Origin of the sequence: Actinomadura sp. WAC 06369, assembly GCF_003947565.1 — a bacterium.
Taxonomy (GTDB): domain Bacteria; phylum Actinomycetota; class Actinomycetes; order Streptosporangiales; family Streptosporangiaceae; genus Spirillospora; species Spirillospora rifamycini.
The window spans coordinates 1-51,359 of record NZ_QHJN01000043.1; the positions used below are offsets into that span (position 1 = coordinate 1).

At 75.5% G+C, this 51,359-nt stretch carries 36 protein-coding genes; 27 read left to right on the forward strand and 9 right to left on the reverse strand.

What is annotated here, in order from left to right:
* Positions 1–282 precede the first annotated feature (282 nt).
* From DMH08_RS14240 to DMH08_RS14260, 5 genes are all read left to right on the forward strand, one after another.
* The gene (locus DMH08_RS14240) at positions 283–1,209 is read left to right on the forward strand and encodes a LysR family transcriptional regulator (RefSeq protein ID WP_026406265.1); all 927 of its coding nucleotides are present in this window, start codon (positions 283–285) and stop codon (positions 1,207–1,209) included.
* A gap of 218 nt (positions 1,210–1,427) precedes the next feature.
* Positions 1,428–2,324: a VC0807 family protein gene (locus DMH08_RS14245; protein ID WP_233617585.1), complete on the forward strand. Its 897-nt coding sequence runs from the start codon at positions 1,428–1,430 to the stop codon at positions 2,322–2,324.
* 186 nt (positions 2,325–2,510) lie between these two features.
* Positions 2,511–3,653, forward strand: coding sequence for a L,D-transpeptidase (locus tag DMH08_RS14250; RefSeq protein ID WP_233617586.1), 1,143 nt, complete (start codon positions 2,511–2,513; stop codon positions 3,651–3,653).
* A gap of 262 nt (positions 3,654–3,915) precedes the next feature.
* A complete protein-coding gene (locus DMH08_RS14255) occupies positions 3,916–5,112 on the forward strand; it encodes a L,D-transpeptidase (RefSeq protein WP_026406262.1) in 1,197 nt (398 codons plus the stop codon).
* Positions 5,113–5,172: 60 nt separating this feature from the next.
* Positions 5,173–6,582: a glycosyltransferase family 4 protein gene (locus tag DMH08_RS14260; protein WP_233617587.1), complete on the forward strand. Its 1,410-nt coding sequence runs from the start codon at positions 5,173–5,175 to the stop codon at positions 6,580–6,582.
* Positions 6,583–6,624: 42 nt separating this feature from the next.
* On the opposite strand, the gene DMH08_RS14265 is transcribed toward DMH08_RS14260, so the two are convergent.
* From DMH08_RS14265 to xylB, 3 genes are all read right to left on the reverse strand, one after another.
* Entirely contained in the window at positions 6,625–7,134 is a 510-nt protein-coding gene (locus DMH08_RS14265) for a mycothiol transferase (RefSeq protein ID WP_026406261.1), read from the reverse strand.
* A 238-nt stretch (positions 7,135–7,372) separates the two neighbouring features.
* Positions 7,373–8,533 carry a xylose isomerase gene (xylA, locus tag DMH08_RS14270; protein WP_026406260.1) on the reverse strand — a complete coding sequence of 387 codons (1,161 nt, stop codon included), beginning with the start codon at positions 8,531–8,533 and terminating at the stop codon, positions 7,373–7,375.
* 11 nt (positions 8,534–8,544) lie between these two features.
* Complete coding sequence (xylB, locus tag DMH08_RS14275) at positions 8,545–9,942, reverse strand: xylulokinase (RefSeq protein ID WP_034521898.1); 1,398 nt, start codon at positions 9,940–9,942, stop codon at positions 8,545–8,547.
* 91 nt (positions 9,943–10,033) lie between these two features.
* Here xylB and DMH08_RS14280 point away from each other — a divergent pair, with 91 nt between their 5' ends.
* Positions 10,034–11,215: an ROK family transcriptional regulator gene (locus DMH08_RS14280; RefSeq protein WP_026406258.1), complete on the forward strand. Its 1,182-nt coding sequence runs from the start codon at positions 10,034–10,036 to the stop codon at positions 11,213–11,215.
* A 16-nt stretch (positions 11,216–11,231) separates the two neighbouring features.
* Here the strand turns inward: DMH08_RS14280 and DMH08_RS14285 are convergent, their stop codons facing one another.
* Positions 11,232–12,050 carry an SDR family NAD(P)-dependent oxidoreductase gene (locus DMH08_RS14285; protein ID WP_199747787.1) on the reverse strand — a complete coding sequence of 273 codons (819 nt, stop codon included), beginning with the start codon at positions 12,048–12,050 and terminating at the stop codon, positions 11,232–11,234.
* Positions 12,051–12,106: 56 nt separating this feature from the next.
* On the opposite strand from DMH08_RS14285, the gene DMH08_RS14290 reads away from it, so the two are divergent.
* Together DMH08_RS14290 and DMH08_RS14295 are read left to right on the forward strand one after the other, a co-directional pair.
* Positions 12,107–12,721: a TetR/AcrR family transcriptional regulator gene (locus tag DMH08_RS14290; RefSeq protein ID WP_026406256.1), complete on the forward strand. Its 615-nt coding sequence runs from the start codon at positions 12,107–12,109 to the stop codon at positions 12,719–12,721.
* Between the two features lie 99 nt (positions 12,722–12,820).
* On the forward strand, positions 12,821–13,642 hold the full coding sequence (locus DMH08_RS14295; RefSeq protein ID WP_026406255.1) for an SAM-dependent methyltransferase: 822 nt from the start codon (positions 12,821–12,823) through the stop codon (positions 13,640–13,642).
* On the opposite strand, the gene DMH08_RS14300 is transcribed toward DMH08_RS14295, so the two are convergent.
* Positions 13,608–14,552: an EamA family transporter gene (locus DMH08_RS14300; RefSeq protein ID WP_199747786.1), complete on the reverse strand. Its 945-nt coding sequence runs from the start codon at positions 14,550–14,552 to the stop codon at positions 13,608–13,610. The genes DMH08_RS14295 and DMH08_RS14300 overlap by 35 nt on opposite strands.
* Before the next feature lie 73 nt (positions 14,553–14,625).
* On the opposite strand from DMH08_RS14300, the gene DMH08_RS14305 reads away from it, so the two are divergent.
* Positions 14,626–15,528 (forward strand): LysR family transcriptional regulator, encoded by a 903-nt coding sequence (locus tag DMH08_RS14305; RefSeq protein WP_125614578.1) that lies wholly within the window; start codon positions 14,626–14,628, stop codon positions 15,526–15,528.
* Here DMH08_RS14305 and DMH08_RS14310 read toward each other — a convergent pair.
* Positions 15,525–16,448: a PaaX family transcriptional regulator gene (locus DMH08_RS14310; RefSeq protein WP_233617588.1), complete on the reverse strand. Its 924-nt coding sequence runs from the start codon at positions 16,446–16,448 to the stop codon at positions 15,525–15,527. The two genes, DMH08_RS14305 and DMH08_RS14310, sit on opposite strands and share 4 nt — an antisense overlap.
* Positions 16,449–16,635: 187 nt before the next feature.
* Here DMH08_RS14310 and DMH08_RS14315 point away from each other — a divergent pair, with 187 nt between their 5' ends.
* The 12 genes from DMH08_RS14315 to DMH08_RS14365 all read left to right on the forward strand — a co-directional run bounded on the left by DMH08_RS14315 (position 16,636) and on the right by DMH08_RS14365 (position 30,669).
* Positions 16,636–17,811: an ABC transporter substrate-binding protein gene (locus tag DMH08_RS14315; RefSeq protein WP_233617593.1), complete on the forward strand. Its 1,176-nt coding sequence runs from the start codon at positions 16,636–16,638 to the stop codon at positions 17,809–17,811.
* Positions 17,808–18,590 carry an ABC transporter ATP-binding protein gene (locus DMH08_RS14320; protein ID WP_026406252.1) on the forward strand — a complete coding sequence of 261 codons (783 nt, stop codon included), beginning with the start codon at positions 17,808–17,810 and terminating at the stop codon, positions 18,588–18,590. Before DMH08_RS14315 ends, DMH08_RS14320 begins: the two co-directional genes overlap by 4 nt.
* The gene (locus DMH08_RS14325; RefSeq protein WP_125614581.1) at positions 18,587–19,291 is read left to right on the forward strand and encodes an ABC transporter ATP-binding protein; all 705 of its coding nucleotides are present in this window, start codon (positions 18,587–18,589) and stop codon (positions 19,289–19,291) included. Before DMH08_RS14320 ends, DMH08_RS14325 begins: the two co-directional genes overlap by 4 nt.
* Entirely contained in the window at positions 19,288–20,151 is an 864-nt protein-coding gene (locus DMH08_RS14330; RefSeq protein ID WP_026406250.1) for a branched-chain amino acid ABC transporter permease, read from the forward strand. Before DMH08_RS14325 ends, DMH08_RS14330 begins: the two co-directional genes overlap by 4 nt.
* Positions 20,148–21,203 (forward strand): branched-chain amino acid ABC transporter permease, encoded by a 1,056-nt coding sequence (locus DMH08_RS14335; RefSeq protein ID WP_125614584.1) that lies wholly within the window; start codon positions 20,148–20,150, stop codon positions 21,201–21,203. Before DMH08_RS14330 ends, DMH08_RS14335 begins: the two co-directional genes overlap by 4 nt.
* Before the next feature lie 33 nt (positions 21,204–21,236).
* Entirely contained in the window at positions 21,237–22,766 is a 1,530-nt protein-coding gene (locus DMH08_RS14340) for an acyl-CoA synthetase (protein WP_125614587.1), read from the forward strand.
* On the forward strand, positions 22,763–23,563 hold the full coding sequence (locus tag DMH08_RS14345) for an IclR family transcriptional regulator (RefSeq protein WP_026406248.1): 801 nt from the start codon (positions 22,763–22,765) through the stop codon (positions 23,561–23,563). The genes DMH08_RS14340 and DMH08_RS14345 overlap by 4 nt, the downstream gene beginning before the upstream one ends.
* A 98-nt stretch (positions 23,564–23,661) precedes the next feature.
* Positions 23,662–24,681, forward strand: coding sequence for an aromatic ring-hydroxylating dioxygenase subunit alpha (locus DMH08_RS14350; protein ID WP_125614590.1), 1,020 nt, complete (start codon positions 23,662–23,664; stop codon positions 24,679–24,681).
* On the forward strand, positions 24,678–24,854 hold the full coding sequence (locus DMH08_RS40975; protein ID WP_169528913.1) for a hypothetical protein: 177 nt from the start codon (positions 24,678–24,680) through the stop codon (positions 24,852–24,854). The genes DMH08_RS14350 and DMH08_RS40975 overlap by 4 nt, the downstream gene beginning before the upstream one ends.
* Before the next feature lie 105 nt (positions 24,855–24,959).
* The gene (locus tag DMH08_RS14355) at positions 24,960–26,000 is read left to right on the forward strand and encodes a FecCD family ABC transporter permease (RefSeq protein ID WP_233617589.1); all 1,041 of its coding nucleotides are present in this window, start codon (positions 24,960–24,962) and stop codon (positions 25,998–26,000) included.
* On the forward strand, positions 25,997–27,088 hold the full coding sequence (locus DMH08_RS14360; protein ID WP_325052923.1) for a FecCD family ABC transporter permease: 1,092 nt from the start codon (positions 25,997–25,999) through the stop codon (positions 27,086–27,088). Before DMH08_RS14355 ends, DMH08_RS14360 begins: the two co-directional genes overlap by 4 nt.
* A gap of 86 nt (positions 27,089–27,174) precedes the next feature.
* Positions 27,175–30,669, forward strand: a complete 3,495-nt coding sequence (locus tag DMH08_RS14365) for a non-ribosomal peptide synthetase (protein WP_125614593.1) — start codon at positions 27,175–27,177, stop codon at positions 30,667–30,669.
* Positions 30,670–30,685: 16 nt separating this feature from the next.
* On the opposite strand, the gene entS is transcribed toward DMH08_RS14365, so the two are convergent.
* Positions 30,686–32,029, reverse strand: coding sequence for an enterobactin transporter EntS (entS, locus tag DMH08_RS14370; RefSeq protein WP_125614596.1), 1,344 nt, complete (start codon positions 32,027–32,029; stop codon positions 30,686–30,688).
* A gap of 92 nt (positions 32,030–32,121) precedes the next feature.
* On the opposite strand from entS, the gene panD reads away from it, so the two are divergent.
* Both panD and DMH08_RS14380 read left to right on the forward strand, forming a co-directional pair.
* Entirely contained in the window at positions 32,122–32,529 is a 408-nt protein-coding gene (panD, locus tag DMH08_RS14375) for an aspartate 1-decarboxylase (protein WP_425248289.1), read from the forward strand.
* A 5-nt stretch (positions 32,530–32,534) separates the two neighbouring features.
* Entirely contained in the window at positions 32,535–34,178 is a 1,644-nt protein-coding gene (locus DMH08_RS14380; RefSeq protein WP_125614599.1) for a (2,3-dihydroxybenzoyl)adenylate synthase, read from the forward strand.
* 84 nt (positions 34,179–34,262) lie between these two features.
* Here DMH08_RS14380 and DMH08_RS14385 read toward each other — a convergent pair whose 3' ends face one another.
* Positions 34,263–35,603 (reverse strand): salicylate synthase, encoded by a 1,341-nt coding sequence (locus tag DMH08_RS14385; RefSeq protein ID WP_233617590.1) that lies wholly within the window; start codon positions 35,601–35,603, stop codon positions 34,263–34,265.
* A gap of 169 nt (positions 35,604–35,772) precedes the next feature.
* Between DMH08_RS14385 and DMH08_RS14390 the strand changes: the two genes are divergently transcribed.
* The 4 genes from DMH08_RS14390 (at position 35,773) to DMH08_RS14405 (ending at position 50,486) form a co-directional block, all read left to right on the forward strand.
* A complete protein-coding gene (locus DMH08_RS14390; protein ID WP_125614602.1) occupies positions 35,773–47,889 on the forward strand; it encodes a non-ribosomal peptide synthetase in 12,117 nt (4,038 codons plus the stop codon).
* 103 nt (positions 47,890–47,992) lie between these two features.
* Entirely contained in the window at positions 47,993–49,006 is a 1,014-nt protein-coding gene (locus tag DMH08_RS14395) for an iron-siderophore ABC transporter substrate-binding protein (RefSeq protein ID WP_051301630.1), read from the forward strand.
* A complete protein-coding gene (locus DMH08_RS14400) occupies positions 49,006–50,289 on the forward strand; it encodes a lysine N(6)-hydroxylase/L-ornithine N(5)-oxygenase family protein (RefSeq protein WP_026406241.1) in 1,284 nt (427 codons plus the stop codon). The genes DMH08_RS14395 and DMH08_RS14400 overlap by 1 nt, the downstream gene beginning before the upstream one ends.
* A complete protein-coding gene (locus tag DMH08_RS14405; protein WP_026406240.1) occupies positions 50,289–50,486 on the forward strand; it encodes an MbtH family protein in 198 nt (65 codons plus the stop codon). The genes DMH08_RS14400 and DMH08_RS14405 overlap by 1 nt, the downstream gene beginning before the upstream one ends.
* Before the next feature lie 45 nt (positions 50,487–50,531).
* On the opposite strand, the gene DMH08_RS14410 is transcribed toward DMH08_RS14405, so the two are convergent.
* A partial coding sequence (locus tag DMH08_RS14410) for an alpha/beta hydrolase family esterase (RefSeq protein WP_233617591.1) occupies positions 50,532–51,359 on the reverse strand: 828 nt, incomplete at its 5' end.

The following is a 51,359-nucleotide window of genomic DNA, read 5'->3' on the forward strand; positions in this document are numbered from 1 at the left end:
GGTCGGGGTCGCGCAGGTCGGGGGTGCGCGGGTCGGGGGCGGCGAGGGCGCTCGGATCGAGCGGGGTGTCGGACTCCGCCTCGGGGGCGGAGGTGTCCGGCACCGGCGCGTCGGCCGCGGACGGGTTATGGGCAGGCATCAAAGCCTCCAGAGGGCATGCTGAAACAACGGATGGTGAAGTCGTGGTCCCCGTGTGTCACCCAAGTGGGCTCGCAGCCATACTTCCCCGCAGAAAGCATCACTACAAGCGAGTCTCATCGATGCTGACCGTAAGATGTGCTGATGCTCGAGCTGCGCCGCCTCCGCCTCCTCGCCGAGTTCGCCCGCCGCGGCAGCATCGCCGCGACCGCCGCCGCCCTCGGCTACACGCCCTCGGCGGTCTCCCAGCAGCTCGCCGCGCTCGAACGGGAGGCGCGCGTCCCGCTGCTGGACCGCACCGCCCGCAGCGCCGAGCTCACCGACGCCGGGCGCCGGTTGGCCGCGCGCGCCGAGGAGATCCTGGGGCTGGTCGAGACCGCCGAGGCGGAGCTGTCCGCCGCGTCCGACACCCCCACCGGACGGGTGGTGGTGACCGCCTTCCCGACCGCCGCCGTCGCGTTCGCGCCCGCGCTCGCGCACAGCCTCGGGGAGCACGAGGGGCTGACGTTCGTGCTGCGGCAGACCCGTCCGGTCGACGGCATCCGGCAGGTGCAGAACGGCGAGGTCGACATCGCCCTGATCGACGACTGGACCGGCAACGTCCCCCACCAGTCGCCCGCCGCGCTCGAGTTCTTCCACCTGCGCCGCGACCCGCTCGTGCTGGTCGTCCCCGCCTCCCACCCCCTGTCGGACCCGGACCTGCCCGTCGACCTGCAGCGGCTGCGCGAGGAGCCGTGGATGGCGGCGCCGAGCGGCGAGCCGTCCCGGGACGCCGTCGAGCGGCTGCTGGACACCGTGGGCGGCCACCGGCCGGTGCCGTGGGAGTTCGAGGGGCTGCACACGATCCTCAGCCTCGTGGCGCGCGGCATCGGCGTCACCGCCGTGCCCGCCCTCGCCCTCGCCGCGGGCGACCGCGGCGTCGCCGTCCGCCGGATCCCCGAATGCACGCTGGCGCGCGAGGTGTACGCCGTGACCCGCAGCGCCAGCGTGCGCCGCCCGTCCGTCGCGGTCACGCTCCGCGCCATCTACGCGGCCGCGCGTGACGTCCAGCCGGCGGCGCCCGAGGGGTGACCCCCGGCGCCGGCCGGATTTCCCCGACCGGAGCGCGGTTGCGGGCGTCCCCGCAGGTGGCGCGGGTGTGCTCCGGTGTCTGGGGGGGACACGGTGCGGGACGGCACGCGCGAGTTTTGACCTCGAATCGGCCGGATTCGCGCGGATCATCACGTACGGTGGGGCGAATCGTGACGACATCCGAGACTTTGCACACCGATCGGGGAGCGCAGCGCTCGATGGAACGACCGGCGACCACGCACACGGAGCCGTCCGCGGTGACGGCGCCGTCCGCTCCGGCGGCACCGGCCGAACTCGTACGGCCTCCGCACGCACACCTCGAGGACGCGGTCCTCGCCGAGGCGCGGGCCGCGGAGGCGCGGGCGGACGACGGACGGCACGGGGCGATCGTCCCCGAGCCGGGCGGACCCGCGTCCGCCGAAGCGGCGTCCTCCGGACCGGCGCCCGCGGGGGCCACGGCCGCGCAGGACGAGGACGAGGGGCACCACGTCTTCGAGCTGCCGCGGATCCGTGCCCTCCTCGTGCACGCGCTGCCGCGCTTCTTCGAGGGCGTCATCGCCCCGGTCCTGGTGTTCTACGCCGCGCTCACGCTGCTCGGCCTGAACGGCGCGCTCGTCGCCGCCGTCGCGTGGGTGTACGGCGGCATCGCGTACCGGTACCTGCGCGGCCATCCCGTGTCGGGGATGCTCATGCTGGCCGCGGTCGGCGTGACGGTCCGCGCGGGCCTGTCGGCCGCGACGGGCAGCGCGGTGGTCTACTTCCTCCAGCCGACCCTCGGCACGCTGATCGTCAGCATGTCGTTCCTGGCGTCGGTGCCGCTGGGCAAGCCCCTGGCGATGAAGCTCGCCAAGGACATGGCCCCCATCCCGGAGGCGTTCCTGAAGCACGGCAGAGTGCACCGCTTCTTCTTGAAGATCTCTCTGCTGTGGTCAATGGTCCTGTTCACGAACGTGCTCGTCAGCGTCTGGATGCTGTTCAACCAGTCGATCGGCACGTACCTGTGGCTGCGGACCAGCATCGTCGCCGCGCTTGGCGCGGTCGGCGTCGGCCTCTCGGTGTGGGGGTTCAAGCGGCTCCTGCGCCACATCGACTGGAAGCCCGCGGGCAGCGCCTGAGCCCCGCAGGGGCTTAGCACGTCCCGTCGCCCCGCGTGGGCGGCGGGACGACTTTTTGTCCGGCCCATGACCTGAACTTTCCCGCGTGTAGGCTCGTCTATCTGGCTTAGATAGGTTTGTAGAACACTGAGCCGATCTTGGTGAATGGGGGAGTTTGTGGCTGGCAAGAGGCGGTTGGGTCTCGCGGTGACCGGGGGCGCGGGCGCGGTGGTGATGCTCGCCGCCGGCTGCAGCGGCGACAGCTCCGGTGCGGGGCTCGCGTCCGACGAGACGAAGACCACGGTGACGATCACGCCGGCCAACGGGACGACCCAGGTCAAGCCGGACGGCACGATCGAGGTCAAGGTCGCCGACGGCACGCTCGAGAAGGTCACCGTCCAGGGGCAGGGCGCCCAGATCACCGGCAAGCTGTCCGCGGACCGCACCGCGTGGCGCTCGGACCGGACGTTGAAGCCCGACACGCAGTACACCGTGACGGCCGTGGCCGCCAACGACGGCAAGTCCCAGACCACGACCAGTTCGTTCTCCACGCTCGACCCCGCGCAGACGCTCGAGATCGTCGACGTGACCCCGAACCTGAAGGGCGAGGAGGTCGGCGTCGGCGCGCCGATCATCGTGCGCTTCAACCGCCCGGTGAAGAACCGGGCCGCCGTCGAGAAGGTCCTCGAGGTGACCCCGCAGAAGCCCGTCGAGGGCGCGTGGCGGTGGATCGACGACAAGCAGGTCATCTACCGGACCAAGACGTACTGGGAGCCCCACCAGAAGATCGAGTTCGACGCCGACCTCGCGGGCGTCAACGCGGGCGGCGGCGTCTACGGGGAGGCCGACGAAGAGGCCACCATCACGGTCGGCGCCGAGCAGATCACCAAGGGCGACATCAGCAAGCACCACATGACGGTGTACCGGGACGGGAAGAAGCTCCGCAAGGTCCCGTTCAGCGCCGGCAACGGCACCACCCGGGAGTACACCACCACCAGCGGCGTCCACCTGCTGATGGGCAAGGAGAACCCGGTCACGATGATCTCGCCGGGCCGCAAGCCCGGAGACCCCGGCTACTACAAGACGGTCGTGAACCACGGGGTCCGGTTCTCCAACAGCGGCGAGTACACGCACGCCATGGCGTCCACCGTCGGCGTCCAGGGGAGCGCGAACGTCAGCCACGGCTGCCTCAACCTCAGCCCGAAGAACGCCAAGTGGTACTACGACATCATGCAGCGCGGCGACGTCATCGAGCTGACGGGCAGCGACCGCGACCTCGAGTGGAACAACGGCTGGGGCTACTGGCAGCTGTCGTTCAACGAGTGGAAGGAAGGCAGCGCCCTGCGGTGACCGCCCTGCAGTGACCGCCCTGCGGTGACCGTCCTCCGGTGAACCGGACCCGGGCCCGGCCGTTCCGAACGGCCGGGCCCGGGTCCGTGCAGGCCCCCGCCGTGCAACGCTTTGATCTCGACGGGCGCCGAACGGCCTGGAAGAAGGCATGATCGGCATCTTTTGTCGCTAATGTCTCTCTGGTACGGCGGGGTATCTGGAGGTGGCGGTGCAGCACGTGTCCGCACGGCGAACGCGGCGACGGAGCGGGACCGGTACGGCGGTGGCGGGGGTCGTGATCCTGCTCACCGCCGCCTGTTCGGGAGAAGAGAAGAAGGCCGGCGTCGCCGGCGAGCAGGCCGAGGCGGCCGCGCCGCAGGTGACGATCGCCCCGGGCGACGGCAACACCAAGGCCCTCCCGGAGGCGGGCGTGGTGGTGAAGGCCGCGGGCGGCACGCTCAAGAACGTCACGCTCTCCTGGAAGAACGGCCCGATCACCGACGCCGGGACCATGTCCGCCGACCGGACGAGCTGGAAGTCGCGGACGCTGCGCCCGGACACCGAGTTCCAGGTGTCCGCGGTCGCGGTCTCCCCCGAGGGGAAGACGACGACCGTCAACGCGAGCATCGCCACCCTGGAGGCGAAGCGGACGCTGGAGGTCGCCGACATCATCCCGCGCAAGGGCGAGAAGGTCGGCGTCGGCATGCCGATCACCGTCACGTTCAACCGCGACGTCGACGACAAGAAGGCCGTCGAGCAGGCCCTGCGGATCAAGTCGTCCAAGCCCGCCACCGGCGCCTGGTACTGGGTGAGCGACAAGCAGGTCATCTTCCGCACCAAGAACGGCGACTACTGGAAGCCGAACCAGAAGGTGTCCTTCGAGGCCGACCTCGCCGGCGTGAAGTCGGGCAAGGGCACCTACGGCGCCAAGGACGTCGGCCGCGAGTTCCGCATCGGCGACTCCCACATCCTGAAGATCAGCACGAAGTCGAAGAAGGCCGTCGCGTACGAGAACGGCGAGAAGGTCCGCTCCTGGCCGATCAGCGCGGGCAAGGGCGGCCGGGTGGTCAACGGCGTCGACACCTTCCTCACCACCAGCGGCGTCCACCTGACCATGGGCAAAGAGAACCCGGCGATCATGACGTCCGAGTGGATGGGCGTCGATCCGAAGGACAAGGCGAACGGCGGCTACCGCGAGGTCATCCCGCACGCCGTGCGGATCTCCAACAGCGGCGAGTACGTCCACTCGATGGCCTCCACCGTCTGGGCCCAGGGCCGGCAGAACGTCAGCCACGGCTGCGTCAACTCCCCGCCCAAGGACGCCCGCTGGTTCTACAAGTGGTCCTACCGCGGCGACCCGGTCCTCATCACCGGGAGCAAGCGGAAGCTGGACTGGAACAACGGGTGGAGCTACTACCAGATGTCCTGGGAGAAGTGGGTGAAGGGCAGCGCCCTGAACCGCACCGTGACGACCGGATGATGTTGCGCTGACCCAGAGCGGGTACCAAAGCCGGGAACGCCGTCTGCGAACGGGGACCCGGTGAACGACGAACCGGTGAACGACGAACCGGCGAACGACGAACCGGCGAACGACCGACCGGCGAACGGGCCCGCACGCCCGCTGCCGCTGCGCCGCCGCGTCCGGCGGGGGGCCCACCGCGCGCTCCGCCGGACGGCGCTGCGGGCCGCGCGCCCCCTGCTGCTGCGGCGGCCCCCGCCCCGGGGCGGGCGCCTCCGCGTGCGCATCCTCCTGCAGAACGCCCACGGCACCGGCGGCACCATCCGCACCGTGCTCAACCTGAGCGGCGCCCTCGCCCGCGACCACGACGTCGAGATCGTCAGCGTGCTGCGCGGCACCCCCGAGCCGTTCTTCCCGCTTCCCGACGGCGTCGCGATCACCTACGCCGACGACCGCCTCGGGCCGCGCGGGCGCACCGCCCGGCTTCTGTCCCGGCTGCCGAGCGTCCTCATCCCGAAGGAAGAGGCGTCCTTCAAGTGGATGAACCTCTGGACCGACCTGCGGCTGCTCGCCGCGCTGCGGGCCGCGCCCCCGGACGTCCTCATCGCCACCAGGCCCTCGCTGAACCTGCTCATCGCGGCGCTCTCCCCGCGCGGCGTCACCCTCATCGGGCAGGACCACATGAGCCTCGGCTCCTACAAGCCGCCGCTGCGGCGCGAGATCCTGCGCGACTACCGGCGGCTCGACGTCCTGACCACGCTCACCGAGGCGGCCCGCACCGAGTACGAGGACGCCCTCGCCGGCTCGCCGGTCCGGATCGTCCGCATCCCGAATGCCGTGCCGGACATGCCCGGCGGCCCGTCCCGCCGCACCGACAAGGTCGTCCTGGCCGCCGGGCGGCTCGTCCACAACAAGCGCTTCGACCTGCTCATCGAGGCGTTCGCGCCGGTCGCCGCCGAGCACCCCGACTGGACGCTGCGGATCTTCGGCGCCGGCGCCCGGCGCGCCGCCCTGCGGGACCTGGTCGCCGAGCGCGGCCTCACCGGACGCGTCGAGGTCCGGCCCGCCAGCCGCCGGCTGCCCGCCGAGATGGAGCGCGCCGCGGTCTACGCGCTCACCTCCCGCCGGGAGGGGATGCCGATGGTCGTCATCGAGGCCATGACCAAGGGGCTCGCCGTGGTGTCCACCGACTGCCCGCACGGCCCGCGCGAGATGATCGAGCACGACCGGGACGGACTGCTCGTCCCCGTCGACGACCGCGCGGCCCTCACCGCGGCGCTCCGCCGCCTCATCGCCGACCCCGCGCTCCGCGACCGGCTGGGCGAGCGGGCCCGCGCGTCGGCGCGCGCCTACGAGCCGGCCGGCGTCGCTGCCCGGTGGACCGCGCTGCTCGCCGACCTACACCCCCCGCCGCGGGCTCCCTCGCCGGCCGCCCGCGTCCCGCGCACACGCCTGGACCGCCGCGAGGAGGAACGCGCCCCCGGCCCGTGACGCGGCCGTCGCCCGGCCCCGGGGACCGCGGCGCCGGTTCCGTCACCCGCGTTCGGCGAGGCCGCGGACGAACGCGGCCTGGCCCGCGTGCTGGAGGCAGTCGGAGACGACGCTGACGAGACGGACGCCCAGGGTGACGGGCGGGTCCCAGGCGCGGTCGACGACGGCGGGCAGGTCGGCGTCGGTGAGGCCCGCGACGTACTCGGTCGTCATCGCGTGGACGCTGTCGTGGTAGCCGGTCAGCAGGTCCGGGGAGTCGACGCGGACGGACGCGACCTCGTCGGGGCCGTGGCCGAAGCCGGTGTCGGACGGGTCGAGCGGCAGCGCGAAGCGGTCGGCCCAGCCGTCGGACGTCCAGCGCTGGGCGGTGCCGGCGACGTCGGCGACGTGGTCGTCCTGGACGCGGGTCAGGTGCCACAGCAGCCAGGCGATCGAGTTCGCCTCCGGGTCGGCGCGGAACGCGAGCAGCTCGGGCGTGAGGCCGTCCGCGGCGGCGTGGACCTCTTCGCGGATCCGGTCGAAGGCGTCGGTGAGCAGTTCGGCACTGGTCATTGACCCGAGCCTAGTGCGGGGACGCGGCGATTTCAGGCCCCCGGGACCCGAATGCGGGCGATCCGCTCGATACTGAGCGTAACGGGATCGATTCTTGGTGTGTCGATGACCGGTGAGGGGGAGGGGCCGCGCGGCGCCACGGACACGGCGCGCGCCCGGAGGGTGCTCGCGGGCGCGCCGCCGCCGCGCGGAGTGACCCGCCCCCGCCCCCCGGCGGGGCGGGGGCGGGCCGCCGGTCCTACCCGCGGACGCCGTAGAGGTGCTCGAGGGCGAGCTGGTCGAGGCGCTCGTGCGCCGCGCCGCGGACCGCGAGGGCTTCGATGTCGGGGGAGGCGTCGCGGACGGACCGCCAGTCCTCGCCCTCGTCGAGGGTCGGCCGGGCCAGCTCGTCCAGCCGCGCGTCCCGCAGCGCCTCCTGCACGTCGGGGTCGGCGCGGAACGCGCGCGCCTTCTCCCGCAGGATCAGCCAGTTGCGCATGCACGCCGCCGCCGACTCCCACACGCCCGCGTCGTCCTCGGTCCGCGGCGGCTTGAAGTCGAAATGGATGGGGCCGTCGTAGTCGCTCTGCTCGATCAGGTCGACCACCCAGAACGCGCCGCGCACGTTCCCGGCGCCGAACCGCAGGTCCTGGTCGTAGCGGGGGCCGTGCTGCCCGTTCAGGTCGATGTGGAACAGCTTGCCCTGCCACAGCGCCTGCGCCAGGCCGTGCGCGTAGTTCAGGCCCGCCATCTCCTCGTGCCCGACCTCCGGGTTCAGGCCGACCGTCTCCGGGCGCTCCAGCTCCTGGATGAACGCGAGCGCGTGCCCGATCGTCGGGAGCAGGATGTCGCCGCGCGGCTCGTTCGGCTTCGGCTCGATCGCGAACCGGATGTCGTACCCCTGGTCGGCCACGTAGGCGCCGAGGACGTCGAACGCCTCCTTGTAGCGGTCCAGGGCGGCCCGGACGTCCTTGGCCGCGCCCGACTCGGCGCCTTCCCGGCCGCCCCAGCACACGTAGGTGCGGGCGCCCAGCTCGGCGGCCAGGTCCAGGTTGTCCATCACCTTGCGCAGCGCGAACCGGCGGACGTCCCGGTCGTTGGAGGTGAACGCGCCGTCCTTGAAGACCGGGTGGCCGAACAGGTTGGTCGTGGCGGTGGTGACGACGAGGCCCGTCTCGTCCAGCGCCTTGCGGAACGCGTCGATCTTCTGCTGCCGCTCGGCGGGCGAGGCGTCGAAGTCGAACACGTCGTTGTCGTGGAAGTTCACGCCGTACGCGCCGATCTCGGCGAGCTTGCGGACGGCCCGGTCGGCGGCCATCGGCGGCCGGGTGCCCGGCCCGAACACGTCCACGCCCTGCCAGCCGACCGTCCAGATGCCGAACGAGAACCGGTCCTCGGGAACCGGGGTGTAGTCGCTCATGTCGTCCCTCCTTACTCGGCCGCCGTACCCAGCGCCGGGGCGGTGTCGCGCAGCGCGGCGTAGCGCGCGCGGACGGCCGCCTCGACGCGGTCGGCGGTGTACTCGGTGGCGGCCGGCGGCGGCCAGTCCGGCGGTTCGGGCGTCCCGGCCAGCGCCCACGCGGCCTGCCGGGCGGCGCCGAGCGCCACGTACTCGGCGGGGTCGGGCACGGTGACGGGCGTGCCGAGGATCGCGGGGGCCAGCCGGCGGACGGCCTCGGCGCGCGCGCCGCCGCCGATCAGCAGGGTGCGGCGCGGCCGGACGCCCTGGGCCGCGAGGTGGTCGACGGCGTCGGCGAGCGAGCACAGCAGCGCCTCCACCGCCGCCCGCGCCATGTTCTCCCGGGTGGCGTTCACCGTGGTGAGCCCGGTGAGGACGCCCGTCGCGTCTGGGCGGTCGGGGGTGCGCTCGCCGTCCAGGTAGGGCAGCAGCGTCAGCCCGCCCGCGCCCGGCTCGGCGGCGAGGGCCAGCGCCGACAGCTCGTCCAGCGTCGCGCCGGTGAGGCGGGCGGCGGCCTCCGGGATCCGGGCGGCGTTCAGCGTGCAGACCAGCGGCAGGAACCGGCCGGTCGCGTCGGCGAAGCCCGCGACCAGGCCGGACGGGTCGGCGGCGGGGGCGTCCGCGACCGCGAACGCCGTCCCGGACGTCCCGACCGACAGCACGACGTCGCCGGGCCGCAGTCCGAGGCCGAGGGCCGCGCCCATGTTGTCGCCCGTGCCGGCGCCGAGCGCCGCGCCCCAGGACGTCGTCCCGACCCGCTCGCCGGGGCCCGCCACCCGCGGCGGCTCGGCGTCGCGGCCGAGCGCGGCGCGCAGGACGTCCGGCAGGTAGGCGCCCTCGGCGGGCGACCAGTAGCCGGTGCCGGACGCGTCGCCGCGGTCGGTGACCGGGCCGTCGGAGCCGAGCCGCAGCGTCAGCCAGTCGTGGGGGAGCAGCACCCGCTCGGTGCGACGCGCGTTCTCCGGTTCGTGCTCGGCCATCCAGCGCAGCTTGGTCACCGTGAACGACGCGACGGGCACGCTGCCCGTCCGCTCCGCCCACACCCGCGCGCCGCCGAGTTCGTCCACGAGCGCGCGCGCCTGCGGGGCGGAGCGGGTGTCGTTCCACAGCAGGGCGGGCCGGACCGCCTCGCCGCCGGCGTCGAGCGCGACCATGCCGTGCTGCTGCGCGGCGACGGCCACGGCGTCCGCCCGCTCGAGCAGGGGGCGCAGCCGCGACAGCGCGTCCCACCAGCGGTCCGGGTGGCATTCGGTGCCGTCGGGATGCGGCGCCGACGCCGTGTCGACCACGGTGCCGTCGGACGTGCGGCACAGCACGACCTTCGTCGACTGCGTCGAGGAGTCGACGCCCGCGACCAGCCCCTCGGCCATCCGGACCCCTTTTCGTCAACGATGTGGACTTAAGTAACGTAGCAGCCGACCCGGCACCTGCCTATAGCCGCGACTGAATTAGGGTGCGTCCATGACGAACTCCGGGAACGTCCCCGTCCGGCACGCCACGATGCGCGTCCGGAACCTCGCCGTCGTCCTGGAGCACATCGCCCGGCACCAGCCCGTCACCCGGGCCCGCCTCGCCGAGCTGACCGGGTTCACCAAGACCACGGTGTCCAACCTCGTCGGGATCCTGGACGGCGCCGGCCTCGTCGTCGACGGCGCGCCCGTCCACGAGGGCGAGCGCGGCCGCCCCGGCGTGGCCGTGTCGCTGCGCGGCGACGGCGCCGCCGGGCTCGGGCTGGAGGTGGGCGTCGACCACCTGTCCGCGTGCGTCCTGGACCTGGCCCGCCGGGTCCGCTACCGGCACGTCGTCACCGGCGACAACCGCGGCCGGGAACCCGCCGCCGTCCTCGCCGCGCTCGCCGGGCTCGCGGACGAGGCCGCCGCCGCGGCCGCCGGGCAGGGCCTCACCGTGGCAGGCGCCGCCGTCGCGCTGCCCGGTCTGCTCGACCGCGAGAACGGCGTCGTCCGGCACGCCCCGAACCTGGGCTGGACGGACGTGCCGGTGACCGGCGCGCTCGCCGGGCTGCGCGCCGAGTACGACAACGAGGCCAACCTCGCGGCGCTCGGGGAGCTGTGGTTCGGCGGCGGCGCCCGCCTCGGCGACTTCGTCCACGTCTCCGGCGAGATCGGCATCGGCGCCGGCATCGTCGTGGACGGCCGCGTCTTCCGCGGCGCGCACGGCTTCGCCGGGGAGCTCGGCCACCTCGTCGCCGAGCCGTCCGGCCCGCCCTGCCCCTGCGGCGGCCGCGGCTGCCTGGAGCAGGTCGCCGGGCGGGACGCCCTGCTGCGCGCCGCCGGGATCCCCGCGGGCGGCGCGCCGCTCGACGCCCTCGCCGCCCGGCTGGCCGCCGGCGACGGGACGGCGTCCGCCGCCGCGGCCCGCGCGGGCCGCGCCCTCGGCGGCGCGCTCGCCGCCGCCGTCAACCTCCTCGACCCGGACACGATCGTGCTGGGCGGCGTCTACCCGCCGCTCGCCGACTGGATCGTCCCGCCGCTGCGCGACGCCCTCGCCGCGGGGCCGGGGTCCCTGCGCCGCGCCGTGCCGCCCGTCGAGGTGTCCGCGCTCGCCGACGGGGCCGCCGTCCTCGGCGCCGCCGGCCTGGTCATCGAGCGGCTCCTCGCCGACCCCGCGCCGCTCCTGCCCTGACCGCCCGGCCGGGCGGTCAGGTATCGACCCGCCTGGCGACGAACGACGCGATCAGCCGCCCCGCCGCCGGCACCTCCAGCGGCACCAGCGACGTGGCGGGGTGGGCCCGCCGCCGCGCGCCGCCCTCGATCGCCCGGACGATCGCCCGCGCGGCCGACTCGGGGCTCACCGGCGGCGGCGTCCGGACGGGCCCGTTCCGCCACGGCAGGAGGTCGACGTCCCGGGTGGCGGTGTCGGTGGCGCCCGGGACGACCTCCAGCACGCGGACGCCCGTGCCGCGCAGCTCGTTGCGCAGCGTCCGGGTGGCGTGCCCCAGCGCCGCCTTGGCCGCGCCGTAGTACCCGAGCGTGGGGATCGGGACGGACTGCAGCGTGGACGTGACGTTCACGACGAGCCCCCCGCCTCCGCCGTCGCGCAGGGCGGGCAGCACCGCGCGGGTCAGCGCGATCGGCGACCAGAAGTTCGTCTCGAACAGCGCGCGCGCCGCCTCGCCGTCGCCCAGCTCCGCCTGCGTCCCCACCAGTCCGGCGCCCGCGTTGTTCACCAGCACCTGGACGGACCCGAGCGCGGCGACCGCCTCCCGCCCGAGCTCCGCGGCGGCGCCCGCCCGCGACAGGTCGGCCCCGAACACCAGCGGCCGCGTCCCGCCGCGGGCGGCGATCTCGTCCGCCGCAGACTCCAGCTCGTCCCGCCTGCGCGCCGCGATCGCCAGCCGGGCGCCCCCCCCGCCAGCGCGAACGCCAGGGCCCGGCCGATGCCGCTGGACGCGCCGGTGAGCAGGATCGGCGTCCCCGTCAGGTCCATGTACCGCCTCCCGAAGTTGACTGATTATCAGTCAACTGCGAACCTAGGCGCGTTCCCGCCGCCGCGTCAACACCGGAGGAGCCGCCGATGACCGGGCCCGACCGCCGCGCGCTGCTCGTCGACGCCGCCGCCGAGCTGTTCACCGAGCGCGCGTACGACGAGGTCACCACCAGCGAGATCGCGCGCCGCGCCGGTGTCGCGTACGGGCTCATCGCGCACCATTTCGGCAACAAGCGCGGCCTCTACCTGGCGACGATCCGCGCCGCCGCCGACCGGCTCCGCACGGTCCACGAGTCCCTGCCGGCGGACGGCGCGCCGGCCGAGCGGCTGCGCGGCGCGCTCGACCGGCACATCGCCTTCATGGAGGACAACGCCGCCGGGTTCCTCGCCCTCATGCGCGGCGGCAACGGGTCCGACCCCGAGGTGCGCGCGATCATCGAGGACCTGCGCTGGCAGGGCGCGCGGCGGCTGCTCGACGCCCTCGGCGTCGCCGACCCCCCGCGGCCGGCGCTGCGCACCGCGATGCGCGGCTGGGTGGCGCTCCTCGACGAGATCATCGCCGACCGCCTGCGGCACCGCGACGTGCCGCGCGCGACGCTCGTCGCGACGGCGTCCGCGACCCTCGTCGCCGCGCTGCGCGCCGCCCGCGCCGCCGACCCGGACGGCGGCCCCGACCCCGGACTCGTCGACCTGCTGCAGTGACCGGACGCCCCGCGTGATCGGCCGCGACCACAGGGTGAACCGGCGCGAGCACACTGCGTTCCGTGAGAGGATCCCTCTCCCGGGACGAGCGGAGACGACATGAGCGACGAGAGGCGGGGGACGCCCGCGGACGTCGACCTGACGACACCGAACACGGCACGGATCTACGACTACCTCCTCGGCGGCAAGGACAACTACGCCGCCGACCGCGAGGTCGCCGAGCAGTTGCTGGGCGTCATCCCCGAGGCGCGGACGGCGGCCCGGGAGAACCACGCGTTCATCGGCCGCGCCGTCCGCCACCTCGCGGGCGAGGGCGTCCGCCAGTTCATCGACATCGGCACCAAGCTGCCCGCCCGCGGCAACGTCCACGAGGTCGCCGCCGAGGTCGCGCCGGACGCCGCCGTGGTGTTCGCCGACGGCGACCCCGTCGTCCTCGCGCACGCGCGCGCCCTGCTGGCGGGCCGCCCCGGCGCGGGCCGCACCGCCGTCGTCCGGTGCGATCCGCGGCGGCCCGCGGCGGTCTTCGACGACCCGGCCGTCCGCGCCCTCATCGACGTCGACCGCCCGGTCGCGTGCATCCTCGACCGCGTCCTGCACTTCATCGACGACGACGCCGAGGCCGCGAAGGCCGTCGGCGCCGTGCACGACGCGCTCCCGCCCGGCGGGCACCTGGTGTTCACGCACATCACCCAGGACCCCGAACCCGAGTCCGGCGGGAACGTCGGCAAGGTGTTCCAGCCCACCGACGGCCACTTCTGGGGGCGCTCGCGCGCCCGCATCCTCGACATCGTCGGCTGCTTCGAGCTCGTCGAGCCCGGCCTGACCTACACGCCGCAGTGGCGTCCCGACGCGGGCGCACCGGCCGGCGACACGCCCGAGCGGACGTTCACCCTGGCCGGTGTCGGCCGCCGCCGTCCCTGAGCGCGGCGCGGCGGCCGCTCACCGTGCGTCCCGCGACCGGAGCGCGGTCGTCCTCGGGCGGCGGCGCGGGCGCCGCGGGCTCGCGGGGCCGGCGTTGCGTGCACGCGACTCCGGCGGAGGCCGCCGACACGCAGGCGACGGCGAGCCACGCCGCCGGGCCCAGGCGTTCGCCCAGCAGGACGAGCCCCGCCAGCGCGGCGGCCGCCGGTTCGAGGCTCACCATGACCGCGGCGGCCTGCTCCGGCATGCGCCGCAGCGCGGCCCGGTCCAGCGACCACGGGACGACCGCCGACAGCAGCGCGACGCCCAGGCCGGCCGCGAGCACGCCCGGCCGGAGCACGGCGCCCTCCGCGAGCGGCGCCAGCGGCAGGACGAGCAGCGCCGCGACCGCGACGCCCCAGGCCAGCGGGGCACCGGCGAGCGCGCCCGCGCGCCGGGTCAGCACCAGGTAGGCCGCCATGCAGGCGCCCGCCCCCAGCGCCAGCGCCGCCCCGGACGGGGAGACCGGATCGCCGAACGGTCGGTAGATCAGCAGCACGCCCGTCCCGGCGAGCGCCGCCCACAGCAGGTCGAGGGGGCGCCGGGCCCGGACGAGCGCGAGCGTCAGCGGCCCGAGGAACTGCAGGGTGGACGCGACCCCGACGGGCAGCCGCTCCAGCGCCGGATAGATGAGGTGCATGCCCGCGATGGCGACGCCGAGCGCCGCGACCGTGCCGCGCGCCGCGCGGTCCGGCGCCCGCGGGCGGCGCAGGAGCAGCAGGACGAGCGCCGCGAACCCCAGCCGCAGGACGATCACGCCCGCCGTCCCCGCGACCGCGAACATCGCCTTGCCGCACGCCAGCCCCACCTGGACGGTCACGACGCTGCCCAGCAGCAGGACCGGGCCCGGCACCTCGGGTCTGTTCACCATGCCGCCAGTCTCGGAAGCCGCGACCGTCCGGGTCCATCGAATGCTTCTGTACGGAACCGTGTTGAATGACCGCATGATCGACCGCCGCCTGGAGACACTGCGCGTCCTGCGGGAGCGCGGCACCGTGACGGCGACGGCGGAGGCGCTGCACCTGACGCCCTCGACGGTGTCGCAGCAGCTCCGGCAGCTCGCCCGCGACCTCGGCGTCGAGCTGCTGGAGGCGCAGGGCCGCCGGGTGCGGCTCACCGCGGCGGCGCACACCGCGCTGCGGCACGCCGACGCGCTGGCCGCCCAGTGGGAGCGGGCCCGCGCCGATCTCGCCGCGCACCGGACGGGCGACGCCGGTCGGGTGCGGATCTGCAGCGTGTCCAGCGCCCTCGCCGCGCTGGTCGCGCCCGCCGTCGCGCGGCTGCGCGAGGAGCACCCCGGCCTCGAGGTGCGGATGAGCGAGAAGGAGAGCGGGGACGCCGCGCACCTCCTGCTGTCCCACCGGTACGACATCGCGGTGGTCATTCCCAGCGCGGGCGCCCCGGCGGCGGGCGACGCGCGGTTCGCCGTCCAGACGCTGCTCGACGAGCCGCAGGACCTGCTCGTCCCGACCGGCCATCCGCTGGCCGGGCGCGGGACGCTCCGGCTGGACGAGGCGGCGGGGGAGCCGTGGATCGGCTCGCCGGACCGCCCCGACCAGCACCGGCTGATGCTCGCGTCCTGCGCGTCCGCCGGGTTCGCGCCCCGCATCGTGCACGAGGCCAACGAGTGGTTCGCGGTGTCGGCCCTGGTCGCGCGCGGGTTCGGGGTCGGGCTGGTGCCGCGGCTGGCGCCGCTCCCGCCGGACGACGGGGTGGTGCGGGTGCCGCTGCGCGGGGAGGGCGTCCCGTCCCGCCGGATCATCGCGTGCGTGCGGCGCGGCGGCGACCGGCAGCCGCCGATCGCGCACGGCCTGGGGGCGCTGCGGGCCGCGGCCCGGGACCGCTAGCCCGCCGCGGCCGTGTCGGGGGCGGCGGGCGGCGGCACGGGGACGGCCTCGATGGCGGCGTCGGCGAGCCGCCGGGCGCCCGCCTCGTACCGGTCGCGCAGCTCCAGCAGGACCTGCTGGCCGCGGACGGCGGGCCAGTCACCCGGCAGGTGCTCGACGGGCAGCCGGGGGTCGTCGCGGACGAGCCGCAGCCACTCGGTCGTCATCCACAGGTAGCGGGCGAGGTCGTCGGGGGCGTCCGGCAGCGGGTCGGGGCGGTCCCAGCGGTCGAGGAACGCGCGGTAGCCGTCCGCGACGGCGTCCAGGTCGAACGCCTCCCGCAGCATCGCCGGGACGTCGGTGGGCTCCTCGGCCGGGCCGGAGAACACCTTCAGGCGCCCCTCCAGGCCGAGTTCGCCGACGATCGCGCGGACGTCCCGGCGCGAGGGGGCGATCCACGTGCCGTTGCCCAGCGAGCCGAAGCCCGCCCAGGTCAGCCGGGCGCGCAGGTCGTGGCGGGCGCGCTGCCACGACTCGGGCATCGAGAACGCGAGCACGGTCCAGGTGCCGTCCCAGTCGGAGTTGAGGACGCCGCGCCGCCAGACGCGCTCCTCTCCGTCGCGCAGGATCGCGGCGGAGCGCGCGGTCAGCCCGAAGTGCATGCGGCGGCCGTCCCGGTGCCGCGCCAGCAGGCCGCGGGCGACCATCCGGGTCAGCGTGGAGCGCACCGCGTGCTCGCCGACGCCGAGGCGGGCGAACGTTTCGATGAAACTGCCGGAGAAGACCGCGATGTCGCGCCCGAGCACGTAGTTGCCGAGGTAGGTCAGCATCAGCGACTGGGGCCGGAGCCGGAGCGAGGGGCCGCCGTCCGGTCCGGGCCGCGTGCCGTGCGTGTCCCCGCCGCCGTCGCGCTCGTCGGGCACGGCGTCGGGGCCCTTCACTCTTCGCTCACCCGTTCGGCTCCCCTCATGGCGCCAGCGTAACGGCGGTCCGGCGGCCGTCCCGCCGCCGGACCGGGCACGTTCGGCAATTCCTTGACCGCCGTGAAATATACGCCTAACTTCAAGGCGGTCCCACCCCGGCGCCCGCCGCAGCGATCCCCCACCCCGGGAGGCAGCAGTGCGCAAGATGGTCCCCCTGCTCGCCGCGGCCGTCCTCGCCGCCGCCACCGCCTGCGGCGGTTCCGGCGGCGGAGACGGCTCCGCCCTCAAGATCGGCTTCATCGAGTCCCTGACCGGCAACTACGCCACGCTCGGCGGCGAGGCGAAGAAGACGGTCGAACTGGCCGTCGAGCAGATCAACGACGCCGGCGGCATCGGCGGCGAGCGCGTCGAGCTCGTCGTCCTCGACGACCGCACGTCGCCCGACCAGGGCGTCCTGCACTTCAACCGGCTCCGCTCGCAGGACGTCACCGCGATCATCGGCTCCACGTACGCCAACGTCGCGCTCGCCGTCCAGCCCCTCGCCGAGCGGGAGAAGATCCCCTACATCTCGCTGGCCCCCGCGGACGAGCAGGTCGACCCGATCCGCTCGTACACGTTCGTGATCCCGGCGCTGTCGTCGACGTACGCGCAGGCGATGCTCCAGTACTTCGAGGCGCACGGCATCTCCGAGGTCGCCGTCGCCTACGACACCAAGAGCGCGTACGCGATGGCCGGGTTCGAGGGGATGAAGGCGCACGCGGCCGGGCACGGCGTCCGGATCGTCCGGGAGGAGCCCTTCGAGACGAACGCCGGCAGCTTCAGCCCGCTGTTCACCCACGTCCGCGACTCCGGCGCGCAGGCCCTGGCCGTGTGGGCGAGCGGCCCGCCCGGGGTGACGCTGGCCAAGCAGTACCCGTCGTCCGGGCTGGACGTCCCGCTGTTCATGACCGGCTCGCAGGCGAGCAAGCTGTGGCTCGACCCCGTGGGGGAGGCGGCCGAAGGCGTGTACGTGCAGAGCGCCATCGGGGTCGTCGGAGAGCACCTGCCCGACGGGAAGCTGAAGCAGTCGATCCAGGAGATGTCGGTCCCGTTCGAGAAGAAGCACGGGTACACGCCGCCGCAGTTCGCGATGGACGGCTACGCGGCCGTCCGGCTCCTGGCCGCGGCGATCGAGCAGGCGGGCGGCGACCGCGAGAAGATCCGCGACGCGCTGGAGGGCCTCGCCCTCGTGACGCCCAACGGCCGGTACGAGTACGGGCCGGACGACCACTCCGGGCTGAAGCCGTCCGACATCTCGATGAACCGGGTGAAGGGCGGCGAGCTGGTCCCGACCGAGTGGTCGGGGGCGCGGCTCGCCGAGACCGCGCGGGCGCTCGGATGACGCCGCTGCTCACGATCGACGGCGCGGGGCGGGCGTTCGGCGGCGTGTACGCCGTCCGGGACGTGTCGATGACGGTCGCGGAGGGCGAGACCCGCGCCGTCATCGGCCCCAACGGCGCCGGGAAGTCGACCCTGTTCAACCTGATCGGCGGCCACCTCGTCCCCGACCACGGGACGATCGCGTACGCGCCCGCCGGGTCCGGTCCCCGCCGCATCGACCGGCTCCCCCCGCACGCGCGGGCCCGGCTCGGCATCGCCATCGTGTTCCAGGGCGCGCGGCTCTTCCGGGGCATGACCGCGCTGGAGAACGTGATGGTCGGCGCGCACGCCCGCACCCGGCACGGGATGCTGTCGGCGGCGCTGCGGCTGCCCGCGCACCGCCGCGAGGAGGCCGCGATCCGGGCCGACGCCCTCGCCGCGCTCGGCCGGGTCGGGCTGCGCGACTGGGCGGACCGCTCCGCCGACGTCCTCCCGCTCGGCCAGCAGCGCTCCCTGCAGGTGGCGCGCGCGCTCTGTGCCCGTCCCCGGCTCCTGCTGCTGGACGAGCCCGCGTCGGGCCTGCGCGGCGCCGAGCGGGAGGCGCTCGCCCAGCTGATCGAGGGGCTGCGCGCGGAGGGCCTGACGATGATGCTCGTCGAGCACGACGTCGCGTTCGTCGCCCGCCTCGCCGACCGCGTCGGCGTCCTTGACCTCGGCCGCCTCATCGCCGAGGGCACCCCGGAGCGGATCCGCCGGGACCCCGCCGTCGTCGCGGCCTACCTGGGCGGCGAGGCCGCGTGACGGCCCCCGTCGTCGAGGTGTCCGGGCTGGTCGTCCGGTACGGGACCGCCACCGCCCTGGACCGCGTCGCGCTGACCGTCGGGGCCGCCGAGGCGGTCGCGCTGATCGGCCCGAACGGCGCCGGGAAGACGTCCCTCGTCAACGCCGTCATGGGCGTGCTGCGGCCCGCCGCCGGGCGGGTCCGCGTCCGGGGCCGGGCGGCGCTGGTCCCGGAGGGGCGGCAGATGTTCGACGCCCTGACCGTCGAGGACAACCTCGCCCTGGGCGCCTGGCGCCGCCGCCGCGAGCGCGGCGCCCGCGACACCGCCCGCGTCTACGAGGTGCTGCCGCGGCTCGCCGCGCTGCGGGACCGCCGCGCGGGCTCGCTGTCCGGCGGGGAGCAGCAGATGGTGGCGTTCGGGCGGGCGCTCATGGCCGACCCGGACGTGCTCGTGGTGGACGAGCTGTCGCTCGGGCTCGCCCCGCTCGTCACCGCGGACCTCGCCGAGCACCTGCGGGCGCTGAACACCGGGCGCGGCCTCGCGCTCCTGCTCATCGAGCAGAACGCCCGGCTCGCCCTCGACCTCTGTACGCGCGGCTACGTGCTGGAGGCGGGCCGGATCCGCGCCGAGGGCGCGGCGGCGGAACTGGCGGCGGGCAGCGCGGTCGCCGACGCCTACCTGGGCGGCGCGGCGTCCCCGGCGGGGGAGGAGAAGGCGTGAGCGCGTTCCTGCAGTACCTCGTCTCCGGAATCGCGGTCGGCTGCGGGTTCGCGCTGCTGGCGAGCGGCCTGGTGGCGATCCACCGGGTGACGCGCGTGGTGAACTTCGCGCAGGGCATGTTCGCCGTCGTCGGCGGGATGGCGGCCGGGTCGCTGCTGTCGTCCGGCCTGCCGCACGGCGCCGCCGAGGCCGCGGCCGTGCTCGTCGCGGGGGCGGTGGGCCTCGCCGTCGGGCTCGCCGCGACCGGCAAGCGCGGGACGTCCCCGCAGTCGGCCCTCATCGTCACGCTCGGCCTCGGCTTCCTGGCGTACGCCGTCGAGATCATGATCTGGGGCGACACCCCGCGCTCCCACCCGGGCCTCGGCGGCTCCGCCGTCCTGTTCGGCGCCCACGTGCAGAAGCAGTCGTTCCTCGTCATCGGCGTCGCGGCCGCGGTGTTCGCGCTGCTCGGGCTGTTCTTCGGACGCACGTACACGGGCAAGGCGCTCACCGCGTGCGCGTCGAACCCGTACGCCGCGCGGGCCGTCGGCATCGACACCGTCCGCATGGGGCTGCTCGCGTTCGCGCTCGGCGGCATGCTCGGCGGGCTCGGCGGCGTCCTGCTCGCGCCGCTGCAGCCGATGTCCTACGACAGCGACGTCCTGCTCATCACCAACGGGTTCGCGGCGGCGATCCTCGGCGGGCTGGACCGGCCGGGCGTCGCGCTCGCCGGGGCGCTCGCCCTCGGCGTCGCCGAGTCGCTGGTGGCGGGGTACGGCGCCGCGTCGTACCAGACCGTCGTGGCGCTGGTGCTGATGCTGACGATCATGACGGTGCGCGCGTCGCGGCGGACCGCGCTCCAGGAGGAGGCCGCCCGATGAGCGAGTCCGCCCGCCCGCCCGCTCGCCGCGGGCCGCTGCCCCGGTCTCGGGGGGCGGCCGCCGCGTCGGCCGTCGCCGCCGTCGCGCTCGCGCTGCCGGTCGTCCTGCCGGGCCCGCAGGTGTCGGTGTACGTGCTGCTGCTGATCTCGGCGATCGTCGTGACCGGGCTGTCCATGCTGATGGGCTTCGCGGGGCAGGTGTCGCTCGGCCAGGCCGCGTTCACCATGATCGGCGCCTACACTGCCGCGCTCACCGCGATCCACGGCGTGCCCACCTGGGCGGGCCTGCTGCTCGCGCCCGCCGCCGCCGGGGCGGCCGCCGCGCTCGTCGGCGTCCCGCTGCTGCGGCTGCGCGGCCACCAGCTCGCGTTCGCCACCCTCGCCGTGCAGCTGATCCTGCTCAGCGTCGTGGGGCGGCAGGAGTGGGCGGGCGGCGACATCGGGCTGCAGGGGGTCCCGCGCCTCACGGTCGCCGGGTACGAGTTCGCCGACGACGCCGCCTACGCCTACCTCGCGCTCGCCGCGCTCGGCGGCACCGTGCTCGTCGCCCGCAACATCGTCCGGTCCCGGCCGGGCCGCGGCCTGCGCGCGCTCGCCACCAGCGAGGTCGCCGCCGCGTCCGCCGGGGTGCCGGTCGCGCTCTACAAGCAGGCGGTGTTCGCCCTGTCGGCGGCGTTCGCGGGCCTCGCCGGCGGCGTCTACGCCTACTACATCGGGTACGTCGCGCCCGGCTCGTTCCCCGTGCTGCTCTCGTTCGAGTACGTCGTGATGGCCGTCGTCGGCGGCGCCGGGACGATCCGGGGCGCGCTCGCCGGCGCCGCCGCCGTCACGCTGCTGCTGCAGGTGCTCAACGACGTCGGCACGCGGGAGGGGATGCCCGCGTCGGCGCCGGCCGTCCTGTCCTACGCCGTCTACGGGCTGCTGCTCGTCCTCGTGGTGCTGTTCGTGCCGAAGGGCCTCGTCCCCACGGCCGCCGACCGGTGGCGGCGCCGCGCCCCGGGCCGGCGCGGCGCCGAGGCGGAGGCCGAACCCGAACCCGCGCCCGTCACCTGACCGTCCGGAACCGCCTGGAGAGGTGCCTCCGCCATGCGCAACGAAGGACTCGGGTCGTGGCCCGCCCGCCGCGCCCGCAAGACGCCGGACGCCGCCGCGCTCGTCCACGGCGGACGGACGCTCACCTACGCCGGGCTGCTGCGCCGCGTGTCCGGCCTCGCGCACGGGCTGCGCGCCCTCGGCGTCCGGCACGGCGACCGCGTCGGCTACCTGGGGCCGAACCATCCGGCCTTCCTCGAGACGCTGTTCGCCACCGGGACGCTCGGCGCGGTGTTCGTCCCGCTGAACACCCGGCTCGCCGGCCCCGAGATCGCGCACCAGCTCGCCGACGCCGGGGTGTCGGTGCTCGTGCACGCCCCGTCGCACGCCGGGCTGGTGGGCGGGGTCCGCGCCCGCGTCCCCGTCCGCGAGCACGTCGCGCTGGACGGGCCGGGCCCGTGGGCGCACGGGTACGCGGAGGTGCGGGCGGCGGCGGGGGAGGCGGGCGCCGCGCCGATCGACGTCCCGGTGTCCCTCGACGACCCGTGCATGATCATGTACACGTCCGGGACGACCGGTGCCGCGAAGGGCGCGACCCTCACCCACGGCAACATCACCTGGAACGCGGTCAACGTCCTCATCGACCACGACCTGACGGCGGGCGAGGTGGCGCTCGTGTCCGCGCCGCTGTTCCACACCGCCGGGCTCAACATGCTCGCGCTGCCCGTGCTGCTCAAGGGCGGCGCGTGCGTCCTCGTCCCGGCGTTCGACCCCGCCGCCACCCTCGACCTCATCGCCGAGCACCGCGTCACGTTCGTGTTCGGGGTGCCGACCATGTTCCAGCGCGTCGCCCGCGAACCCGGCTGGGACGCCGCCGACCTGTCGTCCCTCCGTATCCTGACCTGCGGCGGCGCCCCCGTGCCGCCGTCGCTCATCGAGACCTACCAGAAGAGGGGCCTGACGTTCCTGCAGGGATACGGGATGACCGAGGCCGCGCCGGGCGCGCTGTTCCTCGACGCCGCGCACGCGGAGGCCAAGGCCGGGTCGGCGGGCGTGCCGCACTTCTTCAGCGACGTCCGCGTCGTCGCCCCCGACATGACGGACGTCCCGCCGGGGGAGACCGGTGAGATCGTCGTGCGCGGCCCGCACGTGATGCGCGGGTACTGGGGGCGCCCCGACGCGACCGCCGCGGCCTTCACCGACGGCTGGTTCCGCAGCGGCGACGCCGCCCGGCTCGACGAGGACGGCTACGCCTACATCGTCGACCGCATCAAGGACGTCATCATCTCGGGCGGGGAGAACGTGTACCCGGCCGAGGTCGAGCACGCGATCCTCGCCGACCCGGACGTCCTGGAGTGCGCCGTCATCGGCGTCCCGGACGAGACGTGGGGCGAGGTCGGCCGCGCCGTGTTCGTCCCGCGCCCCGGCTCCGGTCTGACCGGGGACGCGGTGCTGGCCCGGCTCGACGGCCGGCTCGCCCGCTACAAGGTCCCCAAGTCGGCGGTGGCGGCCGCCGAGTTGCCCCGCAACGCCTCCGGCAAGATCCTCAAGGGACGACTGCGGGAGGAGTACGGCGAACCATGACCGAACGGGCGAGCGGAGGGGGACGGCCCCCCGTCACGCGGCGGGTACTGGACATCCTGGGCGCCTTTTCGGCGGAGCGGCCCGCGCTGTCCATCACCCAGATCGCGCGGCGCGCCGGACTGCCCCTGTCCACCGCCCACCGCCTGGCCGGCGAGCTGACCTGCTGGGGCGCCCTGGAACGCGACACCGACGGGCTGTACCGGATCGGGCTGCGGCTGTTCGAGGTCGCCGCGCTCGCCCCGCGCGGACCGGCGCTGCGCCAGGCCGCCATGCCGTTCCTCGAGGACCTCTACGAGGCCACCCACGAGAACGTGCACCTCGCCGTCCTCGACGGGCTCGAGGTCGTCTACATCGAGCGGATCTCCGCCCGCGACGCCGTGCACGTCTTCTCCCGGGTCGGCGGGCGCTGGCCCGCGCACGCCACCGGCGTCGGCCTCGCCATGCTCGCGCACTCCGACCGGGCCGTGCAGGAACGCGCCATCGCCGCGCCGCTGCGCCGCTTCACCGACCGGACGATCTCGTCCGGCCCGCAGCTGCGCCGCGCCCTCGCCGAGGTCCGCCGCACCGGCGTCGCGGTCAGCGACGGGCAGGTAGAGTCGTTCGCGCTCTCCGTCGGCGCGCCGGTCTTCGGGCCGGACGACACGGTCGTGGCGGCCGTCGCGATCGTCGTCCCGAACACCGGCTGGGACGCGCGGTCGCTGACCCCGGTCGTCCGGGCGAGCGCCCGCGGGATCTCCCGCGCGCTCGGCGCGCCCCGCGCCGTCCGTCCGCCGGAGACGGCCCTGCACGGGGCCTGAGCGGGTTCTTCCGTCGAACGGAAGCGGCCTTGGCGCGGCGGGGGCGGCGGCGAGAGGCTCGTCACACTCTGCCAGCCCACCCCGCCGAGGAGCCTCCGATGGTCTTCGCCCGCAACCAGTGGTACGTCGCCGCCTACGGGGAGGAGGTCGGCGACGGCCTGTTCGCCCGGACGATCTGCGGCGAGCCGCTCGTCATGTACCGGACGCGCGAGGGCAAGGCCGTCGCGCTCGCCGACCGGTGCGTGCACCGCCGCTTCCCGCTGTCGGAGAGCAACCGGGACGGCGACCGCATCGTCTGCGGCTACCACGGTTTCACCTACGACCCCGACGGGACGTGCGTGGCCGTGCCCGGCCAGACCCGGATCCCGCGCACCGCGCGCGTCCCCGCCTACCAGGTCGTCGAGCAGGACTCGCTGATCTGGGTGTGGATCGGCGACGGCGAGGGCGACGCGGCCGCGATCCCGCGGGCGCCGTGGCTGGAGTCGGCGGACTACACCACCGTCCGCGGCATGGAGCCGCTCGCCGCCCGCTACGAGCTGCTCGTCGACAACCTCCTCGACCTGTCCCACGAGACGTACCTGCACGCCGGGTACATCGGCACGCCGGAGGTCGCGCAGACGCCGATCACGACGGAGACCGACGAGGAGGCGGGCATCGTCTACGTCAGCCGCCGGATGAAGGACGTCGAGTGCCCGCCGTTCTACTCCGAGTCGACCGGCATCCAGGGCCGCATCGACCGCTGGCAGGACATCGAGTTCCACCCGCCGGGCTTCTACCTCCTGCACAGCCGGATCGCGCCGACCGGCGTGGAGCCCGGCCCGGACGGCGACGACTCGGACGCCTTCCACGTCGAGGTCGGCTACGCGATCGTCCCGGAGACCGAGACGACCACGCACGACTTCTGGTGGGTCGCCCGCGACTTCGCCCTCGACGACGAGAAGGTGTCGACGTTCCTGCGCGACAGCAACCGGACGGTCGTCCTGCAGGACGTCGTGGCGCTCAACAAGCTCGAGAAGGTCATCGCGAGCGAGCCGGACGGCTACCAGGAGCTGTCGATCAACATCGACACCGGCGGCCTCGCCGCGCGCCGCATGCTGCGGAAGCTGACGGCGCAGTGACGCCGGAGACCGCGGGCGGTGCGGCGGGCGGCCTGCTGCGGGTCGAGTGGTCCCCGGGCTCGGACCGGCTGACCGGCGTCTGCCACTGCGGCGCCGAGCACCGCGCCGACGACCCGGTGGAGGTCTGGACCTGGCTGCTCGCCCATCCGGACCACGGCGCGGCGACCGGCTGACCCGCCCGCCTCCGGAGGGGGGCGGACGGGCGCGGCGCGGTGCCGCGCCCGTCCGCCCTTCAAGGCGGGATGAGGTTAGGCTAACCTCATTCTGTGCTGTCCTCCGTGCGGAAACCCCCTGCCGCGGAGCCGCCGCCGAAGGCGGCCGTGCCGCGCCGCGCGGGCCGCTGGGGCGGCCTGCTCCTCCTCCTCGCCGTGCTGCTGCTGACGGTCGTCGCCAGCTTCGCGATCGGCGCCGAGTCGGTCCCGTTCCGCCGGGTGCTGCCGTCGGTGCTGTCGCCGGACGGGACGCAGCACTCGCTGATCGTCCACGAGCTGCGGCTGCCCCGCACCGTGCTCGGCATCCTGGTGGGGATCTCGCTCGGGCTCGCCGGGGCCGTGATGCAGGCGCTCACCCGCAACCCGCTCGCCGAGCCGGGCCTGCTCGGCGTCAACGGCGGCGCCGCCCTCGCGGTCGTCATCGTCATCGGCTTCTTCGACGTCGACGAGGTCCTCGTCTACGTGTGGGCGGCGTTCGCGGGCGCGGCCGGCGCGGCGGCCCTGGTGTACGCGATCGGGGCGCGCGGGCGCGGCGGCGCGTCGCCCGCCCGGCTGGTCCTCGCGGGCGCCGCGGTCAACGCGGTGTTCAGCGCGCTCACCGCGGGCCTCATGCTGCTCAGCCCGCAGAGCTTCAACGGCTTCCGGTTCTGGCAGGTCGGGTACCTCGCGGGACGCGACCTCGGCGTCTTCTGGCGGGTGCTGCCGTTCGTCGTCGCCGGCGTCGCCCTGGCGCTGGCGCTGGCCCGCCCGCTGAACGCGGTCGGGCTCGGCGACGACGCGGGGCGGGCGCTCGGCGCGCGGCCCGGACGGACGCGCGCGCTCGGCGCGCTCACGATCGTCCTGCTGTGCGGGGCGGCGACGGCCGCGGCGGGCCCGATCACGTTCCTCGGCCTGGCGGTGCCGTTCATCGTGCGGGCCCTCGTCGGCCCCGACCTGCGGTGGGTCGTGCCGTTCTCGCTGCTGCTGGCGCCCGTCCTGCTGCTGTGGGCGGACATCGCGGGACGGGTCGTGGCGCAGGGCGAGCTGGAGACGGGCATCGTCACGGCGTTCGTCGGGGCGCCGCTGTTCATCGTGATGGTCCGGCGGGGAAGGACGCGCGAGCTGTGAGCGCCTCGACGAAGACGCCCGGCGGCGCGCCGCCCGGGAAGGCGGCGGGCCGGGCGATGACGGGCCGGGTGGTGCGCGCGGGCACGGTGTCGGTGCGGTGGGAGCCGCGCGCCGCCGCGGTGTGCGCGGCGCTCGCGCTGCTCGCGGCGGGCGCCGCGGTGCTGGTCGTCGGCTCCGGCGACTTCCCCATCGCCCCGCCGGACGTGGTCGCGGCGCTCGTCGGGCAGGGCGACCGGGCGACCGAGTTCATCGTGCAGACGCTGCGGCTGCCGCGCGCGGTGACCGGGCTGCTGGTCGGACTGGCGCTCGGCCTCAGCGGGGCGATCTTCCAGAGCATGTCGCGCAACCCGCTCGGCAGCCCCGACCTCATCGGCTTCACGCAGGGCGGCGCGTCCGGCGCGCTGCTGCAGATCCTCGTGTTCGGCGGCGGCGCGGTCGCCATCACCGCCAGCTCGGCCGCCGGCGCGGTGCTCACCGCCCTCGCCGTCTACCTGGTCGCGTACCGGCGCGGCGGCGGGGTCGTGGGCGTCCGGCTCGTGCTGATCGGCGTCGCCGCGGCGGCGATGCTGCAGGCGCTCAACTCCTACCTGATCACGCGGGCCGAGCTGACGGAGGCGTACGAGGCCGCGTTCTGGCTGACGGGCAGCCTCAACGGGCGCGACTGGGACCAGGCGGTGCCGCTGGCGGTCGCGCTGGCCGTGCTCGTCCCGGCCGCGCTGCTGCTGTCGCGGAGCCTCGGCATGGGGGAGCTGGGGGACGACGCCGCGCAGGCCCTCGGCGTCCCGGTGCAGCGCACGCGGCTGCTCCTGGTGATCGTCGGGGTGGGGCTCGTCGCGGCGGCGACCGCGGCGGCCGGGCCGGTCCCGTTCGTCGCGCTGGCCGCGCCGCAGCTCGCCCGGCGGCTGACCCGCCGCCCGGGGGCGCAGCTGCTCCCGGCCGCGCTGACCGGCGCCGCGCTGCTGGCCTGCGGCGACCTGATCTCCCTGCACATGCCGGTCGCGATGCCGGTGGGCGTCGTGACGGGCGTCCTGGGCGGCGTGTACCTGGCCTGGCTGCTGTCGACGTCGGGCCGCCGCGGCATGGGCTGACGGCCGCCCTCCGGCGGCGTGACGGGGCGTTGACGGCCGGTCGCTCCTCGATTAGGTTAGCCTTACCTAATTCGGAGGGGAGTTCCGTGCTGACCCGGGAAGAGCTGCACACCCTGCTGGCGGACGTCCTCGGCGAACCCGCCGCGGCCGACGACAACCTCATCGAGCTGGGCATGGACTCGATCCGGCTCATGCAGCTGACCGGACGGCTGCGCCGCCGGGGCGTCGAGATCCGCTTCGCCGAGCTGGCCGAACGCCCCACCCTCGGCCAGTGGTGGGACCTGCTCGTCGAGCGCGGCCAAGCCGAGGCCGAGCCCGCCGAGCCCGCCGAGCCCGCCGAGCCCGCGGAGACCGGCGCGGCCGCCGCGCTCGACCCCGCCGAGATCGAGCCCGCCGACCCGTTCCCGCTCGGCCTCATGCAGCACGCGTACTGGATCGGCCGCGACTCCGGGCAGGCGCTCGGCTCCGTCGCCGCGCACCTGTACGTCGAGCTGGACGGCCGCGCCGTCGACCCCGGCCGCTTCGAGGACGCGGTCCGGGCCCTCGCCCGGCGGCACCCGATGCTGCGCGTAGCCGTCCTCGACGACGGGACGCAGCGCATCCTGCCGGAGCGCCCCGAGCCCGCCGTCACCGTCCACGACCTGCGCGGCGCCGCCGACGCCGACGGCGGGCTCGAGCGCGTCCGGGCGGAGATGTCGCGGCAGCGCCTGCCCATCGAGGACGGCCGCGTGTTCGACGCCCGGCTCAGCCTGCTCCCGGACGGCACGGCCCGCGTCCACCTGGACGTCGACATGGTCGCCGCCGACGCGATGAGCTACCGCGTCATGCTGGCCGACCTCGCCGCGCTGTACGAGGGCGAGCCCCTCGCCCCGATCCGCTACGGCTACGCCCGCTACCTCGCCGACGACCCCCGCGCCGCGGCCCGCGAGCGCGACCGCGCGTGGTGGGCCGGACGGCTCGCCGACCTGCCCGGCCCGCCCGAACTGCCGGTCGTCCCCGAGCCCGGCGACCGCGTCGAGCGCAAGCACCACTGGCTGGCGCCGCCCGACAAGGACCGCCTCCTCGCCCGCGCGCACGCCGCCGGCGTCACCCCCGCCATGGCGCTCGCGGCGGTGTTCGCCGAGGTCGTCGGCGCGTGGTCGGCGACGCCGCGGTTCCTGCTGAACCTGCCGCTGTTCCACCGCGAACCCGTCCACCCCGACGTGGACGCCGTCGTCGGCGACTTCACCGGCTCCATCATGCTCGAGGTCGACCTCACCGCCGACCTGACGTTCCTGGAGCGGGCCCGCGCCCTGCAGGCGGCCCTGCACACGGCCGGGGCGCACAGCGACTACTCGGGCCTGGAAGTGCTGCGCGACCTGTCCCGCGCGCGCGGCGAGCAGGTGCTCGCGCCCATCGTCTACACGAGCGCCCTCAACCTCGGCGAGCTGTTCGGCGACGCGGTCCGCGAACGCTTCGGCGAGCCCGCGTGGATCATCTCGCAGGGCCCGCAGGTGCTCCTGGACGCGCAGGTCACCGAGGTGTCCGGCGGCCTGCTGCTCAACTGGGACGTGCGGGTGCCCGCGTTCCCGGACGGCGTCGCGGAGGCGATGTTCGACGCCTACACGTCCGCGATCACCCGCCTGGGCGCGTCCGGCGCCGACTGGGACCAGCCGCTCGGCGCCGGCGCGTCCCCCGACCGGCTGCGGCTCCGGCACCGCCTCAACTCCACCCCGCCGCCGCCCCCGTCGACCCTGGTCCGCGGCTTCTTCGACCATGCGCGCCGCGCGCCCGGCGCGCCCGCCCTGCACTGGGGCGACGACGGCGTCCTCACCTACGGGGACCTCGCCGACCGCGCCCTGCGCACGGCGGCCGCGCTCGCCGCCGCGGGCGTCCGTCCCGGCGACCGCGTGTCGGTCGAGCTGCCCAAGGGCCCCGACCAGGCCGTCGCCGCCCTCGGCGTCCTCGCGGCGGGCGCCGCGTACGTGCCGATCGGCCCGGAGCAGCCCGCGGCCCGCCGCGCCGGGATCCGCGCGACCGCGCGCGTCGCCGCCGTGCTGACCTCGACCGCGGCGGACGCCGGGCTCGGCTCGTCCGGCCGCGGGGACGGCCGTCCCCCCGCGTTCGTCGCCCTCGACGCGGCCGGCGCCGTCGAGCCCCTGGCGGAACCGGCCGCGGTGCGGCCGGACCAGGTCGCGTACGTGCTGTTCACGTCGGGATCGACGGGCGAGCCGAAGGGCGTCGAGGTGTCCCACGGCGCCGCGATGAACACCATCGGCGACCTCGTCGAGCGCTTCGGCATGGGCCCGGACGACGTCACGCTCGCGGTGTCGGCGCTGGACTTCGACCTGTCGGTGTTCGACCTGTTCGCCGCGTGGACCGCGGGCGGCGCCGTCGCCGTCCCGCGCGAGGACGAGCGGCGCGACCCGGCCCGCTGGGCCGCGCTGGCCCGCCGGTGGTCGGTGACGGTGCTGAACTGCGTCCCGTCGGTGCTGGAGATGCTGCTGCGGGCCGGTTCGCCGGACGGGCCGCCCGCGCCCGCGCTGCGGCTGGTGCTGCTCGGCGGCGACTGGGTCGGGACGCACCTGCCCGCGCTGCTGCGCGAGACCGCCCCGGACGCCCGGTTCGTCGCGCTCGGCGGGACGACCGAGACCGCCATCCACTCCACCGTGCAGGAGGTCGCGGGCGACGTCCCCGCCGACTGGACGGCCGTCCCGTACGGCGTGCCGCTCGGCGGCGTCGCCTGCCGGGTCGTGGACGAGCTGGGCCGCGACCGCCCGGACTGGGCGGCGGGCGAGCTGTGGATCGGCGGCGCGGGCGTCGCCGACGGCTACGCGGGCGACCCGGAGCGGACCGCCGACCGGTTCGTCACCGTGGAGGGCGTCCGCTGGTACCGGACCGGTGACCTGGCCCGCTACCGGCCGGACGGGACGATCGAGTTCCTCGGCCGCCGCGACCACCAGGTGAAGATCCGCGGGTTCCGGATCGAGCTGGGCGAGGTCGAGGCCGCGCTGCGCGACCACCCGTCCGTCGGACGGGCCGTGGCGTTCGTCGCCGGCGGCCGGCTCGCCGCCGCGCTCGTCCCGCGGGTCGGGCCGGGCGGCGGGCTCGACCGGGACGCGGTGCTCGCCCGCGCCCAGGAGCTGCTGCCGCCGCACATGGTCCCCGAACTGCTGGTCGCGCTGGACGCGCTGCCGCTCACCGCCAACGGCAAGGTCGACCGGACCGCGCTGGCCGCGGCGGCCGCCGCCGAGGCGGGCCGCGCGGACGCGGCGGACGCCGAACCCGAGACCGCCCTGGAGAGGGTGGCGGCCCGGATCGTCGCCGAGGTGCTGGGGAGGGAGCGCGTCGGCGCGGACGCCGACTTCTTCGCCCTCGGCGGCGACTCCGTCCTCGCCACGACGGTCGTCGCCCGGCTCCGCGAGGCCCTCGACACCGGCGCGCTGCCGGTGCGGGTGCTGTTCGCCGAGCGGACGGTCGCGCGCGTGTGCCGGCGGTTCGCCGAGCTGGAGGAGACGCCCGGACGTCTGGAGGCGGTCGCCGCGATCTGGCTCGAGGTCGAGGCGCTGTCCGAGGAGGAGATCGCCGCCCGCCTCGGGTGACGCGGGCGGTGGGGGATCAGCGGGGCTCGGGCCCGGCGTCGAGCGCGACGCCGGAACCGGGCCCCGTGCCCGTGTCGGTGCCGGCGTCCGGTCCGGCGTCGTCGGGGGCGGCGCCGGGCCCGAGCGTCGCGGTGCGCAGGCCCGTGAGGGTGAGCGCGAGCATGAGGGCGAGGACGGCGCTGACCGTCCCGTACACGACGATGGCGGCGCCGGGCGCCAGGTAGCGGCCGAGCGCGCCGGCGCCGATCGCCCCGACGGCCTCGCCGCCGGTCTCCTGCGCCGCCCACAGCGCGTTGACGCGGCCGAGGTGGGACGCGGGCGTGTGCGTCTGGATGAGCCCGTACCGCAGGATCTCCTCGACCGACGCGACGAACCCGTACCCGAACAGGATCGCGACGGCGAGCGCGGGATGCCGGGCGAGGCCGAGGCAGGCGAGCGCGGCGAACCCGGCCACGGACGCCGTCAGCAGCGCGCGGCCGGGCCGCCGCGACCGTCCCGCCCAGCCGCTGGTGACCGACGCCAGCACCGCGCCGCACGCGGGCGCCGCGTACAGCAGCCCGACGGTCGTGGGGCCGCCGTCCAGGGCGTGCTCGGCGAACGCCGGCATCAGCACGGGGATGCCGCCCGCGACCATGAACAGCAGGCCGAGGAGCATCAGGGACCCCACGACGCGGTGGGTGGCGACGAAGTGCAGCCCGGAGCCGATGGCGCGCAGCGGGTTCTGGTCGGCGACCTCCCCGTCCTCCGCGGGCGGCAGGGCGGGGAGCCGGGTGAGCAGCGTGACGGTGCCGAGGGTGCCGAGGGCGGCCGCCGCGTAGTTCCAGCCGACGCCGAACGCCGACACCACCACGCCGCCGAGGGCGGGCGACAGCATCGACCCGAGCCGGACGGTCAGCGCGTTCAGCGCGCCCGCCGCGACGAGCTTGTCGGGACGGACGAGCGCGGGCGTCGCGGCGAGCAGCGCGGTGACGCTGATGCCCGTCGCGAAGCCGTCCCACGCGGCGAGGACGTAGAGCGCGGCGAGGGACGGGGACGGCAGGAACGCGTTGAGAGTCAGCAGCGCGAACCCGACGCCGGCGAAGATCCGCGCCCGCAGCATCAGCCGCCGCCGGTCGTGCCGGTCGGCGAGCACGCCGCCCCACAGGAACCCGGCCAGCAGGGCGAACCCCTCCGCGGCCGACACCGCGCCGACGTGCACCGTCGAGCCGGTCATGGCGTACACCTGCACGGGCAGGGCGACCGCCAGCATGCCGATCCCGAAGACCGAGACGGTGCGGGCGATGAACACGTCGCGGAACGGCCGGCTGTCGCGCAGCGGGCCGATGTCCATGGCCAGGCGCCTGAACGTTTCCCGGAGCATCGTCGGGGTTCTCCTCGGGAGGGGGAATAGCTAAGGTAAGCCTAGCCTTAGTTGGTCTTGAGAAAGAGGGCTATGTCGTGCAGCGCGTGCTGATGAACGGAAAGATCCACCGTGCGACTGTGACACAGGCGGACCTGCACTATGTCGGGTCGCTGACGATCGACGCCGAGCTGATGGCCGCCGCCGACATCGTGGAGGGCGAACAGGTCCACGTCGTCGACATCACGAACGGGTCCCGGCTGGTCACCTACGCCATCACCGGGGAGGCGGGGAGCGGGGTGATCGGCATCAACGGCGCCGCCGCCCGCCTCGTGCAGCCCGGCGACCTCGTCATCATCATCTCCTACGCGGCCGTGGAGGACGCCGACCGCGACGCGCACCGGCCGCGCGTCGTGCACGTGGACGGCGCCAACCGCGTCGTCGCGCTCGGCGACGACGCGGCCGAGCCCGTCCCGGGGGCGCCCACCGCCGGACGCGACGCGCAGTTCGCCGGGCGGTGAGCGCGGTGACCGGCGCCAACCCGCCCGCCGAGCCGTCCGGGGCCGCGCCCGCCGACGCGGCCCCCGACGGCTTCACCCCCTGGCCGAAGGACCTCGCCGACCGCTACGCGGCCGAGGGCTACTGGGGCGACCGCCTCCTCGGCGACGTCCTGGACGGCGACGTCCTGCGCGACGACCCGGACCGCACCGCGCTCGTCGCCGGCGACGAGCGGATCTCGTACGCCGAGCTGGACCGGCGCGCCGACCGCGCCGCCGCGGGCTGGCTGCGGCTCGGCGTCCGCCGCGGCGACCGCGTCGTCGTGCAGCTCCCCAACTCCGCCGGGTTCGTCGTGACGTTCCTGGCGCTCGTGCGGATCGGCGCCGCGCCCGTCCTCGCGCTGCCCGCGCACCGGGAGAGCGAGATCGGCTACCTGTGCGAGCTGGCGGAGGCCCGCGCCTACGTCGCCGCCGACCGCGACGGCGCGTTCGACTACCGGGCCATGGCCCGCACGCTGCCGGTCGAGCACGTCGTCATCGAGGGCGACGCGGAGGAGTTCACCGCCCTCGCCGACGTCGACGCCGACCCCGCCGGGCTCGCCGCCGCGCCGCGGCCGGATCCGGCCGGCGTCGGGGTCTTCCTGCTGTCGGGCGGCACCACCGGGCTGCCGAAGCTGATCCCGCGGACGCACCGCGACTACGTCTACAACCTGGAGGCCAGCGCCGAGGTGTGCGGCTTCGGCCGCGACACCGTCTACCTCGTGGTGCTCCCGGCCGCGCACAACTTCGCGCTCGCCTGCCCCGGGATCCTCGGCGTGTTCGCCACCGGCGGGACGGTCGTGCTCGCGCCGTCCGGGTCGCCGGACGAGGCGTTCCCGCTCATCGAGCGCGAGCGCGCGACCGTGTGCGCCGTCGTCCCGCCGATCGCCCTCCTGTGGCTGGACGCCGTGTCGTGGACCGAGGAGGACGTGTCGTCCCTCGAACTGCTCCAGGTCGGCGGCGCCAAGTTCGCGGCCGAACGCGCCGCCGAGGTGCCGCGGACGCTCGGCTGCCGTGTCCAGCAGGTGTTCGGGATGGCCGAGGGGCTGCTCAACTACACCCGGCTCGACGACCCCCGCGACATCGTCGAGCGGACCCAGGGCCGCCCGCTGTCCCCGGCCGACGAGGTCCGCGTCGTGGACGCCGACGGCGCCGACGTCGCGCCGGGCGAGGTGGGGGAGCTGCTCACCCGCGGCCCGTACACGCTGCGCGGCTACTACCGGGCCCCCGAGCACAACGCGCGCTCGTTCACCCCCGACGGCTTCTACCGCACCGGCGACCTCGTCCGCCGGCTCCCGTCCGGCCACCTCATCGTGGAAGGGCGCGAGAAGGACCAGATCAACCGGGGCGGCGACAAGGTCTCCGCCGAGGAGCTGGAGAACCACCTGCTCGCCCACCCGGCCGTGCACGACGCCGCCGTCGTCGGCGTCCCCGACGCGCTGATGGGGGAGCGGACGTGCGCGTTCCTCGTCGTCCGCGGCGCCGCGCCGACGCTGCCCGAGCTCAAGGACTTCCTGCGCGAGCGCGGCCTCGCCGCCTACAAGTGGCCCGACCGGATCGAGACCGTCGACGCGTTCCCCCGCACCCCCGTCGGCAAGATCAGCAAGAAGGAGCTGGCCGCCCGCCTCTCCTGAGCCCGGCGGCGACCCGGCGCGGAAACGGCGCGCCGCCCGCCCCGCGACGCGGGGACGGGCGGCGCGCCCGGCCGGGCCCCCGGCCTACCGGCCCAGCGGGACGACGTGCGGCGCGATGCTCGACAGCTTCTCGCACGTCTCCTCGTACTCGCGCTCCGGCGTCGAGCCGCTGACGATCCCCGCGCCCGCCCGCAGCCAGGCCCGTCCGTCCCGGCTGTAGAGCGCCCGCAGGACGAGCGCCGAGTCGAGCGCCCCGTCGTGCGACACCGCCAGGACGGCGCCGGAATAGAGCCCGCGCCGCTCCTCCAGCCCGCCGATCGCCTCGATGGCCTCCGGCTTCGGGATGCCCGACGCCGTCACCCCCGGGAACAGCGCGTCGAGCGCGTCCCAGCACGTCCGGCCCGGCGCGAGCACGCCGCTCACGCTCGACCCGAGGTGCTGCACGCTGCCCCGCTCCTTCACGGTCATGAACCCGGTGACCCGGACGCTGCCCGGCGCGCACACCCGGTCCAGCTCCTCCTGCGACGTGCGGACCGACACCGCGTGCTCGAAGATCTCCTTCGGGTCGCTCTCCAGCTCCCGGCGCGTCCGCGCGTCCACGTCCGCGCCCCGCCCGAACGCCCGCGTCCCCGCGAGCGGCTGCGTCATCACGGTGCCGTCCGCGTCGACGCTCGCGAGCACCTCGGGGCTGAACCCGGTCGCCTGGAAGCCGCCGAGGTCGAGCAGGAACGACCGCGCGGGGGTGTTGGCGGCGCGGCCGCGCACGTACGTCGCGACCGTATCCACGGGGTAAGGAACGTCCAGCCTCCGGGACACGATCACCTTCTGGTAGCGGCCCGCGCCGATGTCGGCGACGGCCCGCGCGACCCGCTCCCGGTAGGCGTCCCCGCCGACCCGCACGTCCACCGGGGACGCCGGGGCCGGCGCGGGCGCGCCGCCCGCCGCGACCAGCTTCGCCACCCGCTCGATCTCGTCGGCGTCCACGCCCGTGATGTGCGCCCGACCGTCCCGCACCCGCACCTCGACACGCGGGACGACCAGGTGCGCGAGCCGCCCGCTCGTCCGCCCCGCGGCAGTACCGTCGCGCCGCTTCGCAGCAGTGTCGTTGCGCCGCTTCGCAGCAGTACCGTCGCGCCGCTCCGCAGCGAATTCGAACGCGATCCATCCGTAGGCGTTCCACACCGGCAGCGGGGCCGCGGCGAACGCCTCGCGCAGCGCCTCGGCGGGACGTCCCGTCCACGGCCTGACCACGGGTTCCGCACCCGGCCAGCGGGTGCGGACCTCGCCGTCCTCCAGCACCACCTCGCCGAGCGCGCCGCCCGCGAACGTCCACGAGCCGGGCCGCTCGTAGACCACGTGGTCGTCGAACAGCCCGGAACCGGCCAGTCCGGCCATCAGGGCCAGCGGGTCGGCGGTGCTCTCCACGACCGTTTCCGTGGGCTCTTCATACGTGACACCGATGGACAAGGCAGCCAACTCCCTTTCGCCGGGCCGGGGGTCACCCGAAAACTTAGGTAAGGCTAACCTTGTGCGCTTTTCGTAGGCAAGGCTAACCTAACCGGCGGTGGTGAAGCCGACAACGAAAGAGTTGAGCGTGCAGGAGCAGCAGACGAGCCTCGGCGAAACGGCGGCCCGGCGACGCGAACTGATGCGGCGGATGATGGCGGAGAGGGGCCTCGGCCCGGGCGCCGCCCGGCTCGCCCCGCGAGGACACGACGGGCCCGCGCCCCTGTCCCACGCGCAGCAGAGCATGTGGCTGCACCACCGGACGTTCCCGGACAGCGCCGCCTACAACGTGTGCCTCCTCGTCCGCATGGACGGGCCCCTCGACACCGGCGCCCTGGAGCGGGCGCTCCGCGCCCTGATCCGCCGCCACGCGATCCTCCGCACGGTCTACCGCGACGCCCCGGACGCAGCCGCACGCCCCGGAGGCCCGGAAGCGTCCGACGGCCTCGGCGCCGTGCAGGTCGTGACGGACGACGACGCGCTCGGCCTCGCGCCCGTCGAGTGCGCCGACGCGGACGCGCGGGCGGCGGAGCTGGCGGCGCGGCCGTTCGACCTGCGCGCCGAGCGGCCGATCCGGCTGGAGCTGCTGCGGCTCGGCCCGGACGCGCACGCGCTCGTCCTCGTCGTCCACCACATCGCGTGGGACGGCATGACCTGGGGTTCGCTGTCGCGCGACCTGTCGGCGCTCTACCGCTCCGCCCTCACGGGGGAGCCCGACGGCCTGCCCGCCCTCGACGTCCAGTACGCCGACTTCGCCGAGTGGGAGCAGCGGCGGCCGGTCGCCGAGGACGACCTGGCCTTCTGGCGCGCGCGGCTCGACCCGCCGCCCGCGCCGCTCGACCTGCCCGCCGACCGGCCGCGCGGCGCGACCGCGTCCGAGCGCGGCGGACGCCGCGCCCGGCGGTTCGGCGACGACGTCACCGAGGGGATGCGCAAGCTCGCCGCCGAGGAGAACCTCACCTCGTACATGGTGATGCTGACGGCGTACGCGGCCCTGCTGCACCGGTACACGGGCGCGGACGACGTCGCGATCGGGTCGGCGGTGATGAACCGGGAGCACGCCGAGGTCGAGCGGCTCGTCGGCAACTTCGGCAACACGCTGGTCCTGCGCGCGGACCTGTCGGGCGCGCCGACGTTCCGGGAGGCGCTGCGCCGCGTCGGCCGGACCTGCGCCGACGCGTTCGCGCACCAGGCGGCGCCCTACGACCGGATCGTGCGGGAGCTGCGGCCCGCGCGGGCGGGCGGCCGGTCCCCGTTCTTCGACACGATGCTGCTGTTCCTGGCCCAGGAGATCGGCGAGCTCGACCTGCCGGGCGTGACGACGAGCTGGACGCACGTTCACAACGGCACCACCCACTTCGACCTCTCGCTGGAGGCGTTCGTCCGGCCGCGGGGCATGACGGTCGAGGCGACGTTCCGCCGCGAGCTGTTCGACGACGCGCGCATCGACGCGCTCCTGGCGCACCTGGAGACCCTCCTCGGCGACGCGCTCGCCGACCCCGACCGCCCGCTCGGCGCGCTGGAGCTGATGGACGGCGCCGAACGCGCCGCCATCGACGGCGCCAACGCCACGGACGCCCCCCTCCCGGACACCACGGTCGTCGGGCTGTTCGCCGCGCAGGCGGCGCGGACGCCCGCCGCGACGGCGGTCGAGACCCGGGACGGCGCGCTCACCTACGCCGAGCTGGACCGGCGGTCGGCCGCGCTCGCCGCGGCGCTGCGGGCGCGCGGCGCCGGGCCGGGCACCGTCGTCGCGCTCGCGCTGCCGCGCACGCCCGACCTCGTCGCGGCCCTGCTCGGGGTGCTCAGGGCGGGCGCCGCCTACCTGCCGCTCGACCTGGAGCACCCGCCCGAGCGCCTCGCGTACATGCTCGGCGACGCCCGTCCGGTCTGCGCCGTCGCCGCGCCCGAGACGGCCGGGCTGCTGCCGGACGGTACCGCCGTGTTCGTCCTCGACGGCCCCCTGGAGGACGCCCCGTCCGCCCCGGTGCCCGTCCGCGGCGACGACCTCGCGTACGTCATTTACACGTCGGGGTCGACGGGGCGGCCCAAGGGCGTGGCGGTCCCGCACCGGGCCCTCGCGAACTTCCTCCTCGACACCCGCGACCGGCTGCGCCTGACCCCGGACGACCGGCTCGTCGCCGTCACCACGATCGCGTTCGACATCGCCGCGCTCGAGCTGTACGCGCCGCTCGTCGACGGCGCGACGGTGGTGCTCGCCGACCGCGACGACGTCCGCGACCCGGCCCGGCTCGCCGCCCTGCTGGCGGACGCCACCGTCGTGCAGGGCACGCCGTCCCTGCTCGGCACCCTCGACCCGGCGGCGCTCGCGGGCCTGCGGGTGCTCGTCGGCGGGGAGGCGCTGCCGCCCGCGCTCGCCGAGTCCCTCGCCGGGACGGCCGCGCTCGCCACGAACATGTACGGGCCGACCGAGGCGACGATCTGGGCGACCGCCGCCGACCTGCCCGCGTCCGGCATCGGCCTGCCGTTCCGCAACACCCGCGCGCACGTCCTGGACGCGGGGCTGCGCCCCGTCCCGCCCGGCGTGCCCGGCGAGCTGTACCTCGCGGGCGAGCAGCTCGCCCGCGGCTACGTGAACCGCCCCGACCTGACGGCCGAGCGGTTCGTCGCCGACCCGTTCGGCCCGCCCGGGTCCCGCATGTACCGGACGGGCGACCTGGCGCGCCGCGCCCGCGACGGCTCCCTGGAGTACCTCGGCCGCACCGACGACCAGGTGAAGATCCGCGGGTTCCGGATCGAGCCCGCCGAGGCGCAGGCCGTCCTCGCGGCCCGGCCCGGCGTCGAGCAGGCGGCCGTCACGGTCCGCGAGGACCGGCCGGGCGAGCCCCGCCTCGTCGGCTACTACGTCGGCGACGCGGACCCCGGCGACCTGCGCGCGGCGCTCGCCGCCGCGCTGCCCGACTACATGGCGCCGTCCGCGCTCGTGCCGCTGGCGGAGCTGCCCCGCACGGTGAACGGCAAGCTCGACCGGGCCGCGCTGCCCGCGCCGGACGCGGACGTCTCCGACCGGGGGCCGCGCGACGCCCGCGAGGCCGCGCTGTGCGCCGTCTTCGCCGAACTGCTCGGCCTCGACCGGGTCGGCGTCGACGACGACTTCTTCGCGCTCGGCGGGCACTCGCTGCTGGCCGCCCGCGTCGCCGCGAAGGCCCGCGCCGAGCTGGGCCGGTCGCTGTCCATCGCCGACGTCTTCGAGGCCCCGACGGTCGCGGCGCTCGCGCCGCGGCTCGCGGCCGCCGAGGGCCCGCGCGTCCGCGACGTGGTCCGGCCCGAGACCGTCCCGGCGTCGGCGGCGCAGCGCGGCCTGTGGCTGGAGGAGCGGCTCCGCGGCCCGTCCGCGTCCTACGCGCTGCCGCTCGGCATGCGGCTCACCGGCCCCGTGGACGCCGCCGCGCTCGAAGCCGCGTTCCACGACGTCGTCGACCGCCACGAGGCCCTCCGCACGCTGCTCGTCGAGGACGCCGACGGGCTGCCCGTCCAGCGCGTCCTGCCCGCGGGGACGGCCGCGCCGTTCACCGCCGTGGACGCGCGCGGCGAGACGGCCGCGCGGCGCGCGGAGATCGAGGCGGCCGCGGCGGCGCACGCCTTCGACCTCGGCGCGGACCTCCCCGTCCGCGGCACCCTGGTCCGGACGGGCGACGAGGCGTGGACGCTCGTCCTGCTGCTGCACCACGCCGCGGCCGACGAGTGGTCGTTCACGCCGCTGCTCGCCGACCTCGGCCGCGCCTACGCGGCGCGCGCCGCCGGGGACGTCCCGGACTGGGAGCCGCTGCCGGTGCAGTACGCCGAGTACGCGACCTGGCAGCGCGAGGCCGCCCCGGACACCGCCGACGGGCTCGACGCGTGGGAACGCGCGCTCGCGGGGCTGCCGGAGGAGACCGTCCTGCCGTTCGACCGGCCCCGCCCGGCGGAGCCGAGCCACCGCGGCGGGCTCGTCCCGTTCCGGCTGCCGGCCGCCGGGGCGCGGCGGCTCGCGCGCGAGACCGGCACCAGCGTGTTCATGGTGCTGCACGCCGCCGTCGCCGCGCTGCTGCGGCGGGCGGGCGCGGGCGACGACATCGCGCTCGGCTCGCCCATCGCGGGCCGCGCCGACGACGACCTCGCGGGCCTCGTCGGCGTGTTCGTCAACCCGCTGGTGCTGCGCACCGACCTGTCCGGCGACCCTTCGTTCGCCGAACTGCTGGAGCGGGTCCGCGCCGCCGACCTCGCCGCGTTCTCCCGCGCCGACGTGCCGTTCGAGCGGGTCGTGGAGCGGCTCGCGCCCGAACGGTCGCTGGCCCGCGGCCCGCTGTTCCAGGTGATGATCGTCCACCAGCGGCTGGACGACGTGCGGCTCGCGCTGCCCGGCGTGCGCGCGGAGCCGTTCCTGCCCGAGACCGGCGGCGTCAAGTTCGACCTCGACGTCTACTTCGCGGAGGGCGACGAGGAGGTCGAGGGGTTCGCCGCGTACGCCGCCGACCTGTTCGACGCCGCCACCGTCGAGGGCCTGCTGGGCGACCTCGCCGAGCTGCTCGACCGCGTCACCGCCGACCCGTCCGTCCGGCTGTCGTCGCTCGCCGCGCCCGTCGAGCACCCCGACACCGCCCGCGCGACGCCCGCGACCGCCGCGCGGCTCGTCGAGAAGCGGGCCGCGAGCGACCCCGACGCCGTCGCCGTCGTGTTCGGCGACACCCGCCTCACCTACGCCGAGCTGGACCGCCGCGCCGAGGCCCTCGCCGACCGGCTCGCGGCGGCGGGCGCGGGGCCGGAGCGGACGGTCGCGCTCGCCCTGCCGCGCTCCGCCGAGTTCGCCGTCGCGCTGCTCGCCGTCCTCAAGACCGGGGCCGCGTACCTGCCGATCGACCTCGCGTACCCGCCCGCCCGGATCGACGCGATGCTGGACGCCGTCCGGCCGCTGCTCGTCCTCGGCCGGGACGAGCCGCCCGCCGCCGCGCCGCCGCGCCCCCGCCCGGACGTCCGGCCCGACCACCCCGCCTACGTGATCTTCACGTCGGGGTCGACCGGCGTCCCGAAGGCCGTCGCCGGCACGCAGCGCGCCCTGGCGAACCGCCTCGCGTGGGGCGCCGACCTCACCGAACCGGGCGGCGTCCGCGTCGCCAAGTCCTCGCCCGCGTTCATCGACGGGACCACCGAGCTGCTCGGCGGCCTCGTCGCCGGCGACACCGTCGTCATCGCCGACGACGCCACCGCCGCGGACGCCGTCGCGCTCGCCGCGTTCATCGAGCGGCACGAAGTCCGCACCGTCACGCTCGTCCCGAGCCTGCTCGCCGCGCTCGCCGAGAACGGGCTCCCGGCCTCCGTCACCACCTGGATCAGCAGCGGCGAGGCGCTGCCGCCCGCGCTGGCCGACCGGATCCCGGCGCGGCTCGTCGACCTGTACGGCTGCTCCGAGGCCGCGGGCGACAGCCTGGTCTCCGAAGGCGCCGGGCTGGAGCCGATCGCCAACACCCGCGCGTACGTCCTCGACCCGGCGCTGCGCGAGGCGCCGGTCGGCGAGCTGTACCTCGCGGGGGACGGGCTGGCGCGCGGCTACCTCGGCGACCCGGCCCGCACCGCGGAGCGGTTCGTCGCGAACCCGTTCGGCCCGCCCGGGTCCCGCCTGTACCGCACCGGCGACCGGGTGCGGCGCCGCCGCGACGGCCGCCTGGAGTTCCTCGGCCGCGCCGACGACCAGGTGAAGATCCGCGGGTTCCGGATCGAGCCCGGCGAGGTCGAAGCGGCGCTGGCCGCGCGGCCGGGCGTCCGCCGCGCCGCCGTCGCCGCGCACGGCTCCCGGCTCGTCGGGTACGTCACCGGCGCGCCCGGCGCCGAGCCGGACCCGGACGCGGTCCTCGACGGGCTCCGCGCCGTCCTGCCCGACTACCTCGTCCCCGCCGACCTGGTCGTGCTGGACGAGCTGCCGCTCAACCCCAACGGCAAGACCGACCGGCGGGCGCTGCCCGCGCCGGGCCGCCGCGCCGGGCGCGCGCCCGCCACCGGGACCGAGCGGGTCCTGGCGCGGCTCGCCGCCGCCGTCCTCGACCGTCCCGAGGTCGGCGCCGACGACGACTTCTTCCGCGCCGGCGGCGACAGCATCGGCGCGGCCCTGCTGGTCGCCCGCGCACGCCGCGCCGGCCTGTCGTTCACCGTCCGGGACGTGTTCCGGCTGCGGACCGTCGAGGCCCTCGCGAAGGCCGCCGAGGCCCCGGCCGCCGGACCCGGCGCCGCCGAGGCGGCGGACGGGTCCGGTGAGCTGCCGCTGTCGCCGCTGCAGGAGGGGCTGCTGTTCCACCTGATGCTCGCCGGCGAGGGCCGCGACATCTACGTGCAGCAGGCCGTCGTGACGCTGTCCGGGCCGGTCGACCCGGAGCGGATGGCCGAAGCCGCCCGCACCGTCCTGCGCAAGTTCCCCAACCTGCGGGCCGGGTTCCGGACCGACGGCGACCGCGCCGTCCAGTTCGTCCCCGACGAGTTCGCGACACCGTGGACGCACGCCCGGGTGGCCGGGGAGGACGAGCTGGAGGCGTTCGTCGACGCGCAGCGCGCCGAGCCGTTCGACCCGGCCGCGCCGCCGCTCATCCGGTTCGGCCTCGCGAGCCTCGCCCCTGACGACCACCGGCTGGTGCTGACGTCCGAGCTCATCCTGCTCGACGGCTGGTCCGGCGGCCTGCTGGTCACCTCGCTGCTCGACGCCTACACCGACGCGGCCGCCGAAGCCGCGCGGCCCGTCCCGCCGTTCCGCGCGTTCCTCGACTGGGTGAACGCGCGCGACCGGGACGCCGCCGTGGACGCGTGGCGGCGCGCCCTGTCCGGGTTCGACGAGCCCGCGCTCGCCCGGCCGGGCCTGGTGGACGCCCCCGCCGACCTCGCCGACGCGGGCGAGGTCCGCCGCGACCTGCCCGCCGGGCTCGCCGACCGGCTCGACGCGGTCGCCCGCGACCGCGGCGTCACCCCCGGCACCCTCTACGTGACCGCCTGGGGCCTGGTGCTCATGGCGATGACCGGGCGGGACGACGTCGTGTTCGGCGCCTCGGTGTCCGGCCGCCACCCCGACGTCGACGGCGTCGAGTCGATGGTCGGGCTGCTGTTCAACACCATCCCCGTCCGCGTGCAGGCGGGCCCCGCCGACCCGCTGGCGGACGTCCTCGCACGCGTGCAGGCCGAGCAGTCGGACCTGTTCGACCACTCCTTCGTCGCGCTCGCCGACGTGCAGCGCGCCACCGGCCTCGGCACCCTGTTCGACACGCTGTTCGTCTTCCAGAACTTCCCCGGCATGCCCACCGACCGGGGCTTCGGCCCGTCCGGCGACCTGCGGGTCCGCGGCCGCGAGGTCCGCGACGCCACCCACTACCCGGTGACGATGGTCGTCGAGCCGGACGCGGCCCGGTCCCGCGCGGGACTGCGCGTCATGTACCGGGGCGACGCGTTCACCGAGGCGGAGGCCGAGCGGATCACCGACCGGTACGTCCGGGTCCTGGAGACGCTGGCGGCCGCGCCGGAGACGCCGTGCCACCGGGTCGACCTGCTCGTGCCCGCCGAGCACGACCGGCTGCGCCGCGACCGGGACGCGGCGGTGCGGCCCGTCCCCGAGGTCACGGTCGCCGAACTGCTCGCCGAGCGCGCCGGGCGGCGGCCCGACGCGCCCGCGCTCGTGTCGCAGCCGGACGTCCGGCTCACCTACGGGGAGCTGAACGCCGAGGTCAACCGGCTCGCGCGGCTGCTGCTCGCGCACGGCGCCGGCCCGGAACGGGTCGTCGCGCTCGCGCTGCCGCGCTCCGCGCAGACGGTGGTCGCCCTGTTCGCGGTCCTGCGCACCGGCGCCGCCTACCTGCCGCTCGAACTCGACTACCCCGCCGACCGGCTCGACTACATGCTGGCCGACGCCGGTCCCGCCGTCCTGGTGTCGCACCGCGGCATCGCCGCCGGGCTGGCGCACGCCGGGACCGTCCTCGCGCTGGACGACCCCGCCACCGCCAAGACCCTCGCCGACCTGCCCGGGCACGACCTCGCCCCCGAGGAGACGCCCGGCTTCGCGCCCGGGACGCCCGGCCGGCTCGACCACCCGGCGTACGTCATCTACACCTCCGGCTCCACCGGGCGCCCGAAGGGCGTCGTCACCCCGTACCGGGGCCTGACGAACATGCAGTACAACCACCGCGCCAACATCTTCGAGCCGGTCATGGAGGCGACGGACGGCCGCCCGCTGCGGATCGCGCACACGGTGTCGTTCTCGTTCGACATGTCGTGGGAGGAACTCCTCTGGCTCGTGGAGGGCCACGAGGTGCACGTCTGCGACGAGGACCTGCGCCGCGACGCCGAGGCCCTCACCGACTACCTGCGGCGGCACCGCATCGACGTCATCAACGTGACCCCGACCTACGCGCAGCAGCTCCTCGACGAAGGGCTGCTCGACGGGGAGCACCGGCCGCCGCTCGTCCTGCTCGGCGGCGAGGCCGTCCCCGCGTCCGTCTGGGAGCGGCTCGCCGACGCGGACGGCGTCCTCGGCTACAACCTGTACGGGCCGACCGAGTACACGATCAACACGCTCGGCGGCGGCACCGAGGACAGCGCCACCCCGACCGTCGGCAAGCCCATCTGGAACACGCGCGGATACGTGCTCGACGGCGCGCTGCGCCCCGTCCCGCCGGGCACGCCCGGCGAGCTGTACATCGCGGGGGCCGGTCTGGCCCGCGGCTACCTCGGCCGCCCCGACCTCACCGCCGAGCGGTTCGTCGCCGACCCGTTCGACGCGTCCGGCGGCCGCATGTACCGCACCGGCGACCTGGTCCGGGTCCGCGACGACGGCAACATCGACTTCCTCGGCCGCACCGACGACCAGGTCAAGATCCGCGGCTACCGGGTGGAGCTCGCCGAGGTCGAGGCGGCGCTCGCCGCCGAACCCGGCGTCGGGCAGGCCGCCGTGATCGCCGCCGACACCGACGTGCCCGGCGTCAAGCGGCTCGTCGGCTACGTCGTCCCCGACGGCGCCCGCGACGGCGCCGCCGACGAGCAGCTCGCCGAGTGGCGGCAGATCTACGACGCCGAGTACACCGAGGTCGGGACCGTCGTCCGGACCGAGGAGTTCGCCGGCTGGGACAGCAGCTACGACGGCGCGCCGATCCCGCTCGACGACATGCGCGAGTGGCGCGAGACGACCGTGGCGCGGATCCGCGGGCTGAACCCGCGCCGCGTCCTGGAGATCGGCGTCGGCGCGGGCCTCCTGCTGACCCGCCTCGCCCCGGACGCCGAGGAGTACTGGGGCACCGACTTCTCCGCACCCGTCATCGACAAGCTCCGCGCCGACCTCGGCCCCGACTCCCCGGTCCGGCTGAGCTGCCGCCCCGCGCACGACACCGACGGCCTCCCGGAAGAGCACTTCGACACGATCGTCATCAACTCGGTCGTCCAGTACTTCCCGGGCGCCGGATACCTGGAGGACGTCGTCGCCAAGGCCATGCGGCTGCTCGCGCCCGGGGGAGCGCTGTTCGTCGGCGACGTCCGCGACCTGCGCACCGTCCGCTGCCTGCACGCCGCCGTCCGCCTCGGGCGGGGCGACGCCGACGCCGCCGCGGTCGAGCGCGCCGTCCGGATGGAGAAGGAGCTCCTCCTCGACCCCGCGTTCTTCGCGGCGCTGGACGGCCCCGCCCGCGTCGACGTCCTCACCCGGCGCGGCGTCCGCCACAACGAGCTGACCCGCCACCGCTACGACGCGGTCCTCCGGAAGGCCGGTCCCGGCCTCCCCGCCGCCCCCGAAGCCGCCGTCGTCGACTGGCCCGCGGCGCCCGCGCCGCCCGGCGCGGACGGCGTTCCGGGCGCGGCGGAGGTCGAGGCGCTGCTCGCGGGGACGTCCGGAGCGGTGCGCGTCCGGGGCATCCCGGACCCCCGGCTCTCCGGCGAGGCCGCGGCGCTGCGGGTCCTGCGGGACGGCGGGTCCGCCGACGAGGCGCGGGAGGCGCTGGCCGCGCCGCCCGCCGGGATCGAGCCGGAGGAGTTCCTCGCGCGGTTCCCGGACGCGGTCCTCACACCGTCCGACCGGATCGGACGGTACGACGCCGTGTTCGGCGGCGCGCCCGCGCACCTGCCCGCCGCGCCCGGCCGTCCGCCCGCGTCCTACGCCAACGACCCCCTCGCCGCGCGCGACCTCGGGGTGCTCGCCGCCCGCGTCCGGGAAGGGCTGAAGCGGCGGCTGCCCGGGTACCTCGTGCCGAGCGCGGTCATGACGCTGGACGCGCTGCCGCTCACCGTCAACGGCAAGCTCGACCGCCGCGCCCTGCCCGACCCCGGCCGGGACGGCCCGCGCCGCGCCGGGCGCCCGCCGCGCACGCCCGTCGAGCAGCTGCTGTGCACGCTGTTCGCGGAGGTGCTGGACGCGCCGGGCGCCGGGATCGACGACGACTTCTTCGACCTCGGCGGGCACTCGCTGCTGGCCACCCGCCTCGTCGGCCGGGCCCGCGCGGTGCTGGGCGCCGAACTGGCCGTCCGCGACCTGTTCGAGGCGCCGACGGTCGCCGAACTGGCCGAGCGGGTGCACCGTAACGCGGGCGCCGCCGCCCGGCCCGCCCTCGCGCCGCGCGACCGCGCCGGGCTCGTCCCGGCGTCGTCCGCGCAGAACCGGCTGTGGCTGCTCGACCAGCTGCTCCGCGAGGACGACGGCCCGCGCGACGCCTACCACCTGCCGCTCGGCGTCCGGCTGCGCGGCGACCTGGACCGGGCCGCGCTGGAGGCGGCGCTCGGCGACGTCGTCGAACGGCACGAGGCCCTGCGCACCGTGTTCGTCGAGCACGAGGGCGCCCCGCACCAGCGGATCCTGCCGCCGGAGGAGGCGCGTCCCGTCCTGGAGATCGCGGAGGGCGACCCCGCCGCGTTCATCGCCCGGCCGTTCGACCTCGCCGCCGACATCCCGCTCCGGGTCGCGCTGTTCCCCGAAGGGGAGCGCGAGCACCTGCTGCTCGCGGTGTTCCACCACATCGCGTTCGACGAGTGGTCCTTCGGCCCGTTCGCGCGCGACGTCGCTTCGGCGTACGCCGCCCGGCTCCGCGGGGAGGCGCCCGGCTGGGCGCCGCCGCCCGTCCAGTACGCCGACCACGCCCTGTGGCAGCGGGAGCTGCTCGGCGACCCGCTCGACCCGGGCGGCGTGCACGCCCGGCAGCTCGACCACTGGGCGCGGACGCTCGCGGGCGCCCCGGAGGAGGTCCCGCTGCCGGTCGACCGGGCCCGCCCCGGGACGGTCGGGCAGCGCGGCGCCGTCCTGACCGCGGACCTGCCGCCGGGCCTCACCGGACGGCTCCGCCGCGTCGCGCGCGACGCGGGGGCCAGCATGTTCATGGTCGGCCAGGCCGCCGTGGCGGCGCTGCTGCACCGGGCGGGCGCGGGCGACGACGTCCCGCTCGGGAGCCCGGTCGCGGGCCGCACCGAGGAGGCCGCCGCCGACCTCGTCGGGTTCTTCGTCAACACGCTGGTCCTGCGCGCCGACCTGTCCGGCGCGCCGACGTTCGCCGACCTGCTCGCCCGCGTCCGGGAGGCCGACCTCGCGGCCCTGGCCAACCAGGACCTGCCGTTCGAGGCGCTGGTCGAGGCGCTGCGCCCGCGCCGGGTGCCGGGCCGCAACCCGCTGTTCCAGGTGATGGTCGGCTACGAGAACCAGGGGGTGGGGGACGTCCGGTTCCCGGGCCTCGAGCAGCGCGAGGCGCCGTTCGCGCCGAGCGCGGCGAAGTTCGACCTGGACTTCATCTTCCGCGAGACGCCGGACGGCGGGCTGCGGCTGGTCCTCGACTACTCCGCCGACCTGTTCGACGCCGCGACCGCCGCCGCGCTGGCCGACGGCCTCGTCGCGGTGCTGGAGGCGGTCGCCGCCGACCCGGGCGTCCCGGTCGCCGCGCTGCCCGCGCCCGCCACCGGCCCGGCCGTCCCGGCCACCGCGGGCCCGGCGGGGGACCGGCCGGACGTCCCCGCGCCCGCGCGGACCGCGCGCGCGGCCACGGACCTGCGGGACGCGCTGTGCCGCATCTTCGCCGCCGAGCTGGGCGTCCCGCACGTGGGGCCGGACGACGACTTCTTCGACCTCGGCGGGCACTCGCTGCTCGCCATGCGGCTCGTCCGGCGGATCAGGAGGGAGACCGGGCACGAGACCGTGAAGATCGCCACGCTGATGGCCGCGCCGAGCGTCGCCGCGCTGCTGGAACGTCCGGAACTGGCCGGACGGCGGTGAGAGGGCTCTCAATATCGAACCCGGCCATTGTCAAGTTAGGCGAGCCTAACCTAAGATCTTCCGACGGTAACCCCCTGGAAACGTGGAAGGACACCGGTCCACTATGCGCAACATGATGCGGCGGCTGGCCGTCGCGGGCGCGCTCGTCCTCGGCCTGAGCGCGACGGCCGCGTGCGGCGACGACGAACCCGCCCAGGAGACGTCCGGCGCCGCCGGCGGAGCCTTCCCGGTCACGATCACCCACAAGCTCGGCAAGGCCGTCATCGAGTCCGAGCCGGAGCGGATCGTCACGCTGGGCGAGGTCGACCAGGACACGCTGCTCGCCTTCGGCGTCCAGCCCGTCGGGATGACCGAGCTGACCGGCGTCCAGCAGGACGGCTTCGCCCCGTGGACCGCGCCCAAGCTCACCGGCGAGAAGCCGAAGCTGCTGAAGGCCGGCGAGGCCGGGTTCAACCTCGAGGAGATCGCGGCGCTGCGCCCCGACCTCATCCTCGCCGGCGGCGACTTCTGGATCGACAAGGAGTACGAGAAGCTGTCCCGGCTCGCGCCCACGGTCGCCTACCAGACCGGACCGGCCGAGGACTCCTGGCAGCAGATCACCGTGAACGCCGCCACGGCGATCGGCCGCAAGGCCGAGGGCGAGAAGCTCGTCGCGGACGTCGAGGCGAAGATCGCCGCCGTCAAGTCCGAGCACCCCCCGCTCGCCGGCAAGGGCGTCGCGTTCACCAGCGTCATGCCGTCCGGGAACATCGCCGTGATGAAGTCCCCGGAGGACACCAGCGTCAAGCTGCTGAACCAGTTCGGCATGACGCTGCCCGGGCAGATCTCGGAGCTCTCCGGCGAGGGCTTCGCCGCCGAGCTGAGCATGGAGAAGCTGGCCGTCCTCGACGTCGACGTGCTGGTCGCCCACTACAACGACGACCCCGCGACGCAGAAGAAGTTCGAGGACTCGCAGCTGTTCTCCGGTCTGGACGTCGTCGAGCGCGGCTCCTACGTCCCGATCGACCTCAAGGAGTTCTGGGCGCTGCGGACCCCGACGCCGCTGGCCGTCCCGTACCTCATCGACAACGTCGTCCCCAAGATCGCGGAGGCGGCCGCGAAGGCCGAGTCCGCCTGATGCCGGAGGAGCGTATGCAGATCCCCGTCCATGACGTCGTGGGCGTCGGGTTCGGACCTTCCAACCTCGCGCTCGCGGTGGCGCTGGAGGAGGAGTACGGACCCGGCGCGGACGCCGTGTTCTTCGAACGGCAGGCCGAGTTCGGCTGGCACAAGGGGATGCTCATCGACGGCGCCACCATGCAGGTCCATTTCCTCAAGGACCTGGTGTCGCTGCGCAACCCGTCCAGCCGCTACTCCTTCCTGTCCTACCTGCACGGCAAAGGCCGCCTGGTCGACTTCGTCAACCACAAGACGATGTTCCCGACCCGGGTGGAGTTCCACGACTACCTGGAATGGACGGCCGCCGCGTTCGCCGGCCGGGTCCGCTACCGCTCCGAGGTGGTCGCGCTGAAGCCGCACGACGACGCGACGCTCGCCGTCGTCGTGCGGCGCGACGACGAGCTCGAAACGCATCTCGCGCGCAACGTGGTCATCGGCGCCGGACTCGAGCCCGTCCTGCCGGAGGGGGTGCGGGCGGGCGACCGGATCTGGCACAGCGAGGACCTGCTGACCCGGCTGGCCGGGCGGCCCGGCTGGGACCCGCGGCGCGTCGTCGTGGTCGGCGCCGGGCAGAGCGCCGCCGAGGCCGTGGAGTACCTGCACCGGACGTACCCGGACACCGAGGTGTGCGCGGTGTTCGCCCGGTACGGCTACTCGCCGGCCGACGACAGCTCCTTCGCGAACCGCATTTTCGACCCGGAGGCCGTCGAGCACTACTACGCGGCGCCGGACGAGGTGAAGCGGATGCTGATGGACTACTCCCGCAACACCAACTACTCCGTGGTGGACCTCGACCTCATCGACGAGCTGTACCGCCGCGCCTACGCCGAGAAGGTCGCGGGCGTGCAGCGGCTCCGGATCCTCAACGTCTCGCGCGTCCTGGACGTGCGCGAGGACCCGGACGCCGTCCGGATGCGCGTCGGGTTCCTGCCGACCGGGGAGACCGCCGACCTGGACGCCGACGCGGTCGTGTACGCGACCGGGTACCGCGAGCGCGACCCGGTGGCGCTGCTCGGCGAGGCCGGGCGGCAGTGCGTCACCGGCCCGGACGGCCGCGTCGCGATGGAGCGCGACTACCGCGTCGCCACCGAGCCCGGCTGCCGGTGGAACGTCTACCTGCAGGGCGCGACCGAGCACAGCCACGGCATCGCCTCGTCGCTGCTGTCCATGACGGCGGTGCGCACCGGCGACATCGTCCGCTCGATCGCCCGCCGGTCCGCCCCCGTCGCCCAGGAGGCATGATGTCCAACCCGTTCGACGACGCCGACGGGACGTTCCTCGTCCTGGTCAACGACGAGGGCCAGCACTCGCTGTGGCCCGCGTTCGCCGACGTGCCCGGCGGCTGGACGGTCGCGTCCGGCCCGGCGCCCCGCGCCGCGTGCGTCGAGTATGTCAACGAGAACTGGACGGACCTCCGCCCGCGCAGCCTGCGGTCCTGACCGGGGCGCGGCGGGCGGCCCGCGCCGCCCGCCGCGCCCCGGCGCTCACGCGGCGGGCGAGGACGGCCGCGCGTCGAAGAACTCGCCGATCAGCGCGCTCGCGAACGACGGCCACTCGTGCCCGCCCCGCTGGATCGTGCACAGCGCGACCAGCACCGGGCCCGGCGCGGTCCCGACGCAGCCGTCCGGGGCGTTCCGCAGCGGGTAGGACAGTTCGGACAGGCCCCCGATCCACCGCCAGAACTCCATGAGGAGCTGGACGGGCAGGAACGGGAACTTCACGTCGGCGTCCATGTTCCCGCCGCCGAAATACGGGACGGACGGATCCCACGTGCCGTGGAACGCCAGCACGGAGATCGGCCGGTCGGGCGTGCAGCCAACGGCGAGCGCCCCCGACACGACCGCGACCCCGGCGACCCGCCCGGCGCGCTCGCACGCGTACCGGTACGCCATCCCGCCGCCGTTGGAGAACCCGGTGAGGAACACCCGGCGGCGGTCCGCGACGCCCTCCCGCACGAGCGTGTCGATGAGCCGGTCGAGGAACGCGACGTCGTCGACGCCGGCCCAGCGCGCGAACCAGCAGCAGGCGCCCGCGTTCCAGGTGCCGAGCAGGCCCTCCGGGTACGCGACGGCGTAGCCCCGCGCGTCGGCGACGGCGTCGAGGCCGCTCTGCTCGCGGACGTACCGCGGATCGTTGAGCCCGCCGTGCAGCGCGACGATGAGCGGCAGCGGCTCGCCGTCCTTCCGGTCCGGCGGGAGGTGCAGGAGGTAGGGGCGTTTCCAGTCGCCCATGGCGATGGTGTGCTCGGTCGTTCCGGACGGATCGGTCGTGCCGGACGGCGTCGGGGCCGGCGTCTGGGACGGGGTCGGGGT

What these genes read in the sequence shown, in the direction of transcription:
- DMH08_RS14240 (WP_026406265.1), top strand. Translation starts at nt 283, where the DNA reads ATGCTCGAGCTGCGCCGCCTCCGCCTCCTCGCCGAGTTCGCCCGCCGC.
- DMH08_RS14245 (WP_233617585.1), top strand. Translation starts at nt 1,428, where the DNA reads ATGGAACGACCGGCGACCACGCACACGGAGCCGTCCGCGGTGACGGCG.
- DMH08_RS14265 (WP_026406261.1), bottom strand. Translation starts at nt 7,134, where the DNA reads ATGACCAGTGCCGAACTGCTCACCGACGCCTTCGACCGGATCCGCGAA.
- xylA (WP_026406260.1), bottom strand. Translation starts at nt 8,533, where the DNA reads ATGAGCGACTACACCCCGGTTCCCGAGGACCGGTTCTCGTTCGGCATC.
- xylB (WP_034521898.1), bottom strand. Translation starts at nt 9,942, where the DNA reads ATGGCCGAGGGGCTGGTCGCGGGCGTCGACTCCTCGACGCAGTCGACG.
- DMH08_RS14280 (WP_026406258.1), top strand. Translation starts at nt 10,034, where the DNA reads ATGACGAACTCCGGGAACGTCCCCGTCCGGCACGCCACGATGCGCGTC.
- DMH08_RS14290 (WP_026406256.1), top strand. Translation starts at nt 12,107, where the DNA reads ATGACCGGGCCCGACCGCCGCGCGCTGCTCGTCGACGCCGCCGCCGAG.
- DMH08_RS14295 (WP_026406255.1), top strand. Translation starts at nt 12,821, where the DNA reads ATGAGCGACGAGAGGCGGGGGACGCCCGCGGACGTCGACCTGACGACA.
- DMH08_RS14300 (WP_199747786.1), bottom strand. Translation starts at nt 14,552, where the DNA reads ATGGTGAACAGACCCGAGGTGCCGGGCCCGGTCCTGCTGCTGGGCAGC.
- DMH08_RS14305 (WP_125614578.1), top strand. Translation starts at nt 14,626, where the DNA reads ATGATCGACCGCCGCCTGGAGACACTGCGCGTCCTGCGGGAGCGCGGC.
- DMH08_RS14315 (WP_233617593.1), top strand. Translation starts at nt 16,636, where the DNA reads ATGGTCCCCCTGCTCGCCGCGGCCGTCCTCGCCGCCGCCACCGCCTGC.
- DMH08_RS14320 (WP_026406252.1), top strand. Translation starts at nt 17,808, where the DNA reads ATGACGCCGCTGCTCACGATCGACGGCGCGGGGCGGGCGTTCGGCGGC.
- DMH08_RS14335 (WP_125614584.1), top strand. Translation starts at nt 20,148, where the DNA reads ATGAGCGAGTCCGCCCGCCCGCCCGCTCGCCGCGGGCCGCTGCCCCGG.
- DMH08_RS14340 (WP_125614587.1), top strand. Translation starts at nt 21,237, where the DNA reads ATGCGCAACGAAGGACTCGGGTCGTGGCCCGCCCGCCGCGCCCGCAAG.
- DMH08_RS14345 (WP_026406248.1), top strand. Translation starts at nt 22,763, where the DNA reads ATGACCGAACGGGCGAGCGGAGGGGGACGGCCCCCCGTCACGCGGCGG.
- DMH08_RS14350 (WP_125614590.1), top strand. Translation starts at nt 23,662, where the DNA reads ATGGTCTTCGCCCGCAACCAGTGGTACGTCGCCGCCTACGGGGAGGAG.
- entS (WP_125614596.1), bottom strand. Translation starts at nt 32,029, where the DNA reads ATGCTCCGGGAAACGTTCAGGCGCCTGGCCATGGACATCGGCCCGCTG.
- panD (WP_425248289.1), top strand. Translation starts at nt 32,122, where the DNA reads ATGAACGGAAAGATCCACCGTGCGACTGTGACACAGGCGGACCTGCAC.
- DMH08_RS14395 (WP_051301630.1), top strand. Translation starts at nt 47,993, where the DNA reads ATGCGCAACATGATGCGGCGGCTGGCCGTCGCGGGCGCGCTCGTCCTC.
- DMH08_RS14400 (WP_026406241.1), top strand. Translation starts at nt 49,006, where the DNA reads ATGCCGGAGGAGCGTATGCAGATCCCCGTCCATGACGTCGTGGGCGTC.
- DMH08_RS14405 (WP_026406240.1), top strand. Translation starts at nt 50,289, where the DNA reads ATGTCCAACCCGTTCGACGACGCCGACGGGACGTTCCTCGTCCTGGTC.